The following is a 57,671-nucleotide window of genomic DNA, read 5'->3' as shown; positions in this document are numbered from 1 at the left end:
TCGCTCTACCTCGGCCCGGAGGTGCCCGAGGAGAACCTGATCTGGCAGGACCCGCTGCCGGCCGTCGACCACGAGGTCATCGGCGCCGAGGACATCGCCGCGCTGAAGGCGAAGATCCTGGAGTCGGGCCTGGACACCGCGCAGCTGGTCTCCACCGCGTGGGCGTCGGCCTCGTCGTTCCGCGGTAGCGACAAGCGCGGTGGCGCCAACGGTGCGCGGATCCGTCTGGAGCCGCAGAAGAGCTGGGAGGCCAACAACCCCGACCAGCTCGCGACCGTGCTGAACACCCTGGAGGGCATCCAGGAGTCGTTCAACGCCGGTGGTAAGAAGGTCTCGCTGGCCGACCTGATCGTCCTCGGTGGTTGCGCCGCGGTAGAGCAGGCCGCCAAGGCCGCTGGTCACGACGTCGAGGTGCCGTTCACCCCGGGTCGCGTTGACGCCACCGAGGAGTACACCGACGCGGAGTCCTTCGCCCCGCTGGAGCCCGCCGCTGACGGTTTCCGCAACTACGCGAGCAAGGGCAACCGGCTGCCGGCCGAGTACCTGCTGCTGGACAAGGCGAACCTGCTCACGCTGAGCGCGCCGGAGATGACCGTCCTGGTCGGCGGCCTCCGCGTGCTGGGCGCGAACTACGACTCGTCCAAGCACGGTGTCCTCACCGACAACCCGGGCCAGCTGAGCAACGACTTCTTCGCGAACCTGCTCGACCTGGGCACCGACTGGCGTCCGGCCGACGCGGAATCGCAGACCTTCGAGGCGCGCGACGCGTCGGGCGAGGTCAAGTGGACCGGTACCCGTGCGGACCTGGTCTTCGGCTCGAACTCCGAGCTGCGGGCGCTCGCCGAGGTCTACGCGAGCGACGATGCCAAGGCGAAGTTCGTGCGCGACTTCGTCGCGGCGTGGGACAAGGTCATGAACCTGGACCGGTTCGACCTGGTCTGATCGGCGATCAGTCGTTGACTGACGAGACCCCGTCCTCGAGTTCTTCGAGGGCGGGGCCTCGCCCTTTTCGGGTGGACGCCCAGGAGTCCGGGTGCGCGCGGGTTTCGCGGCGGCCATCCTGGGCCAATGCCTTCGACCGGGACGCGGCCAGCACCTCGTGACGGGGTGCGTCGGCCAGCGACGATGACCGCGTTGTTCGGTGGCACCGGCCCGGAGTGGGTGGCCCGGGAGATCCCGGTGCCCGAGGTCGGTCCGGGGCAGTTGCTGGTGCGGGTGCGCGCTGCTGGGCTGAACAACGCTGACGTTCCGGTGCTGGCCGCCACAGATCCGACGGTCGGTGGCACGGGTGAGCAGTACCAGGCCGGTTACGAGTTCGCAGGTGAAGTGGCGGCCGTCGGCGAGGGCGTCGCGGGTGTGGCCGTGGGGGACCGGGTGATGGGCACGCAGCCGCGCAGCTTCGCCCAGTACGCGCTCACCGACCACCGGCACGTCCTGCGCATCCCCGACGCCATCGGGTTCGAGGAGGCCGCCGCGCTGCCCACCGGTCTGCTCACCGAGCACGGCGCGCTCGAACTGGGTGCTTTCCAGGCCGGGCAGTCGGTGCTCATCACCGGCGCCACCTCGGCCATCGGCCTGCTCGGAGTGCAGATCGCCAAGGTGCTCGGAGCTTCGACGGTCATCGGCACCACGCGGTCCCCGTCGAAGGAAGCGTTGCTGGTGAGTGCTGGCGCGGACGTGGTGGTCGTCGGCGACGGCCTGACCGAAGAGGTGCTCGAGGCCACGGATGGTAGGGGCGTGGACGTCGTCCTCGACCATGTGGGCGGGCGGACCTTCGCCAGCTGCTTGCCCGCCACCCGAGTCGAGGGGCACCTGGTCAACATCGGCCGCCTGGACCGGGCGGAATCGACGATCAACCTGGACCACCTGTCCTACCGGCACCTGCACCTGCGAGGGGTGTCGTTCGGGTTCAGCCGCCCGGCCGAGCTCGGCGAGGTGATGGCCGCGCTCGTCCCCGAGGTGCTCCCCGCGGTTGCCGATGGGCGGATCCGCCCGATCATCGACGAGGTCTTCCCGTTCGACCGCGCGGCGGAAGCCGCCGACCGGCTGCGCACCGGCCAGGCCAACGGCAAGATCGTCCTGGTCGTTCCCTGACCTCGGCTGTTCGGGTTCTTCCTCGAACGATCACCGGTCGGCAGTAGTCTGGCCGATCGTGGACCGACCGACGTTGCCCGAGCACCTGCAACTGCTGCTCTCCGATGAGCCCGTCCTGGACGTGTACTCGTACGGACCCTGGCGGGTGCCGGACGGGTTGTACGAGGAGATCCGACAGCGCGCTGAGGAGCTCAACCGCGACCCGGCGGCCGAGAAGATCACGATGCAGCTTCCGGCGTTCTTCGCCGAGGGCACCTCGGTCGTCGGCGCTGAGCTGTGGTCCTTGCTGGAGTTCTTGCTCGGCACGGCGGCGGTGCACGCTCGCAACTCCGTCGATGTTCTGCGCGACGCGCTGGGCGCGTTCGTGGCTCAGCCGTGGGAGCCCGTCCTCTCCTGGGGTTCGAGCGTGATCGCACCGGGGTTCCGGCCGCCGGTGGAGTGGTTGCTGGAAGGTGCCGGTGACGACCCGGAGCTGCGGGAGGTGTCCTTCGACCTGGCCCGGCGCTGTCTGGACGTCTTCGCGGGGATCGAACCCCTCGAGCCGCGCCGCCAAGCGCTGATCGCCCTGCACGACCTGCGCGCGGCCGACCCGGCGTTGGCCAAGCAGGACCTCGTGGCGCCGGTCGGTGAGCTGCGGGAGATGTGGGCGCAGCGGGCGGATGAGTCGATCCTGGCGGCACTGCCCGAGCTCGCCGGGCCGGCCGGTTACCTGGACTGGGCGTGCTCGGGATTCTTAGCCGCGCACCAGCGGCTGCTGGAACGGGTGACGGGCACGACGGGTACCGGTCCGGTGCCCGACATCGACCCCGCCGTGGCGAAGGAGGCCGCACTGGCCTGCGTGATGTTGCACGCGGACCTGGTGGAGGTGCCGGTCGAGCTGGCGCTCACCACGGGACGCGAGAAGTTCGGCGTCGTGCAGAACATCTTCGCCGGGCTGAAGGGGACCTTCAATGCCAACCAGTGGCACAACCAGGTGAGCGCCTGGCTGGGGCGCGCGGTGCTGGCCGGTGAGGTGGACGTCTGCCGCGCCTGGCTCGACATGGCGATGCGGATCAGCGGCGTCGTGCAGGGGCTGCCGAACAGCGTGGTGACGCCGAGCTGCAGCGTCATGGTCGGGGAGTTCCAGCGTCAGCTGCGAGTGCTCATCGAGCCGCGCCGAGTGGTCAACCCGCTGGTGGCGAAGCTGTCCACCGACGAGTCGTCGGACGAGTCGGAGGAGGATCCGGCCGCGGAGCTGGTGGGGCAGCCGGCACTGGCGGAAGCTCTGCGCACCGCGCTGGCGGACTTCCAGCACAGCCACACCGAAGGCGTGCGGATGCTGTTGTCGGGGCCGGAGAGCACAGGCCGGGGCACCGCGTTGGGGCTGCTGCGCGGTGCGCTGCACAAGATCGGCGCGTACGGCCACGAGCTGTGGGTGTCCGATGCGGAGTTCACCAGCCTGGACGTCAGCAACGCCGTGGTGCACCTGCAGCAGAAAACGTTCGGCCTCGGTCCCCGCGACGTGCTGGTGGTGCACGGGCTCGACCAGCTGGCGGGTCTGGAGTGGTCCGGCGCCGCGCTGCTCGAGGAGCTGCGTCGGCTGCTGAACCGCCTGCCGGAACTGCACGTCATCGCGGTGTGCCGGGGCGGGGGAGCGGATCGGGTCGGCGAGCTGAACCCGGCGCTGCTCCAGCAGTTCCGGGTGGCGACGACCCGTCCTTTCACCGAGGAGGAGCGCGTTGAGCTGTTCAAGCGCGCGGTGACCCGGCGAGACGCGGAAGTTGCGGACGACGTTGCGCAGGAAGGTGCGCGGTTGGCGGCGGCCGGGCAGCAGAACATGCGCGGCGCCCGGCTGGTCGAGGACTTGGCGGAGCGCAGCGTCGGAGCAGCCCGGGCCCGCAGCAGCGACGGGCAGGCGGAGGTCCTGGGCAGCGACTTGCCGAAGCCGCCGGCCAGCGGTGCCGATTTCGCGGACTGCGTCGGCTTGGAATCGGTGCGCCGCGAACTGGACCTGGTGCTGGCCGAGGTGCGGGCCGCCGAGCTGCGCAGGGAAGCCGGGATGCCGGACGCGGTCCGCCCGCGGCACCTGGTGTTCACCGGCGGGCCGGGGACCGGGAAGACGACCACTGCCGGGGTCTTGGGCCGGATGTGCGCTGACCTTGGACTGCTGTCCTCGGGGCACCTCGTGGTGGTCGACTGCGCGGACCTGGCCGGACGGCACGTGGCTGAGGCCGGGATCGGCGTGCAGCGCGCGATCGAGCGGGCATCGGGCGGTGTGCTGTGCATCGAGGACGCGGGCACGCTCGCCAGGCCCGGCATCGACCTCGACCAATCCCGCAACCGCGGCGTGATCGACGCGTTGCTGGCTGGTCTGCAAGCGCGCTCGCAGGACCTGCTGGTGGTCCTGTGCGGTCCGGACGCGGCGGTGAACGGCCTGCTCAAGGCCAACCCGGAGCTGCAGGTCTGCTTCCCGAAGGTGGTGCGCTTCCCGGACCTGACCGATGCGCAGGTCGTGGAGCTGTTCGAGCGCAAGGCCGCCGATGCCGGCTTCACGTCGGGCGACGGGGTGCCGGAGAAGGTCGGGAAGCTGGTCCGCGCGGCCCGCCGCGACGCGGCGATGACCAACGGGCGCCTCGCGGTGAACCTGCTGGAGCGCGCGATCTCGGCGCAGTCCAGGCGGATCCTGGCTGATGCGGAGCCGGGCGGTGCACTGGACCGGATCGAGGTCGACGACGTCCCGGACACCGCGGTGGAGCCGGTGCGCGCGGACCTGCCGGAAGACCCGCTGGCGATGATCGACGACCTAGTCGGCCTGGAGACGGTCAAGCGCGAGGTGCGGCTGGTGGTCTCGGAGGCCGAGGCCGACCAGATGCGCCGCGGCGCCGGGCTGGAGCTCGGCTCGCGCACCCGGCACCTGGTGTTCACCGGCAACCCGGGCACGGCCAAGACCACGGTGGCCAGGCTGATCGCGGCGGTGTACGCCAAGCTCGGCCTGCTGTCCTCCGGACACTTGGTGGAGGTCTCGCACGCGGACCTGATCGCCCAGTACATCGGCCAGACCGCCCCGAAGGTCCGCTCCGCGGTGGAGCGTGCGCTGGGCGGCGTCCTGTTCATCGATGAGGCCTACGCGCTGACCCCGCCGGACGGTCGGCAGTCCTACGGTCCGGAGGCGATCGCCGAACTGCTGCGGTTGATGGAGGAGCACCGCGACGACCTGGTGGTGATCGCGGCTGGGTATGAGAGCAGGATGGCGGAGTTCCTGCGCACCAATCCGGGCCTGGCCTCCCGCTTCCCGTCGGTGGTGCACTTCTCGGACTACGGCGAAGCAGAACTCGTCGAGATCTTCGAGCGCATGGCGGCGACGGCCGGATTCACCCTAGACAAGGGCGTTGACGCCCAGGTTCGCCAGATCCTGCGTGCAGCCAAGCGGGACGAGTCGTTCGGCAACGGCCGGGTCGTGCGCAACCTGCTGGACCGGGCGATCGCGTTGCAGGGCGAACGGATCACGGCGAAGGCGGCGGCGCCCGAGGAGGTCCGGCGCCTGCGCCCGGTCGACCTGGCGGGCGTGCAGGTCAGCCGACTCGTCTCCGGGGAGGACCCGTTCGGCCAGTACCTGTGATCAGCGCTCTTGGTAGAGGGCGCTGCCCTTGACGTATTCGGGATAGGGGATGGTCCAGTCCGGGATGTCGCCGTCGGCGGTGGTCAGCGGCCGGTCGGAGCCGACGATGTCCACTGGGTCCCCGATCTGCACGAAGTCGAAGTACCACTTGCCGTCGGTTGGGGAGAGGTTGATGCAACCGTGCGAGACGTTGGACTCGCCCTGGGCCCACACGGTTGCGTCGTTGACGTGCACGAACTCGCCGTTGTTGGAGATGCGCACCGCGTTGGGCAGGACCTCGTCGTAGAACTCGGGGTCGCCCTTCTGCGGCCCGCCCCAGCTGTCCGAGCGCATCCGGATGGAGGTGTGCTTCTCGGAGGCCACGTGCACGCCGAACTGGGTCGGGTAGATGCTCCTGCCGTAAGAGGCGGGCAGCTGCCGGACCTCCTGGCCGTCCTGGTAGACGGTGAACATGTGCGTGTTGACGTCGCCGACCGCGCGCTGATCCCGGCCGATGCGGAAGTTCGTCTCGTGGTCGGCGGTGCCCATGACACCGCCACCGGTGTCCACCCCGTACAGCCGCGCGCGGACCTTCACGGTGGTGCCGGGCTTCCAGTAGTCCTTCGGGCGCCAGTTGACCTGGTCATCGGCCATCCAGTGGAACGAGCCCTCCGTGGGCACCGACGGTTCGACGGACAGGCGGCGTTCGACGGCGGCGCGGTCGGTCACCGGCTTGGTGAAGTAGATCGACACCGGCATGGCGACCCCGACCTCGTCGCCGTCGCTGGGCCTGGTCCGGTCGACGGTGACCTCGTCGGCCGGGGTGGCGGTGGTGAAGGTCGAGTTCGTCGGCGGCGCCGGGATGCGCTCGGCGTCCTGCGCCTGGGCCTGCACGCGGTAGGTCTTGCTGAACTCCATCGGGGCGGTCGAGCTCCACTTCCGGCCGCCGTCGGTTAGTTCGCCGGGAAGCGCGGTTCCCCCGTCCGAGGTAACGGTGACCGAGGTCAGGACGCCTCGGTGGGCGGTGACGACCAGCGGATCGCTGGGCCCGATGTTCGCCCCGTTCGGCACGGAGGTCGTCACGGACGCGGCGGACACCTTGGGCTTCGGCTCGGTGCACGAGGTCAGCGCGCATGCGAGCGCGGTCCCGACGACGATTGGCCACGCCAGTGCAACTCGCATACCGACCCCCCGAAACCTCAAGCGTGCGGCTTCACGTTCCAACCACTGTCGGTGCGAATCCGTGACATATCAACACGATCAAGGTTGCAGCGGCGTTCGCGGGACCTTGACGAGGCTTGGTGACAGGGGAGCTCCCGAGATCGCGCCGGGCGGGATCGTTGACGGAGTGTGTGGGGGGGGGGACGAACGGCCGCTGGGCGAGCAGTTTTGCGCCTTGCGGAACGCGGTGCGGCCGTCGCGCGCCCGGCCGACGTCGAATCGATCCACATCTGTGGCGATCGCATGGCATTGATCGTCGTGCTCCATCGAGGACACTCGTTGGAAGGAACCCGGGGCCGATGGTGCAAGATCGGATATGTCCAATGATGGCAATGGTTTTGGGGGATCGCGAGAAGTTCGGTGCTGGTTGCGCCGGCCATCCGGATCTTGGTCCTGTTTGGAATCTTCGGGCTTGCTGGAGGAGTCGGCATCAGGGGGGAGTTCACAACAACCCTGGCGTCCTGCCATCCGGTTGACGAGAAGTTGCCGGCCAAACGGCTCATCAGCACGTTGATGGCGGCACCGTTCGGCATGCTCGACACCAGCACGTTCGCGCAGGCGTCCTGGTTCGCGCTGCCGGCACCGCTGCAGTTCGGCATGCCCGAGTTCCAGCCGTCGGCGATCCTCGCGGTGTGCATCGTGATCCTGGTGGCGATGACCGAGAGCGCGGCCGGGATGCTGGCGATCGGCGAGATCTGCGACCGAGAGGTCGAGAAGAAAGTCGTCACCCGCGGCCTACGGGTGGACGGCATCGCCACCACGGGCGGCTCGCTGTTCGGCGGCCTGCCCACCAGCGCCTTCGCCCAGAACGTCGGCGTGGTGTCGCTGACCGGCGTGCGCAGCCGGTTCGTCGTCGCCGTCGCGGGCTCGGTGATGGCTCTGCTCGGGGTGTTCCCGGTGCTGGGCGGCGTCGTCTCGCTGGTGCCGTACCCGGTGCTCGGCGGTGCGGCGCTGATGCTGTTCGGCAGCATCGCTGCCAGCGGCATCCGCACGCTGTCGCGGGCGCACCTGGAGCAGGGGCACAACATGTTCATCGTGTCGGTTTCGCTGGCGGTCGGGCTGATCCCGCTGGCCGCGCCGAAGATCTACGAACAGTTCCCGCAATGGTTCCAGACGGTGTACGGCACCGGGATCGTCGCCGGCGCCATCGTGGCTGTGCTGCTCAACGTCGTCTTCAACCATCCGCTGAAGGCCGCGACGCCGAAACCGGTGGCACAACCGGCAACTCCGGAACCCGCCCCGAGCACCGGCGGCTAGCGCCTGCCTTCGAACCTGCGAGTGCCCCTGCTCGAGCGCTGCACGTGCTCGGGGAGAGGCATTCGCAGTCCAGGCGGACGCTGAGGTTCCGATACCGGCACCGCCTTGCAAACCGAGTGCATCAGACACGTTCCGATGTTCCGGCGTCACGCAGAGCGAGCGATGGCGAAGGTTTGGTCTTCCGGGACGAGTCGGTATTGAGCCGTTCTCGTGATCGACAACGCCTATTCGGCCGAAAGCCGCCGGGATACGCTTTCTCCCGCTGGGAGAAGTGTGGCGTTGAAGGTGGTTTTGGTGGCGGCGGTCCCACAGGAAGATCAGGTCCAGGGCACGAGTGATGCCGAGCTGATCGATGCTGTGCGCAGTGGTAATGGCGAGGCGTTCGGGACGCTGTACGAGCGGCACGTGGGCGCGGCGCACGCGATGGCCCGACAGGTCACCAAATCGCAGGCGGAAGCCGATGACGTGGTGTCCGAGGCCTTCGCGAAGGTGCTGGGCCTGTTGCGGGACGGCAGGGGGCCGACGGATGCCTTCCGCGCCTACCTGCTGACGGCGGTGCGGCACGGCGGGTACGACCGGGCGAACAAGGCGAAGCGGACGCAGGCCGTCGATGACCTGGAGACGGTGCCCAACATCGACATCAGCCAGCCGTTCCGAGATCTGGCGGTGGAGAACGAGGAGCGGTCGCTGATCACGGCGGCGTTCCAGCGGTTGCCGGAGCGGTGGCAGATGGTGCTCTGGCACGTGGAGATCGAGGGCGAATCACCGTCCAAGGTCGCGCCGATGCTGGGCATGACGGCCAACGGTGTTTCCGCGCTGGCCTACCGGGCCCGCGAAGGCCTCAAGCAGCAGTACCTCCAGGTGCACCTGGCGACGATGGCCGAGGAACCCGACGCGTGCCGCTCGGTGATCGACCGGCTGGGCTCGTGGACCCGCGAAGGCCTGTCGAAGCGCGAGACGGCGCAGGTCAACGTGCACCTGGACGACTGCGACCGGTGCGCGGCGATCGCAGCCGAGCTGATGGAGATCAACGGCTCGCTGAAGGTGTTCATCGCACCGATCGTGCTGGGCGGGAGCGCATCGGCGACCGGTTACCTGGCCACGACGGGTGGCAGTCTGGTCGGCGCCGGGGTCATCGGGGCCGTGCGGTCGAACCCGCGCAAGAGCATCGTGGCGGGCGGCGCGATCCTGGCCGCGTTGGCGGCGTTGGGCATCGCGCTGGCCGCGAACGAGACCGACCCGCCACCGCTGGCCGCAGCGCCGGTCACGCCGGAAAGCCAGCAGGGACAACAGGTTCCGGCCCAGAACCCGCCACCGGCGACCGTCCCTCCGGCGACCCCACTCCCGGAACAGTCCGCGCCTCCGGAACAGCAGCCCGGACAGGCGCCAGTTCCCGAGCCGCCGGTAGAGGAAGAGCTGTCGTTGCCGCCGCTGCCGTTGGTCCCGCCGGGCCGGCAGGACGTCGCCGACGTCGAGGCGAGGCTGTCCCTTCCGCTGCTGAACGGCGTGGGTGCGGCGATCGACCTCGACGTCGACCGGAACCGGATCCAGTTGGAGGCCAACGTGAACGTGGGACAGCCCGACCACCAGCGCTGAGTCACTCCGCGAGCAGGTGCTCCAGCCACGTCGTGTGCACCGGTCCGCGGCGGAGGTCGGGTTCGGCGAGCAGGCGTTCGTGCAGCCCTGCGGTGGTGGCGATGCCCTCGGCGTGGAACTCGCGGATGGCCTGCCGGGCTCGGGCGTGCGCCTGCTCCCGGTCCGCGCCCCAGCACACCAGCTTCGCGATGAGCGAGTCGTAGAACGGGCTCACCCGGTCGCCGGGGCCGACCCAGGTGTCGAACCGGACGCCCGGGCCACCGGGGAGCTCGAACTCGGTGACCTCGCCGGGAGTCGGCGCGAAGCCGCGTTGCGGATCCTCGGCGTTGATCCGCAGCTCGACAGCGGCACCGTGGGCCCGGACCGAATCCTGGTCGAAGGACAGCGGGGCACCGCCGCTGATGCGCAGCTGCTCAGCGACCAGGTCGATCCCGGTGATCGCCTCGGTGATCGGGTGCTCGACCTGGATCCGCGTGTTCATCTCGATGAAGTAGAAGTTCTCGTCGGCGTCCACGAGGAATTCGACCGTTCCTGCGTTGCGGTAACCGACGTGCTCGGCCAAGCGCACCGCCGCCTCCGCGATGGCACGACGGGCGTCGTCGGACAGCTGAGGCGCTGGCGCTTCCTCGATGAGCTTCTGCCGACGCCGTTGGACCGAGCAGTCCCGTTCCAGGAGGTGCCGGACGTTGCCGTGGTCATCGGCGAGCACTTGGACTTCCACGTGCCGCGCCTGCGGAATGGCGCGCTCGAGGTAGATGGTCGATTCGCCGAACGCGGACTGCGCCTCCGCCTGCGCGGCGGGCAGCACGCTGCTCAACTCCTTCGCATCTCGCACCGGCCGGATGCCGCGACCACCGCCACCAGCGGAGGCCTTGATCAGCAAGGGATAACCGAGATCGGCCGCCGCTCGCTCCGCCTGGGCGTGGTCGGTGCACGGGCCGCTGCCCGGCACCACCGGCACACCAGCCGACTGCGCCGTGCGGCGGGCGGTCGCTTTGTCGCCCATGAGCTCGATGGCTTCCGGCGTCGGACCGATGAACACCAAGCCCGCGTCGCGCACCTTGCGCGCGAAATCCGCGTTCTCGGACAGGAATCCGTAGCCGGGGTGCACCGCATCGACCTCGGCCTCCTTGGCGGCCTTGAGCAGCACTTCGGCGTCCAAATAGGACTTCTGCGCAACGGAGCGACCGATGTGCTGGACGTCGTCGGCCATCCGCACCCACCGGGTGCCCTCGTCAGCATCGGAGTGGACCGCGACCGCTTCGACGCCTGCTGCGTGGCACGCGCGGATGATCCGCACCGCGATCTCGCCGCGGTTGGCCACCAGCACGCGCCTCAGCCCGGTCATGCCTCGTCCATTTCGAAGAGGGTCTGCCCGACGTCGACCTCGTCGCCGTCGTCCAGCAGGATGTTGGTGACCACCCCGGCGGATTCCGCTTTGATCTCGTTGTAGGTCTTCATCACCTCGATCAGACCCAACGTCTGACCCACCTCGACGGCGTTGCCGGGCTCGATGTACGGGTCGGCGTCGGGGGACGGGCGGCGGTAGAACACGCCGGGCAGCTGAGCATCCACATCGGGCATCGGTTCCTCCAGGGTCACCTCGGGTCGGCGTCGAGCGCGATGCGGGCCTTGCCCAGTCGCGCACGTCGTTCCTGCCGGGCCGCCATCGCGGTGTCGACGTCCACGGCGGTGAAGCGCAGCTTGCTGCCGGTGCGGGTCTGCGCGATGAGATCGCGGTCGGCGGAGATGACCGTGCCGATGGTCGCGTAGCCGCCACCGGTGACCGCGTCGTTGAGCAGCACGATCGGCTCGTCACCGCCGGGGACCTGCACCGATCCCACCGGGTAGCCGAGGTCCACCACGTTCGCCGGGTCGCTGCCCGCGCCGAAGGGCTGCTCCCGTTCGACGAAGTCCAGCGATCCGCCGCGCAGCCGGTAGCCGACCCGGTCCGCGTCCTTGGTGACCTTCCACTCGGTGTCCAGGAAGGACCGCAGGGCGTCCTCGGTCAGTCGGTAGGAGCACAGCCCGACGATGAACCGCAGCTCGGTGACTGCCGGGAAGTCCAGGCGGAGCTCTTCCGGCAGCTCCGCACCAGTCGCGGGCGCCGACTGCTCCGACCCCAGCGGCAGCCGGTCGCCGGAGGTCAGCGCGCGGCCTTGGAAGCCGCCGATGCCGGTGAGCATGTACGTGGACCGGGAACCCAGGTAGGGCTCCACGTCGATCCCGCCGCTGACCGCGAGGTAAGGCCGCGCGCCGCGCCGGACCTGCGTCGCGGCCAGCACGTCTCCGGCTTCGACGCGGAGCGGTTGCCAGGTCGGTGCGGGCTGGCCGTTGATCGTGACGACGCAGTCGGCGCCGGTCACCGCGACGTGGCGCGAATCGGTGAACTCCAGCTCCGGACCCAGGTAGGTGGCCTCCAGCACGGCCGCACCGGACGGGTTGCCCACCAGCATGTTGGCGATCTCGTAGGAGTACTGGTCCATGGCCCCGGACGGCGGCATGCCGATCGCGTACTGGCCGTCCCGCCTGGAGTCCTGCACGGTCGTGGACAAGCCGCCCGAGCGCACGATCAGTTCATTCATCGGTACAGCACCTCCATCAGCCGTTCGTTGACACCGTCGGGATCGGCGAGGAACTCCGCCGGGCGGAACGCCACGTCCCGGGTGCGGTAGCGGAAGGTGCCCGCCTCGACCTCGGCCCGGACGGCCTCGTACTCGTCGGGCTCGATCGAGCGGTACCGGAGGATGTCGCTCGGCTGCGGGAACGCGATGCGGTCGGCGAAGTCCGGCAGCCGCTGCGACAGGTCGAACACCGGTGCGGGCGCGATCCCGAACAACTGGTACCCGCCGGCGCCGCGCACGGGGTAGACCACCGCGAACGCCCCGCCGAAGCCGAACGCGCGCTCCGGTGTGTCGGTGCGCGGTCGCACGTACTTGGGCACCTCGATCTGCCGATCGCGGGTAACCATCTGGTAGCAGAACGGCAGTCCCGGGACGAAGCCGAGCATGGTGACGATGAACGGCGCCGAGGTGATCGCGTCGATCAGCGATCCGACGTCGGGGTGGCCGTTGATCCGCGCGGCGTACTCGAGGTCGGTGGCCGATGGGTCCTGGTGGCGGTCCCGGAATCGCATGAGCGTCTCGCGGGTCCACGGGTCGTCGAACAGCACCGGGACGTCGACCACGCGCGTCTGCACGGTGTAGTCCTCCGGAAGCTCACCGGCGGAGTGCTCGAGCGCCTTGAGCTGCTCGACCAGCTCGGCCGGATGCAACCGGTCGGGGTCCAATCGGACCAGGTAAGAGGCGTTCGACGGACAGATGTCGATGACGCCGTCGACGTCGAGCCGGCGCAGCGCGCCGGTGATCGCCATCGCCTTGAAGTTCGCCTCGAGGCTCATTTCGCGGTCTAGCTCGACGAACACGAACTCGTCGCCGCCGAACTCGTACCGCGCTGGTGGCAATTCGATCCTGGTAGCGGTCACGGTGCCCCTCCTCACCAAACCGTCGGCAAGGAAAGGATGCGCCGCAGGATCGCACCGCGCATCGCCATTGTGGCCGCAAAACCCACGTTCGAGTGGGTGCTAGGTTGCGCCATCCGGGCTGCTGCGTTCGGTGCAATCCGGAGCTACGATCGCGTTTCTCGGGGGTTTTTCGGGAGGTGCGTGGAAATGCGTGCGCTCATCGATCTCAACGCTGATGCGGGCGAGAGCTTCGGCCGGTGGCGACTCGGCGACGACGCCGGGGTGATTCCGCTGGTCTCATCGGTCAACGTGGCGTGCGGGTGGCACGGGGGAGACCCGGCGACGATGCGCCGATCCGTGCAGCTGGCGCGCGCCGGCGGGACATCGGTGGGGGCGCATCCCGGTTTTCCGGACCTGATCGGCTTCGGGCGCCGGGCGATCGCGATGAGCCCGCAAGACGCCGCCGAGGCCTGTCTGTACCAGTTCGGCGCCTTGCGGGCGATCGCTGACCTGCACGGGGTTCCGGTCGCCCACGTCAAACCGCACGGGGCGCTTTATGGGCTCGCCGCCCGGGATGGAGCCGTCGCCGAAGCGATCGTGGAGGCGTTCGCCACCGCAGCACCGGAAGTCCGCGTGGTGCTGCTCGCCGGTCCGGTCACGGAAGGCTTGGCAGAGCGCGGTTTTCCGGTGGTGCGCGAAGCTTTCGCCGACCTCGACTACGACGCCGACGGACACATCATCATCGAACCGGACCCCCAGCCGAGATCACCGCAGCTGTGCGCTGATCAAGCGATGGCCGTGCTCCGGGGTTCGGTCGATTCGGTCTCGGGAACCGCGGTATCGGTGGACGCCGACACCATCTGCCTGCACGGCGACCGGCCGAACGCGGTGGATGTCGCACAAGCGATCCGCGACCGCTTCGCCGCCGAAGGCGTCACGCTGGCCCCGATGGCCGAGGTGGCGGGCCAACGCTGAATCAGCCCGCTGGTTGCAGGCGATCACCGACGTTGAGCCGGGAGTTGCTCAAGTGGTCGCCTTCCGGGCTGAACGGTGGGATCGAGCTCGGTGCGCAATCGGCGACCAGCAGCGAGTCCGCGGTCTGCTCGCTCGGCCCGGCGCACACGACGGGCTGCCCGTCCGGTCCCCAGACCCCGGAATTGCCCCGGTACTCCCACTGCCCGCGGTCGGAGACCTCCCAACCGCGCCGGTTTGCATATGCCACGAAAACCCGCCACACCGCGGCCATCGCCGGGATGATGTGCTCGGTCGCGTCGGGGTAGGGCACCTGCGTCGGCGAGCCGTCGTGGAGCACGAAGTGCCGGTCGGCGGCGGTCGGGCCGACGATCAACCCGGCACCGCGCCGCGCCAAGTACTGGTACAGCGGCGGGAACTCGCACTCGTAGCAGTTCAAGATCCCCACCCGGAAGCCGTTGATGTCGACGACCGGGGGAAGTTCGTCGCCTGGCGTGAAGTTGGCGCGTTCGGCCGCCCCGTACAGGTGCGTCTTGCGGTAGTTCGCGATCAACCGGCCGTCGCCGACCACGGCCACGGAGTCGTGCAGGGCTCCGTTCTCGGCGCGCTCCACGTAGGGCAGAACGATGCCGATGTCGTGCTGCTGCGAGAGTTTCACGGCCGCGCGCACCGAAAGGCCGTCACTGGGCTCGGCGAGCTCTGCGCATTCGTCGGGACCGAGCGAGTACCCGGTGTTGTAGCACTCGGGAAAGGCGCACAGGTGACTTCGGTAGCTCGCGGCGAGTGCCACGGCTTCCTCCATCCTGGCCAGGTTGTCCACGACCGCCTGCGGCGAGCCCACGGGGTTCTCCCCCTGGAAGATCGCCAGCCGCAACCCCGAACCTGACTGGGGCGGCGCGGCCTGCGCGAGCTTGCCGAGGACGCGGATCGGACGCATGGTTTCTCCTCACTTTGTGGAACGGGTGAACTGATCGACGGCCGCCGCGAACGCAGCTACCTCGTCGGGGCGCAGGTCGCTGCGGACGACCACGCGCATCGCGGTCAGCTCGTCGAGATCGGGCGGCAGCTGGTACACCGGCACGGCCCAGCCGCACTCGCCGAGGTGCGCGGCCAGCTGCTCGAGCTTGAGATCGGGTTCGGCGGTCACCGCCACCACGGGCAGATCCCGGCCGTCGCCGAGGAAGTGGAACCGCCCCGTCCCGCGCAGCCGGGCGGCCAGGTCCTGCGCCAGGATCCGGGAACGCGCGTGCATGCTGCGGTAGCCGGCGAACCCGTAGCGGATGAAGTTGTAGTACTGCAGGACCACGGGCGCGGCCGATCGGGAGAAGCTGAACTCGTGGTAGGTGTGGTTGCTGCCCAGGTAGTTGACTGGGAAGCCGAGCCGCCTGCTCCGGTGGTCGCGGTCCCGCCACAACACCCAGCCCAGACCCGGCGGCACCTGCCCGTACTTGTGCCCCGAAGCGTTGATCGAGACCACTCGCGGCAGGTCGAAACCCCACTGGAGGTCGGGGTCCAGGAACGGGGCGATGAAACCGCCCCCGGCCGCGTCGACGTGCACGGGCGCGTCGATTCCGGACTCCGCGGCCAACCGGTCCAGCTCCTCGGTGATCTCCCGGACCGGTTCGTAGCGCCCGTCCAGGGTGCCGCCCAGGACGGTCACGACGCCGATGGTGGATTCGTCGCACAGCTCGGCCGCGGCACCGGCGTCGAGCCCGATGCAACCTGGTCGCGCCGGTACCACTCGCGGCTCGACTTCCCAGTGACGGCAGAAGTTTCGCCAGCAGGCGTGCACGCCCGCGCCCATGACCAGGTTCGGGCGTCGGTGCCCCGGACCGGTGCGTTCGGCCCAGCGGTGCAGGAGGGAGAGTCCGGCCATCAGCGCGGCCTCGCTCGATCCGGTGGTGGCCGAACCCACCACGCCGTTCGGGTCACCGCGCCAGAGATCACCGAGCATGCGCACGCATTCCTGCACCAGCTCGTCGACGCCCGGGTACTGCTCGCGGTCGGCGAGGTTGCGGTTCAGGTAGGCGTTGTGCAGGCGCTGCGCTTCCGGTTCGAAGGACGTGGTCAGGAAGGTCGCGAGGTTGCGCACCGGTTCGGCGTCGTCGCGCAACCTGAGTCGCACGGCCGCTGCCGCTGCGGCGGGATCGGCGCCGAATTCGGGAATTCCGCCCGATGATCCGGACGGCCGAGGCCGTGCGGATCCCTCCTTCGCGCCTGACGGGACTGGCATTTTCGTAGTTCCCCCTGTTCAAGATCGTGCTGCGAGGCCGACGATCGCGAACTTACGGTCGACTGAAGATCGAGACCATGAACAATTCGGCCCAGTGCTTCCGGACGGGGGTACCGGTTCGAGCGCGCACTGGGCTGTTCGCGTCAATCTCCTCGGCATTCGAGGGAACGGGGCCAGCTCCGGGCAACGTTTTGACCCGTGCGGACGAAACTCTGGTCATCGACACGGATTCATTTCGCTGAGTGCGGGGGCACCAGCGATCACACGCACAAGTGGAGGAGCTTGATGGCCCTCACGTACGATCAGGCGCTGGACCGGGCGATGATCGCCCTGCTGCTGGAGGCCGTCGAGCACTCCCGCGCACTGCGCCACGTCCTGGAACAAGTTGGACACCTGGTGGCATTCCAGGTCCAACTCCACCAGTCCGGCGCAACGCCCGAACCGAACGGCGCGCCCGAGGGCGATCCGCTACCAGCGTTGACCAAGCGCGAGCACGAAGTGCTGGGCTACCTCGTCCGCGGCGGCTCGAACCGGGAAATCGCCAAAGCCATGGGAATTTCGGAACGCACGGTGAAGAACCACATGCGCAACATCTTCACGAAGCTCGGAGTAGCCGACCGAACCTCAGCCGCGGTGAAAGCCCTGGAAAGCAGGCGATAGATGCTCGATCCGAGCACAATGGACAGTTCTGGATGCGGTAGATGACATGGCGCTGCCTCGGGGGTGGGGCGCCCGTACGTTGCGAGAACTCATGCTTAGAACTGCTTGCACCCATTAGTGATGGGCTGCTGGGTTCTTCGTCAACGCAACAAGAGCGGCCAAACGGACTGGGGACACTTCGTGATGCGCCAGGTCACCATCGCAGAGCTGGAACAGGACGCGTGGCTGATCGCAGAGGCAGGACGCGCGGTTTCTCTCACGGCGGCCAACCAGACCTCGGGCACGCCATCCCGTACAGCAGCTACGCCGGCGACTCCGAGTCCTCGCGCCGGAGGAGCATCGCCGCGATCAAAGGCCCGTCGTACGCAGAGGCGGTCAAGAACATGGAGATGTTCTCAGTGCTGGCGAATCTCGGCGGCGGATGCTGCGGTGGCCCCGTCCGGGCTGGTGAATCCGGCCAGGGCCTTCGTTGGGGCACCGCCGGGGATTCGGATCGGCACGTCGCGTTCGCCGCGGCCGTCCACGTAGAGTTGCTGGTCCGAAAGGACAGCACCGTTCGAATCTTGGGCGATGCTCTGCGGGGAGTCCATAGAGGACGCTGCGTCCAGCGGGAGCACCGGGGCTGGGGGTGGCGTCGGTTGTCCCGACGGCCGGGCCCTGGTGGTTGTCGGCGTCCCGGGCGAAGAAAGGTGTGCCGGGGGTGGTGGTCGGCAGCGCTGCGAGCTTGAACGTGCTCGAGGTGTTCTCCGAATCTGCCTTCGGGCCGATGGTGATCTCGACAGCGTCCGTGCGCCAGTGGCGCTTGCAGTCATCGGGAGCCAGGAGCGTGCCCTGCTGGTCGTCCACGACGTCGACCAGGGCGTGCAAGGTGTCGCCGTGCCAGGAGAACCTCGCCGTGGCAGCGCAGTCCGGGGCAGAGCACTGGTCGCCGTCCCAGAGCGCTGATGCGTCGAGCGGGGCGCCCGGGTACTCCTGCGGGTTGGCTTCGCCGTCCACCACCGGTGGTACTTCGGCCTGCGGGATGGTCGTGGTTGGCACCAGTTCCAAAGCCGCAGTGCTCTCGCTGGTCGCGCCGTCGTCGGTGCGGGTGATCGCACGACCACTCGAACGTCCTGCATGCCCAGCTTCGGAACGGTCCGGACTGGTAGAACCTTGTTTCGCAGCAAGGGAAATACAGCATCTCTGGTCCACTTCTGGAACTCCGCGACACCTGGCAGCGGGGCTTGCTCGGCGACGACGCCGGTGTCTCTCCGACTACGAGGGGACTCGGCTGGCAAGCCTTCGGGGATGGGTAGCAACGCGCCGAGGAGCGGTGCATCCGCGCCCTGCGCACCCGGCACGTGCGGTGCGCGGTTGGCGAGCTCGGTCAGGTGGTCGCAGCCGATCTGTGCGGGATCGTCCGGAATGTCCGGCCGGGACGCCCAGCCCTGGGTTTTGTACTCGCGTTCGGCGATGCGCTCCCGCTGCTCCCAGTTGATGCCCTCGCTGAGGCCGTGGATGTAGTACTCCGGCCTGGGCGAATCCGGCGGGGTAGTGCGCTGCTCGCACTCCGGATAGATTCAGTGTTGAATGAAACTACTTGCCAGCAGGTCGGAATGCCGCCATTCGGCTGGCCGCCACCTGGCATTCCGAGGACGGCGTTCGGACGGTTGCCGGACCGCGTGCGGCTCGGCATGCTGTCGGTGTCGAGATCGCGTCGCGACCCGGGGGTGGGTATGGGCGACACCCACGCCGACTCCCGGCGGAGCCCGTTCGACGGCACGTTCTGGGCGATGTTGGCTCCGCTGGAACGGGAGTTGGTGCGGCAGGCCGGTGCGGTTCGGCGGTTCACGCCCGGTGAATCCCTAGGCCGTCAGGGTGATTCGTCCCAGCACGTGTACGTGCTGCTCGTGGGGAGTATCGAGATCGTCACGGACGCCAGCACCGGGTACGAAGGCGTGCTCGCCGTCCGCGGCCCCGGCGACATCGTGGGCGAGCTCGCCGCGGTGGACGGCAGACCGCGCTCGGCGACGATGCGTGCACTCGAACGCGTCGAGGCGATCGTCGTCCCGTCCGAGCGGTTCGCCGCGCTGTGCCGATCTCACCCCGGGCTCTCCTGGGTGCTGCTGCACGTGGTCGTCGACCGGCTGCGGGAGCTCAGCCGGCAGCGCGCGGACGACGGTGGTCGTCCCGTCGCGCAGCGGCTCGCAGTCCTGCTCATCGAGCTCGCCGGGCGCTACGGGGTGGCGGTGGGGGAGACCGTCACGATCGCGATACCCATCACGCAGAAGAGCATGGCCGGCTTGATCTCGGCGTCCCGGGAGTCGGTTGTGCGGGCACTGGCCGAACTGCGGCGCCAGCGCCTGATCGCGACGGCCCGCCGACGGGTGACGATCCTGCGCCTGGACGCTCTCGAGCAGCTCGCATTCTGATCCGGCTGAATGAGTCACGTGACGCACTGCGCGGCGTCGGCGTGCCGTACATGTCATTCATCGCCCGTTTTTGGAGGAGGTTGACGAACATGACGAAAACCAGTTCGCCGCAGCGAGTTCGCGCAGGCGCTCCCCGGACGATGTCCATGCAGACCGCCGTGTCGCCGGAATGCCCCGTTCGGTGGTGGAACCGGCCGATGCTGCTGTGCAGCGCCCTGTTCACCGTCATCCAGGTGTGGGCTCTGATCGTCGTGCTGGTGTCGGTCCAGCCCGAAGGCGTGGTTCGGGTGGCCCTGGCCAGCGTGATGGCGGCCGCAGTCCTGGCGGTCATGTCGGCCTGGGGGCGGGCGCGTACTTAGCCGCTGGATCCGAGGGGTGTCCAGCGGAAACAGCGCCCGGTGGGCGGGCGGCGGCGGGTGCGTCCGCGCTGCTCCCGCCCACGTTCGCGCGGACGGCAGCGCGCAGAGCCGTCACCAGGACGAAGATCGAACGGGTCACCCGGGAGGTGCGTGTCGCGTACAGTACCTCCGGGATGCCGGGTGACAGTGGTGCGATGTCCCGGGTCAGCCCGCCGATGACGACGGCGGGCCGCGGCGGGGCGGCGTGCGGGTATCGCGGTGCTGGGAGGGGGTCTCATGCCGCTTTACTCTGAGGCGCTTTATCGGAGCGTCGTGCTGGTGGACGTCGCGCGCTTCACCGATGCACGCCGGACGTTCCACGACCAGGTCGCGGTGCACCGGAGCCTCACCCAGTTGCTGGAGCAGGCGTTCGACGAGTCCGGTATCGAGTGGGGTTCCTGCGACGTGGAGGACCGCGGTGACGGGAAGATCATCCTGGTGCCGCCCGACGTGCCCCAGGTCCGGTTGGCCGACCACCTGGGGAACCGGTTGCTTGCGGGCCTGCGCCGGCACAACGCGGTGCACTCCGATGCTGCGGCCATGCAGCTGCGGGTCGCGCTGCACGCCGGGCACGTGCGACTGAGCTCCAACGGCAAGGTCAGCCCGGCGATCAACTTCGCGGCCCGCATCCTCGACGCGCCCGATGCGAAGGCCTGCTTGGCACAGACGCGGAGCGCGCTCGCCCTGATCGCCTCGGAGGACTTCTTCCGGGACGTGATCCAGCACGAGGCCGCCGAGCCCGAGACGTTCCAGCAGATCTCGGTGCTGGTGAAGGAAACCAGCGCCGTTGCGTGGTTGCGGCTGCTCGGGGCGGCGATCACGGTTTCCGAACCGGAGCCGGACTCGGAAGAGGTGCTTGAGCTGCTTCCGGCCGGTGTGCTGGAAGAACTCCGCGATCCGCTCGACGAGCTCGTCGTTTCGCAACTGCCGACGCTGTTGCATCGAGCTGCAGGTCCGGGCATCCCGTCACCGCCACCTGATTCGACGGCCTGGGACATCCTCGAGCACTTGGCCGATGTCAACGCGGGTCCGGACGGGTTCCCGCCGGCGCTGGCGTTCGTCGAGCTCCTGGCGCGGCAGGTCGGCGACCGCGCGGTGCGCGCCAAGCTGGAGGGGTGGACCATCGCGCAGGCCCGGCGCCTCCAGCTCGACGTCGAACTCGCGGGATTCCGCGCGGCGCACGCGGATCCGGTCGTGGTCGACACCCGGTTGCACCTGATGATCGTCATTCAGCACGACGGGATCGATCCGGAGCTGTTCGTGATCTCCCACTGGCGGCAGGACGATCCGGAGGAGTGGCCACCCGCGCGCGGGCGCAGCCGGACGGTCCGGGTGCACGAGATCGAGCGGCACGTCGACGAGCTGGTCGTCGAGGCGGAGCGGGCGTGGCGCGGTCATTCCGGCGCGGTGGCGTTGGAGGTCGTGCTGCCGCGGGCGCTGCTGAACCTGCCGGTCCACCAGTGGCACAAGGAGCACGATTCGGGAATCCCCCGCCCGCTGTGCATGGATTATCCGATCGTGGTGCGCTCTTTGGAGCGGATGATGTCCGATCACTGGCACCGGGTGTGGAACCTGCGGTGGAAGATGATGCGCGAAGATCCGCAGAGCGCGGAGGTGCACTACGCCCGCACCGCGAATCCAGACAGCCCGCACGCCATCGAGGCCGCGCTGGGGCAGCAACCGCAGTGCGCGGCGATCGTGCTGGGTGCTGCGCCGTCGCGCGAACCCAGTCGCGGTGACCAGTTGATGTCCGCGCTGCGTGCGGGATTGCCCGCGGTGTTCTGGCATCGCACCGACGCGGAGCCGGAACGCGTGCGGGAGATCGTGGAATGGTTGATCGAGGAAGGTGGATTGGGTGAGCTGCCGACCCGGACGCAGGTGGTCCGGCGGGATGCGCATCTCGATTCACCGGCGCGATTCGACCTCAAGGTAGTGCAAGAGCTGGTGGTCATGTGGGATGATCCAGCGCGATTGGTGAATCCCGAAGAGCTCGCGGGCTAGGCCGGGAGGGACACCGCGGATGAGCATCAACGAGCGTTCGAACGGCGACGCGTCGCGAGAGCGGTTGGCGGGATTCGGAACGCCCGACTGGTGGATCTACCGGGGCACCGGTCGGCCGTTGCGCGACGTCCGGTTGACCGATCTCCTCCCGGATCCGCCGCCCTGGCGGGATTTCCGCGGCGGTCCGGTGCCCGAGCGGGATGCGCCGCCGCCGGACGACGGCGAGGCCCGGCGGAGGTTGGGCGCGGAGTCGCACCTGTCCGAACGCGACGTCGATCCGCACGAGGTCGACATGGTCAACTCGGCCCTGTACTTGCGCCGCCCACTGCTGGTCACCGGTCGGCCCGGCACCGGGAAGTCCAGCCTGGCCTTCCGGATCGCCCGAGAGCTGGGCTTGGGGCGGGTGCTCAGGTGGCCGATCACCAGTCGCACCACGCTGAAATCAGGTCTGTACGCCTACGACGCGATAGGTCGGGCGCAGGCGGCCGCGACGAGTCAGGCGTTGGCCCGTTGGGGCGCGGATGCCGAGCCGCCGAACGCGGAACCGCCGGTGGGAGAGTTCGTGCGGTTGGGCCCGTTGGGCACGGCGTTCCTGCCGACGGAGCTGCCCCGGGTGCTGCTCATCGACGAGCTCGACAAGAGCGAGGTGGACCTGCCCAACGACCTGCTGAGCATCTTCGAGGACGGTCAGTTCACCATCCCGGAGCTGGAGCGGATGCGGGACCGTTCGCCGGAAGTGACCGTGCTGGCCGACGATCCCGGTACGACGGCCACCGTCGTCGACGGTCAGGTGGGGTGCCGTGCTTTCCCCGTCGTGGTGATCACCAGCAACGGGGAACGGGAGTTCCCGGAAGCGTTCCTGCGCCGCTGTCTGCGGTTGACGATCCGGGAACCGGACGCGGAGCAGCTCGCCGCGATGGTGGCCGCGCACCTGACCGGAACCGAGGACGAACAGCGGCAGCGGATGATCCAGGAATTCCTCGATCGCGGGGCCGATGGTGCTGGTTTGCCCGCCGACAAACTGCTGGACGCGCTGTACTTGGTGACGTCGGGCACCTACCGCGACGACGACGAGTCGTGGTCGCGGTTGCGGGACGCGCTTTGGCGACAACTCACCTCGGTAACGTGACGTGCGCGGCGGGGATGGCAGCGCGGAGGCCCGCCCGGTCCGGTCGGCGGGGCGGGACGACTCCGCGTCTCCGCTCGGGACAGGCGACCTGGGATGGGCCGAAGTCGCCGATGCGCTCTGGCTGACCGTTGCCACCCAATCCGCCTGGGGCCGACACCGGAGTAACGACGCGGCGCGAAAGCCCGACAAGGAAAGTGGAACGGATTTACCGCAGGACATCGAGGAATCCGACCGGCTGGGCTGGGACGACCGGGAGTCACCCGAACTCCCGTCGAACGATGCCCGGGATGCTGAGCCGGGCGTCAGTCCGGGGCAGGAAGAGGAAGTTCCCGCGATCGGTTCGTCGATTCAGGCGGCGGAGCCGGCGGAACCCGTTGGGATCGTTGGGAATGCCTCGCCACCGATGCTGCGCCGCTTGGCCGTCGGTCCGAACGTCTTTCGGGCGCTCCGGCCGTTCAAGCGCAGAATATCGTCGCCGCACGACGAGGACGCACTCCTCGACGAGGACGCGACCGCGGAACGAGCGGTCGAGGACGGGCTGTGGTTGCCGATGACCCGACCGGGAACGACACGCTGGCTCGACCTGACGCTGGTCGTGGACACCAATCCGTCGATGGCGCTGTGGCGGACGAAGATCAACGCGTTCACCAAGTCCCTGGAACGGCTCGGCGCCTTCCGGTCGATCCAACGCCGACTGCTGGACACGTCCGAAACACCGCAGTTGCGCGGAGGAACCGCGGACACCCCGGTCCGCAGTCCGGCGGAGCTGAACGACCCGTCCGGCCGTCGAGTCGTTCTAGTCCTTACCGACGGCGTCGGTGCCGGCTGGCGGCGGGGTTCGATCACGCCGTTGCTCGCGCAATGGGGCGAATCGATGTCGGTCGCGGTCGCGCACCTTCTGCCGCAGCGGCTCTGGCAGCGGGGCGGATTGCACGCGCAGCGCGCGAAGCTGACGACGCCGCGCGCTGTGGCGCCGAACCAGCAGTGGCAGGTGGAGTTGCCTGACGCCTGGCTGGACCCCGACCCGAGCCCGCCGTCCGGTGCGGTCGCCGTGCCGGTTTTGGAGCTGGAAACTCGGTGGCTCTCCCGGTGGGCCCAGCTGGTCGCCGGCCAGCGCAGGCGGTCCGCGGACGCCGTGGTGCTGCTCGCCGATGACCGCCAGCCGGAGCCTCTGGAGGACGAAGCGCCTGCTCCGGGAAACGGTCGTTCCCGGTCGCCTCGGCAGCGGGTCATGAACTTCCTGAGCACGGCCTCGCCACCGGCCTTCCGGCTCGCGACGCTGCTGGCCGCGGTCCCGGTGAGCGTGCCGGTCGCGCGGGCGATCCAGACCGAGCTGGTGCCCGGATCCGGACCGGACGACCTGGCCGAGGTGTTCACCAGCGACCTGCTGCGCCCCGTCGACGAAGCCGCTGCGGGAGGCTGGGACAACACCACCTTCGCCTTCGACCAGCCGGTCCGAGAAGTCCTGCTCAGCGGCGCGCGCCGCTCGGAGACCGCGCACGTACTGCGCCTGGTCGCAGCTGGATTCGGCGACCACCTCACCAGTGTTGGACGAGCTCGCGACGCGCTGGCGGATCCGGATCTCCCGCCGTCACCGGACTCGGGCGGCGGCCTGGAGATCGAGCGCTCCGTGATGCGGGCCCTGTCCGGGCCTTATCTCGCGCGCGTGAGCAAGATAGATCGACTGCTCGAGCCCGAGAACGTCGCACGACAGGTCATACCTTCGGAAGATCGCTTCAGTTCCACGACTTCCGAGGCCGATGAAACCGTGAGTCCCGCAGAAACGACGGCGAGTGGAAACATGTCAGGTCAGAGCATTGGTTCAGCGAACACCCCGCAGCCATCGACTGACTTCCCGGAGATGTTGCGGGTGGTTCCGTTCGAACGCGGCGAGGACGCGGTCGGCGCCGCGGCGGACCCATCCAGCCCACCGTCCACTGTGGTAGCTCGCATCCTCCGGGAGCGGCGCGCGGACGACGTCCCACCGATCTGGGGCGACGTACCGCCGCGAAACCCGATCTTCACCGGCCGGGAGGAACCTCTCGCGCAGCTGGAAGGCCGGCTCAAGGACGGCGGCGCCACCGCCATCCTGCCCTCGACGCTGCACGGCATGAGCGGGATCGGCAAGACCCAGATTGCTGTCGAGCACATCTACCGACACCTCGCGGACTACGACCTGGTGTGGTGGGTGCAGTCCGGGCAGCCGGCGCAGATCCGCGCCGGGCTGACCGAACTGGCCCAGTCGCTGCAGCTACCGGGCAGCTCGGAAGCCCACACGGCGGTGCCCGCGGTGCGCGAAGCGCTGCGCCGGGGCTATCCGATCCGCCGCTGGCTGCTGGTGTTCGACGCCGCGGAGAGCCCGGAGGACGTGCGCCCGTTCTTCCCCGCCAACGGGCCGGGCGACATCATCATCACCTCGCGCAATCCCGATTGGGCCGAAGTGGCCCGTCCCCTGGAGGTCATGCTGTTCGAGAGGGCCGAGAGCAAGGCGTTGCTGCGCAGCCGCGGCCCGGAGATCACCGAGGAGGAATCCGACGCCCTTGCCGAGAAGCTCGGTGACCTGCCGCTGGCGATCGCGCAAGCAGCTGCCTGGCGGGCGGAGACCGGGATGCCGGTCAGCGAGTACCTCCGCGTGTTCGACGAGAAAGTGGCCGAGATCCTCGACGTGTCGGCGCCCAACGACTACGAGGTTTCGCTGGCGGCGGCGTGGAACGTCTCGCTGGAAGAGCTGGAGGAGCGGAACCCGGCAGCGCACCAGCTGTTGCAGGTGTGCGCGTTCTTCGCGCCGGAGCCGATATCCCGCAGCCTGTTCACGGGGCTGCGCGGCACGTCGATCGCGCCGGAACTGGACGCCGCGCTGCGCGATCCGCTCCGGCTCGGTCGGGCCATCCGCGACATCAACCGGTTCGGCCTGGCCAAGATCGACCACCGCAACGACACGCTGCAGCTGCACCGCCTGGTCCAACTGGTCCTGCGCGACCGCATGTCCCCGCAGCGCCGAACGGAGGTCCGGCACGGTGCCCACCTGCTGCTGGCGAACCTCGACCCGGGGGATCCCGCCGATCCCGCCCAGTGGTCGCGCTTCCAGGCCATCCTCCCGCACGCCTACGCCTCGAACGTGCTGGAGTGCGAAGACCCCTGGGTGCGGCAGCTGGTCATCGACCTGATGGAGTACCTGTTCTTCTGGGGCGACCACCACGAGAGCGCTGTGCTGGGGCGCCGGGCGATGGAGGTCTGGTCGGCGCGCCTGGACGAGACCGACCCGCAGCTGCTCCAGGTAGCCGCCAAGTTGGGTCCCCACCTGTGCATCCTGGGTGGGTTCGTGGAAGCCGCGGAACTCAACCAGCGAACGCTGGCCCTCCGCAGGCAGACATCGGGTGAGAACAGCGAGGAAACCCTGGACGCGGAGCTCAGCGTCGCATTCGACTTGAAGGCCAAGGGCGATTTCTCGCTGGCCCGGGACATGAACTTGTCGACCTACCAGAAGGCCAAGGCGCTGTACGGGGAGGACGACCCGGTCACCTTGGCCGCGGTGCACGACTTCGCGGTGACGCTGCGGCTGCTCGGGGACTACCAGGGGGCGCGGGAGCTGAACGAGGACACCGCCCGGCGGAGGGGCGAGGTCCACGGTTATGACAGCGCCTACGCCGTGAACACCTTGGGTGGGTTGATCCTGGACCGCCTCGAGCTGGGCGACTACGTCTGGGCGCACGGCGAGATGGAGCGCCTGTTCGACCGCTGCCGCAAGCTCTTCGGCGAGGACAAGGCGATCACCCTGTACTGCCAGCACCGGTTGGCCATCGCCGCCCGTAAGAACGGCGACCACCGGGGTGCCTTCGAGCTGTCTAACGGGGCGCTGGAGCTGTTCCGGTTCCGCTACGGCGTCGATCACCCGAACACGTTGGCCTGCGCGATTTCGCATTCCATCGACCTCCGGCACGAGGGTGATCTGCCGAACGCGCGCAAGCTCGGCGAGGACACCTTCGACCGGTACCGCCGCGGCCTCGGGGAGGACCACCCGCACACCCTTTCCGCGGCCATCGACGTCGCGGTGACGCTGCGGCGGCTTGGCGAGGTCGACGGCGCGCGGCAGCTCGACGAACGGTCGGTCGAGCAGTTCCGCGCGATCTTCGGCCCGGAACAGCCGCAGGCGCTGATCGCCGTGATCAACCTCGCCAGCGACCTGGCCTTGCTCGGGGACGTCGAGACGGCCCTGGACCTGAGCACGGAGGCCGTGCAACGAGCGGAACGAGTGTTCGGCACCGATCATCCGACCACCATCGCCGCCACCCAGAACCTAGTCCTCGACCTGCGCGCGGCGGGGCGCAGCGAGGAGGCGGGGTTGAAGCACGCCGACGTGCTGACCCGTTACCGGCGGGTGCTGGGTGAAGGGCACCCGGCCGCGGTGGCTGCGGTCAGGGGCGTTCGTGCCGACTGCGACATCGACCCCGCTCCGCTGTGACCGCGGTGGATCGTCCGGTTCAGGGCAGGAACCGGCCGATCCAGTCGGCGAGTTCGTCCGGCGCGGGCGCAGTTGCCGCGCCGGTTCGGAGGTTCCGGTGCACTGCGCGGACCAGCTCGGGAGATGTCAGCAGCGCCCGGGCGGCCGGCCGCATGCCTAGCCCGGATAGGACGAGGCCGAGCCCGATCCAGGACGCCGGGCGGTCCGGGTCCGCGGCCAGCTCCGCCCTGTATCCGCGCGCCGCCGCGGTGAGGTTCCCGGTGGCGTAGGCCAGGTCTGCCGGGGTGGCATCGGGGACTGCCGACCACGCTTCGGAGATCGTTGGCCGGATTCGGGAATCCGCCGTGCCGCTGCGCTCCATGAAGCTGAGGCGAACCAGGTCCAGACGTGCCTGCGACCAGGGGCCATCGGGCACGGGCGTGGGTGTTCGGTCGTCGGCCACGCTGATGCCGGCCACGCATTGCTGACCTGCCGACCAGGCGCGTGACACCCGTGAGACGGTCTCCGGGTCCGGTCGAACGTGCCGGATGCGCCATCCCGCGTAGTGGTCCGCGACCAGGTCGGTGGCCTTGTCGGCCAGTTCGGCAGGAACCGGCTCGTCCTGCCAGGGCCCGAGCCGCTCGGCGATGCCGTCGACGAACCGGCGTCCCGCCAGGGTCAACACCGGATCGTCCCGCAGAACCCGGAGGGTGTCCCAGGTGGCGGCCCGCCAGTAGGCGAACTCGAACGCGGCGCGTCGATCGGGGAACTCCGGACTAGCGCGGGTCAGCGCGCGCCAGAGCCTCGTCACGCCGAAGAAGGCGTAAATGCCTTGCAGCACTCCTGCGATGGGGCGTGGATCGTCGCGCCAGGGTGTGTGGAAGCGCAAGCGAGGGTCGTTGTCCCGCAACGGGATGAAGTGGAGCAGGCCGCCCAACCGGATGTGCTGGAACTCGTGGATGAGCATGGCCGCCAGCTCGATCCCGTCGGCGGGTCGGCTGACGATCGCGCTGCCGAACGCTTCTCCCGTGGACGCGCTCGGCATCCGGAACGGAACCGCTGGCCGGGGCACCAGCGAGTCCAGGCCGGCTTGCAGGGCAGGGACGATCTCGGGGAGGTACTGGACGAGCACGTGCCACGCTTCCGCGAGTAGTTCCCGCCAGGTGTCCGCCTCAGCGGCGCTGAGCCGCTGCGGCAATGTCGGTTCGTGCAGTCCGCGATAGGGGTCGATGTCGTCCAGATGCACCGAGAACACCTGGTCCTGGGCGCGGAGCGACACCTGTCGCATGCCCGACCAGCCAGGGGTGTCGGTGGAGTGCTCGGACGGCAGGCGCACGCAGGTGGTCTCATCGCGGACTTCCACCCGATCGCCGTCGCCGCGCACTTCGGCCACCGAGAACGGTGCTTCGGAGGGCAGGTGGGCCAGCCCGAGGGTCGGCAGGATCGCACCGCCGCGCCAGACCGGTACCGAAGTCCGGAACGGGAGTCCCGCGCGGATCGCCGCAGCCGCCGAGATCGCGTGGATGTGTCCGATGTGGACCCACAGTGGGCAGACCCCGGTGGTCCGGTGGTGGAACAGGCGCGTGGTGTAGCCGACCCAGCTCCCGGTGTAAGGATGTGCGAGGACTAGATCGAGCACCTCGGGGCTCGTGTTCTGAACGCGCTCCAGCAGTTCCCAGGCCCATTCTGGAGAAGGTAGCGGTTCGCACTGGTCGGGAACCTTGGTCGCTTCGTCCACCAGACCCCGCAACAGCAGGAGCCGGCGGCTGCGTTCCGCGCGGCGCAACTCGCGCACGGTGGGCGCCCCGCCCGCACCTCGGGCGAGTTCGTCGAAGTCGGCCCAGGACAGGTGGTGGAGTGCGAAGTCTTCCGGGGAGTTCTCGTGGCCGACGGACACGACTGCTCCTTAGGAGGTTGGCTGCGGGCGCCGACGACTCCGGCGTCAATCGACCCGCTCGCCGCCACCGCCGTTGCCCTGCGACGTCACTCCGATGTCCGCGGTCTGTTGCACGACATGTCGCAACGACCGGTACAGCGCCGCATCCTCCAGGGTTCGCAACTTCGACAGCGGGACCGCTCCGAGGTCGACGAGTTCCGACGAAACCCCTGGTCCGAGCTCGACTGGGAAGAATGCCATGGTGACGACGCCTTCCTCTTGGTCAGCGCGTGCCGGGTGAGCACGTACTCACATGATGTCTTGCTCCGCAGAAAATGTGAAGAAGTCTTCCTGCTGGTGCAGCTCGTTGGAGGGCATCTTCCGGCCCGGCGAATTTCGGAGGAAGAGTGCAGGAAGCACGCCGGAAACGCCGGTCTGGGCCGAACGGGTGATGAGGCAGGTGGCGCATTCGGGTGGGGATCTGGTGGGGTCCGCTCTTCGGCTGTTCCAACCCCTCCAACGTCGACAGCGGTGCCGTTCCAGCGGGCGCCTGGAAGTGTGCAACACCCCGAGCACCTCCCGGAGCTGGGTGAGGGCTTCCCGCCCGATGTCGCTGACCAGCGCTGCCTCAGTTCTCCCGTTCGCCGCAAGCGGATGTCGAGGCCCGCCGAACGCGATCGGTCCAGCAGTTCACTGGCGGACCTGCCGGTGATGGTGCAGCACACGGCCCATCGGGTGGTGCAGGAGGCGCTGACCAACGCGCACAAGCACGCCGGTGCGGTAAGCGTCGAGGTGACGCTGCAGCGCCATGACGCGCAGCAGTTGGTCGAGGTTCGCAATGCCGCGCCGCGCGAGCGCGCCGAGCTGCTGGGTGGAGCCTGCAAGCCGTTCCCAGATTCGACGGCGGATTCGCGTTGTCGACGCGGATTCCACTGCGGTCAACTGGCGAGTCCTATGTGGACATATGAACGGAGATCGCGTCGGCGGTACGGTCGGTGCGAGTGGTTGTCGGCGGAGGGGGTCGTGTGATCCGAGTGCTGGTCGTCGATGACGAAACCCTGGTGCGCACGGGTTTGCGGATGATCCTGCAGCCGGCCGATGACATCGAGGTGGTGGCCGAAGCGTCGGACGGGCGGCAGGCCGTGGAAGCTGTTCTGCGCCACCGGCCCGACGTGATGCTGCTGGACGTGCGGATGCCGGTACTGGACGGGATTTCGGCCGTGACGGAGATCAGCGTGCAGCCCGCATTGCCGCGGGTGGTCATGCTCACCACCTTCGGCCTGGACGACTACGTGCACAGCGCGCTGAAAGCCGGCGCGGTCGGATTCCTGCGTGAGCCGGATCCTGGCGAAGCTCGACTTGGGTAACCGGGTCCAAGCGGCGATCCCGGTGCACGACGCCGGTCTGGCCTGATCGATCAGTGTCCGCATTGGACACATCTGCGCGCGGTTTCACCGGCGGCGGCTCACATCTGCACTTCGGAGCGGTCTCCGGCCCAGCGGGTGTGGAAGGAGCCTTCGCGGTCGGTGCGGCGGTAGGTGTGGGCACCGAAGTAGTCGCGTTGGCCTTGGGTGAGTGCGGCCGGGAGCCGGTCGGCTCGCAAGGAGTCGTAGTACGACAGCGCCGCTGCGAATCCCGGCGTGGGCACGCCCTGACTGGTGGCTGCCCCCAAGACCGAGCGCCAGTCGTGCTGCGCATCGGCGATCTCGGCTGCGAAGGTTTCGTCGGACAGCAGGCTCGGCAGGTCGGGTCGGGTGTCGTAGGCGGCTCGGATGCGGTCCAGGAACGCGGCGCGGATGATGCAGCCGCCGCGCCAGATGGACGCGATCGCACCCAGGTCGATGTTCCAGTCGTATTCGGCGCTGCCCGCGGCGATCTCGTGGAAGCCCTGCGTGTAGGACACGATCTTGGACGCGTACAGTGCCTGCTCCACCTGGTCGGCGACCGCGTCGGCTTCGGCGCCGCTGAGCGGTCGGGCGGTCGGGCCGGCGAGCCCTCGGGCGGCTTCGCGCAGCGCGGTGTGGCCCGACAGCGAGCGGGCGAACACCGCTTCGGCGATGCCTGAGACCGGCACACCGAGTTCGAGGGCGAGCTGCACAGTCCAGCGACCGGTTCCCTTCTGCTCGGCCTGGTCAGCGACGACGTCCACGAAGGGTTTGCCGGTGGCGGTGTCCACGTGCGACAGCACCTCGGCGGTGATCTCGATGAGGTAGGAGTTGAGGCGACCGGTGTTCCAAGTGCGGAACACCTCGGCGATCTGGGCGGGCGAGTGGCCGGCGACGTCGCGCAGCAGCTGGTAGGCCTCGGCGATGAGCTGCATGTCGGCGTATTCGATGCCGTTGTGCACCATCTTCACGAAGTGTCCCGACCCGTCCGGGCCCACGTGCGTGACGCAGGGCGCGCCGTCGGCGGCCTTGGCGGAGATCTTCTCCAGCATCGGGCCCAGCGAGGCGTAGGACTCATCGGAGCCGCCCGGCATGATGCTGGGTCCGTGCAGCGCGCCCTCCTCGCCGCCGGAGATGCCGGTGCCGACGAAGTGGATGCCCCGATCACGCAGGTCGCGCTCGCGACGCCGGGTGTCCGCGAAATGTGCGTTGCCACCGTCGATGATCACATCGCCGTCCTCGAGCAGCGGCGCGAACTCCTCGATCACCGCGTCGGTGGGATCCCCGGCCTTGACCATGATCACCAACCGGCGCGGGCGTTCCAGCGCGGCGACGAAGTCGGCGGCCGATTCGGCGGTGATGAAGTCGCCCTCGTGCCCGAACTCCTCGATCAGCTCCCGGGTTCTCGAAGCGGTGCGGTTGTGCACGGCGACCGAGTAGCCGTTGCGCGCGAAATTGCGTGCCAGATTGCGGCCCATGACCGCGAGCCCGGTGACGCCGATCTGAGCTGACGTGCCCATCTGTAGCTCCTGCGGGTTGCTGGCGAGCCGCGGTGGGGCGGCCGGGCCAATTCTCGGCCACCAGCAGCCTCGACGCAGGGAATGGCCGCAGCAACTAGACCTTCCGGCGACGCAAGAGCGCGACGGCGAAGACCGCGCCGGTTCAGCGCGAGGCGGGAGCCTTGGTGGTTTCTTGGCGGAGGAATGCCACTCGGTAGGAGGCCAGGACGTTGTCGAGGCGGTCGCGGGCGATCCTCGCCTCCCGGACGTCGGAGCCGATGCCGATGTGCGCGCACACGGCCCGGGTCGCTGCGCTCTTCGGGAGCCGTGCTTCTTCGACCTCGTCCATACCCCGAATGGTGGCAGAAGCGCTGGGCGCCGTGTCGACCGGATGCCTTTGAAGGATGACTCCGAACAGGCCTTCGACACCTGCGGCCGGGCGGCTGGGCGCGCCACCCGGCCGCTTGGCGCTAGTCGAGCACCGACTCGACGGCTTCGCGGGTCGCCGCAGGGTCCTCCATGTGCACCATGTGGCCCGCGCCCGCGACGACGCGCACCTGTGCACGATCACCGAACGCGGACTGGTCGGCCACCGGGACGACCTGGTCCTGAGCGCCCCACACCACCGCGGTGGGGACGGTGACCCCGGACAGCAGCGATGCCGCGTCGATGGCCTGCTTGTCGCCCTCGAGGACCGTGCCGAGCAGGGCCTGCAGGCCGTCCTGGACGCCGTCGATGCGCTTGAACTTCAGCAGGTCGTCCACCAGCTGGCGGGTCACCTGCGACTCGTCGGCGAACAGGGCGCGCAGGTACGGCTTGAGCTCCCGCCGGGTGCTCGCCTCGACGAAGCCGCGCAGGTAGTCCGCGTTCACCTCGGTGCCGTAGCCGGCCGGGGCGACCAGCGTCAGGGACCGGACCCGATCCGGCGTCCTGGCCGCCACGGCGGTCACGACCGCACCGCCCAGCGAGTGGCCGACCAAGTGCGCTCGTTCGACGTCCAGCGCGTCCAGGAAGCCGATCACCGCGTTGGCCAGCGCGTCCAGGCTGCCGTCGCCGACGTCTTTGGTCGAGCTGCCGTGTCCCGGCAGGTCCAGGGCGTGCACGGTACGGCCCTCGGACAGCGGCTCTTGGACGAACAGCCAGGAGTTCTTGTCCCCGCCGAAACCGTGGACCAGCACCACCACCTCGGGGCCGTCACCCAGCGTGGAGTAGGACAGGGTGCGCCCGTCCACCTCAACCTCGCCGGTCGCGGGCCCCGTGGCTTCCTCGACCTCGCCGCTGGCCAGCTGCTCCTTGGCTTCCGCGACCGCCGCTTCGATCTCGGTGTCGGGCACCTCCGCCGGGGCGACGATCGCGATCGTGCCGCCCACCGGGGCGGATTCGCCCTCGGCGACCACGACCCCGCGCAGCACTCCCTCCTCCGGGGACTCCAGCGTCCCGGCGATCTTGTCGGTGTCGATCTCGGCCAGCTCGGTGCCGTCGGTGATGTCGTCACCTTCGGAGACCAGCCAGTCGGTGATCGTGCCGGTGGTCATCGACAGCCCCCACTTGGGCATCTTGATCCGGCGGATCCGCTCGTCGGTCATGCTCAGCGCTCCCAGCTCATGACTTTCTTGACCGCGTTGACCACCTGCTGCGCGTCCGGGATGTACATCGACTCCAGCGCGTCGCTGAAGGGCACCGGCGTGTGCGGGGCGGTGACCATCTCGATCGGTGCCTGCAAGCTGCCGAATGCCTCCCGCGCCACCAGTGCGGAGACGTCGGTGGCGAGGTTGCAGCGCGGAGTGGCCTCGTCGACCACCACCAGGCGCCCCGTGTTCTCGACGCTCTCCAGGATGCTGTCGGTGTCCAGCGGACTGGTGGTGCGCGGGTCGATGACCTCGCACTCCACCCCGGACTTCGCCAGCTCGTCGGCCGCCTCCGCGGCGATCGAGACCATCCGACCGAAGGCCACGACGGTGACGTCCTCGCCCTCGCGGACGAAGTTGGCCTCACCGAACGGAATCGCGTAGGACTCCTCCGGAACGTCGCCGACGACGTCGTACATTGCTTGTGCTCGCAGAAGATAACTGGGTCGTCGTCCCGGATCGACTGCGCCATAAGGCCTTTCGCCTCGTACGGGGAGGAAGGCAGGACGACCTTCAGGCCTGGGATGTGGGTGAAGACCGGGTACAGCGCCTGCGAGTGCTGCGCCGCGGCGTTGAGCCCCGCGCCGTACATGGTGCGGATGACGACCGGGGTGACCGCCTTGCCGCCGAACATGTACCGGAACTTGGCCGCCTGGTTGAAGATCTGGTCGAAGCACACGCCCATGAAGTCGATGAACATCAACTCCGCGACCGGCCGCAGACCGCTGGTGGCCGCGCCGATCGCGGCGCCGATGAACGCCGATTCGCTGATCGGAGTGTCGAGCACCCGGCCGGGGAACCGGTCGTAGAGTCCCTTGGTGACGCCGAGAACACCGCCCCAAGCGTCCTGTTCGCCGGGCGCGCCTGCGCCGCCGGCGTTGTCCTCGCCGAGCACGACGACGCTGCTGTCGCGTTCCATCTCCTGCACGAGCGCTTCGTTGAGCGCTTCCCGGTAGCTGATGCTGCGTGCCATGTGAACCTTCCCGTGTCAGTAGGAGATGTAGACGTCGGTTTCCAGGTCCTCGCGGGTGGGCTTCGGAGCCGTCAGCGCCGCGTCGACGGACTCCTCGATCAGCTGCGCCACCTCGCGGTCGACCCCGTCGAGCTGCTCATCAGCGAGCGCGCCCGAGCTGGTGACGCGGTTGCGGAAGGCCTTGAGGCAGTCCTGCTGCTCCTGGGCGCGGGCCACCTCGTCGCCGCGGTAGGCCTGCTGGTCGCCCTCGAAGTGCCCGTAGTAGCGGGTGAACTTGACTTCGATCAGGGTCGGTCCGCCGCCGTTGCGGGCCCGCTCGATCGCCTCACCGGCGACCTCGTGCACGGCGAAGAAGTCGAAGCCGTCGACGATGACGCCGGGCATGCCGAACCCGGCGGCGCGGTCGGCGATGTTGTCCGCCGCGACCGACCAGGTGGCCGAGGTGGCTTCGGCGTAGCCGTTGTTCTCCGCGACGAAGATCGCCGGCAGGTTCCACACCGAGGCGAGGTTGAGCGCTTCCAGCGTGGTGCCCTGGTTGCTGGCGCCGTCGCCGAAGAACGCCACGCCGACCCCGCCGGTGCCCTGCTGCTTGGCGGCCAGCGCGGTGCCGCAGATCAGCGGCGGGCCGCCGCCGACGATGCCGTTGGCGCCGAGCATCCCCTTGCTGAGGTCGGCGATGTGCATCGATCCGCCCTTGCCCTGGCAGGATCCGGTCTTGCGGCCGTAGATCTCGGCCATCATCCCGCGGACGTCCACGCCCTTGGCGATGCAGTGCCCGTGGCCGCGGTGGGTGCTGGCGATCGAATCGCGACCGTCCAGGTGCTGGCACACCCCGGTCGCCGAGGCCTCCTCGCCGGCGTAGAGGTGCACGAAGCCAGGGATGTCGCCCTTGGCGAACTCCTGGTGGACCCGGTCCTCGAACGCGCGGATGGTTCGCATCGTGCGGTAGGCGGCGAGCAGACCGGCCTCGTCCAGGGCCCCGGCCGGTGTCGCTGACACGGTCTCGGTCATCGGTTCTCCAATCGGCGGATACCCCGGTCTTCAGGCCGGGGAGGAATCGATCCCGAGTGCTCTTGGATGACCACCCGAGATCAAGACTTACAAACAAACGCGGTAGTTTGGGGAAGGACGCAGGTGAAGCGGGCGTACAAGTACCGCGACGGGCAACTCACGTTGGCGAAGATGCGTGAACCGCTGAACATCGTGTGGTCCCGCCCTCTTCCCCAGGGAGCGGAGCCGACCACGGTCACGGTGTCGCGTGACAATGCCGACCGGTGGTTCGTGCCGATGCTGGTGGAAACCACCGTTGACCACCGCCCTGCCTCTGATCAGGCGGTGGGCGTGGATGCGGGGATCACGTCGCTGGTGACGTTGTCGACAGGGGAGAAGATCACCAACCCCAAGCACTCCGATCGTGAGCGTGTTCGCTTGGCCAAGGCTCAGCGGGCGCTTGCCCGTAAGGAGAAGGGCAGCAACAACCGCGACAAGGCCCGTCTCAAGGTGGCTCGGATTCAGGCGAAGATCGCTGACCGTCGCCGGGACCATCTGCATGAGGTCACTACTCGACTCGTCCGTGACAACCAGACGGTCGTGATCGAAGACCTCAACGTGCGAGGCATGGTCCGCAACCGCAATCTCTCCCGCGCCATCAGCGATGCGTCGTAGACCGAACTGCGGTCGATGGTGGAGTACAAGTGCGCTTGGTACGGGCGGGAGCTGGTCGTGATCGACCGCTGGTTCCCCTCGTCCAAGACGTGCTCCGGCTGCGGCAAGCTCACCGAGAGCATGCCGCTGTACGTCCGTGAATGGATGTGTGGCGGCTGCGGTGCCCGGCATGACCGGGACATCAATGCCGCGCGCAACATCGTGGCCGCCGGGCTGGCGGTGTCGGCCTGTGGAGCTGGTGTAAGACCTCAACGGGAAACCTCCCGGACGGGGCGGTCGGCTGTGAAGCAGGAACTTTCCGGTGTGAGCCGGAAGGGAATCCCCGCCCTTTAGGACGGGGAGTGGTCAACGGTGGCTTCCTCCGTCTCGCTCGGTGGAACGCGCCACGAATCAACCCCGGTGGCGCCCTCGGGAACAGTGGGGGAGTCGCTGCGGAGCAGCCCGCGCCGCGCAGCCGTGTCGAGAACGGTCTGGACGTCGAGCACGAGCGGACCTCGGTTCGTCAGTCGCACGGTCACCGCATCGCCCGGCCCGAACTCGCACTCGCGTTCGCCGTCCAGAGCGACCGTGCCCGCGGGGACGGAGCTGACGACCGGTTCGCCCAGCGGGAGGCGGTGCACGGCGGAGACGTCGAGGGCGGTGAGCTTGCCCGGGGTGATCGGCGCCAGCACGCGGTACTGCGGCGCGGATTCGGTGGCGAAGTGCACGGCCACCCCGTGCGGTTGCTCGCGAGTCGTGGGCAGCAGCTGCCCAGCGATGCTGGACAGGCCGATCGCGTGCGGCTCGGCGAAGGCGCAGTACAGCTCGCGCAAGGTCTCGGGCTTCCACAGCGCCCGCGCACCCACCTGCGCGCTCGCCGACACGCACACGTCGACCAGCGCCAGCTCGGTGGCGGTGCCGCACTGCACTTCCAGCACTTTCGCCTGCTGCGTCGCGCTGCGCACGTCGATGTCTCCGCGCGCGACCAGCGCCGCCGCCACACCGGCCACCGTCGCTTCCCACATCTGGGGGAAGGCGTTGTTGGTTCCGGTGCTCAGCGGGAGCAGCGGTGTCCCGCCCACCTCGCTCGCGGCGGCCCGGACAGTGCCGTCGCCGCCGAGCACGATGATCACGCCCGCGCCTTCGGCACGCATGCGGCGCACGAGCTGCTTGGTGTCCTCGGCGGTGCCGGTCAGGGGGTCGAGCTCGCAGAAGGTCAGCTCGGGCCAGTGGTCCGTCTGGGCGGAGTGCTGCTGGGAGCCCCGCAGCACGCTGGCTGCTACGCCGAAGTCGTCGGTGGAGACCAGCACTCGGCCGAGGCCGAGCGCTCCGGCGGCGGCGACCATGCGCAGCACCATGTTGGCCTTCTCAGCGTTCGGGAACACCGACGCCTGCGCCACCACGCGCCGGATGTCCCGGCCTGAGAGGGGGTTGACGATCACCCCGATCGCCGCGTCCCGGCTGCTCGCCGTGACCGGTTGCCGGGGGTGGTGACCGTTGTTCGAGCCGCTCTGCGCCACGACCGCCTCCCGCTACCCGCCGGTAGCCGCGATGTGTAACTGGGGTCACATCGCGGACCCCTCCAGCAGACGCTCCGGGATCTCGTGCGGCAAGGGTTGCAAGGGGTTGCAGCTCGGATGGGCGGTGCTCAGCGCGGGCCGAGGAGGTCCCAGCGGTTGCTGGCGATGTCCAGGAACACCGCTATTCGGCCGTAGGGCTCGGTGCGAGGTTCGGTGACGAACTCGACGCCTGCTGCCGACATCCGGTTGAAGGCTTCGTCGAAGTCGTCGACCTGCAGGAAGAACCCCACTCGGCCGGCTACCTGGTCTCCGACGGCGGCGGACTGGCGGTCGCCGTCGGCTTGGGCGAGGAGGATGCCCGTGCTGGCGCCAGGTGGGCGGACCACGACCCAGCGCTTCGGACGGCCGTCGTTGGTGAGCGAAGGGGAATCTTCGGCGAGCTCGAAGCCCAGGGAGTGGACGAAGAAGTCGATGGCTTCGTCGTAGTCGGCGACGATGATCGTGACGAGGTCGATCCGCATCCGGGCGAGCTTAGGCCGGGTTTCGACGAAGAGTTCTACCCGCAACGGCCACGCCCGTGGAATGCGCAATCGACCGGCTCAAGCGCAACCGCGCGGTCGCCGCCCGCCTGCGCGAATCACCGCCGGACGGGTCGGCGGTGGATCGACTTGTACGCGAGGTATGCCGAGAGCCCCTCGATCCCGTATTCCACGCCGAGACCGGAGTCATGTCGTCCGCCGAAGGGTGCGCTGTGGTTGGAGGCGAAGAAGTTGATCCCGACCGAGCCGGTGTCCATCCGCCTGGCGACCTCCAGCGCCGCGTCCTGGTCGGTCGAGAACACCAGGCCGCCGAGCCCGAAGTCGGTGCCGTTGGGCCGCCGCGACGTCCTGCTCCGTGGCGTCCGGGACGGACCCCCAGACCTCCTCGGTCACCGGGGCCACGACATCGGTGCGCGCGGTGCCGGTCGACAGGGTCCAGGCGCCGTCGACGTAGTGGTCGTCGACGTGGGCCCACGGCAGCTCGAGCCCGGTGCGGACGTCGGCGGTGGTCGTCATCGCAGGACTCCCGTCTTGAGCAGCCGATTCGAGCGCTCCAGCTCGATGGTCGCCAACGTGATCGCGGCCTCGGTCAGCAGTTCCGGCACGATCTCGGCGGCGAGCCGGTCGCAGTAGCGGGCGGGGTCCATCTTGAACCAGCTGGAAGCCAGCGCGATCCCGGCGTGGTCGAACCGCCAGAGCCGGTCGGCGTCGCGGACCAGGGCGTCTTCCAGCGACGCCGCCTCCTTCGGATCGGGGCTCGGCCGATGGTCCCCGCGCTCCGGCGAGCAGTCGAGCTCGTCCGCATCCTCGACCAACGCATCGTCGGAGGACAGGCCTTGTTTCCTCGAATCACGCCCGCCGATGCTTTCGATGATCGTCTCGGTGCGCGCCGCGTCGTGCTGGCCTGGTTCTCGCCAGCGTGCTGCAAGGGGAGCATCACCCCATTCCAGCAACCCACTGGACGCGAAGAAACCCCGCCGCTTTCATTGAACGGAAGTGGTCCCCCTGCCGGGGGCCAGTTCCAGGCAGAACCGACGGAGGTCACCACTGCTGGAACGCAGGTGATACCGGCAGGTCCAGGTTCTGCGGCGAGTCGCTGGTGCGGCGTTGCGCGCGCTACTGTCGGTCGCCGAGGTGCGGTGGGGAGTTCGGTATGAGCACGGCGGTTGTGGTGGGGAGTGGGCCGAACGGGCTCGCCGCTGCAGTGGTCCTGGCCCGGGCGGGTGTGCAGGTCACCGTGCTGGAGGGAGCTGACGAGATCGGCGGTGGGACCCGGACCGTTGAGGCGATCGTGCCGGGGTTGCTGCACGATCAGTGTTCGGCGGTTCATCCGATGGCCGTTGGGTCGAGTTTCTTGCGGTGTCTTGACCTGATGCGTTACGGGCTGGAGTGGCGGCTTCCCGAGATCGACTGCGTGCATCCGCTCGACGGCGGCAGCGCCGGGGTCTTGCACCGCTCCGTCGCTGAGACTGCCGCCGGACTCGGCGATGACGGTCGCCGGTGGTCGCAGCTGTTCGCAGGGCCGGTGACCGGTTACGACCTCCTGGAGAAGGACGTCCTCTCGCCGCTGTTGCATGTGCCGCACCACCCGTTTCGCCTCGCCCGCTTCGGGATTCCCGCGTTGATGCCTGCGTCGATGATCGGGAAGACCTTCGCGGGGGAGCAGGCGAAGGCGTTGTTCGGTGGTGTGGCGGCGCACGCCTTCCGGCCGTTGGAGCGGCCGTTGAGCGCCAGCATCGGGCTCGGGATCCTGACCGCGGGGCACCGGCATGGCTGGGCAGTTGCGGCCGGAGGATCCCGGGCGATCACCGATGCGTTGGCCGGACTGCTGATCGACCTGGGTGGCGAGATCGAGACCGGAGCGCTGGTGCGCTCCGCCGCTGACTTGCCGACGGCGGGTGTGACGATGTTCGACCTCGCTCCAACTGCGGTGGCAAACATCCTTGGCGACCGTCTGCCCACCCGGATTGCTCGGGAATACCGGCGGTTTCGCTACGGGCCGGGAGTGTTCAAAGTGGACTTCGCGGTTGAGGGTGGCGTGCCGTGGACGGCTGAATCAGCGGGCCGGGCCGGAACCGTTCACCTCGGCGGTACGTTCGCTGAGATCGCTGCGACCGAGCGGGAGATCCACGTCGGACGGATGCCGGAGCGGCCGTTCGTGGTCGTCGGGCAGCAGTACTTGGCCGATCCGCAGCGCTCGGTGGGCGACGTTCATCCGGTGTGGAGCTACGCCCACGTGCCCAACGGCTACACCGGCGATGCGGCCGAAGCCATCATCGCGCAGATCGAGCGCTTCGCCCCCGGCTTCCGGGAGCGGATCGTCGGCACCGCGGTGCGCACCACGACCGAGTTCGCCGAGCACAACCCGAACTACGTCGGGGGCAACATCATGACCGGGGCAAAGGACGCCCGGCAGCTGCTGCTCGGGCCGCGCACGACGCTCAACCCCTACGACGTCGGGCTACCCGGCCACTACATCTGCTCAGCCGCCACTCCGCCCGGCCCAGGCGCCCACGGCATGTGCGGAGTCCACGCCGCAACGCGAGCCTTGAAACTCCTCTGACGGCCGCGGGGTGGCGGTTTCGGGGAAACCGCCACCCCGACTGTCAGACGAGGTTCGCGCCGGGGTTGCCGTCGTCGATCACGAAGCGGGCTCGGTCTCGGATGGGCGAGCCGGGCTTCTCCACGTAGTCGAGGACGCGGTAGTCGGCCGTCCACGACGAGGGCGTGATCGTGTTGCGGACGTAGCCGCGGTGCCGGTTGATGAACTTGATGTGCGGGTTCTCCTGCAACTGGACCGCGTCACCGGGGTTCTGCTCGACGCCGTCGCCGTTGGAGGTGATGGAGGTGCCGACCAGTTCGGTGGCCACCGTCGCCGAGGACGGGTCGTCGAAGTCGGCCTTGACGTCGCAGACGTAGTTGGCGTGCACGTCACCGGTGATCACCACCGGGTTGGACACCTGGGCCAGGCGGTCCCGCACCAGGTTGCGCTCGGCGACGTAGTTGTCCCAGGCGTCGTCGCTGAAGGAGTCGTCAGGGCCCGCGGTGAAGTCGCGCTGCGAGAAGAACACCTGCTGCGCCAGGACGTTCCAGCGCGCCGTCTGACCGCCGAGGTTGTGCAGCAGCCAGTTCCGCTGTTCGGCGCCCAGGATCGTGCGTTCGGGGTCCAGTCGCTTGTCCCGGTCCTGGAAGTCGCGGTACTGGCGGGTGTCGAGCAGGTGGAAGTCCACCAGGTCGCCGAAGGTGAGCCGCCGGTACAGGCGCATGTTCGCGCCCCAGAGGTGCTGGGTCTCGCGCAGCGGCATGTTCTCGTAGTAGGCCTGGAACGCGTCGGTGCGGCGCTTGCGGAAGACCGCCGGGTCCTGGTCGGGCTCGCCGTCCGGCTTGGAGCGGTCCCCGGCCCAGTTGTCCTCCACCTCGTGGTCGTCGAAGACCACGACCCACGGGAACGCGGCGTGCGCGGCTTGCAGATCCGGGTCGGTCTTGTACTGGGCGTGCCGGGTGCGGTAGTCGGCGAGGTCGTAGGTCTCGCGTGCGGGCGCGTGCGGGCGTCCGACGGTGCCTGCCGCGCCGCCTTCGTAGATGTAGTCACCGAGGAAGGCCACCAGGTCGAGGTCCTCCTGGGCCATGTGCGAGTAGGCGCTGAAGTGGCCGACCGGGAAGTTCTGGCAGCTGGCGAAGGCGAAGGAGAACCGGTCGAGCTGCGCGCCGGAGCGCGGGGCGGTCCTGGTGCGGCCGACCGGGCTGAGCTCGTTGCCGACCCGGAAGCGGTAGTAGTACTCGGTGGCCGGCTTGAGGTTCGACGGCTCGACGTGCACGGAGTGCGCGAACTCCGGCCGGGCCTCCTCGGTGCCGTCGGCCACGACCTTGCGGAAGCCCTCGTCCTCAGCGATCTGCCACTGCACCGGCACGATCCGGTCCGGCATCCCGCCGAGCCCGTCCTCGGCGAGCGGATCCACGGCCAGCCGGGTCCACAGCACGACGCCGGTCGGCAGCGGATCTCCCGATGCCACGCCCAGCGTGAACGGCGAGCGGATCGGCCCACCCGCGCCGGGCAGGGCGCTCGCGGTGGTGCCGAGACCGGTGCTGGTCAGCGCGGCCGCGCCGAGCGCTGCCGTGCCGGCTAACAGGATTTGGCGGCGGGATGGGGTAGTGCCGGAACTCTCTGTCATGCTTCCCCTTGTGGGCCGTGCGCGGAGGTGCCGCGCGGAAACGGTGAAGTCCGATGCACGGTAGATCCGGTAGATGGCCGCTGGGCGAACCGATGTTGACCCTTCGATGTACGCGGACGTGATCGTCGCGCGCATCACCCTCCAATGTGTACGGAGTGTGTTCGGTGAATGGACGCTGCGTGCATTCGGTTCCGATTCCGTCGGCATTTCCGCTCGCGTGATTTTCCTTCACGCTTTTACCAAGTGTTGCGTGATGAACTCGTTACGCTGCGGGAAATCGTCATCGGGGTCGGATGCGGCTACCTACGTTGGTCGGTGTGGTGGTCGCGAAAACCTTTCTACCAGGGACGATTCGCTTGCGATGCCGCTGGTTGCGGGCATCGGGGAATCGCGGAGTTGATGATGGTATCCCGTATGATCAGGAGTGTGCGCGGTGCGGAAGGAGAATTCTGGATGAAAGACACCGAGGGCTCGCTTGCGTGCCCGTTCCAGGTGGACCTCGGTGGAGTCGTCGATCTGCTGGGCCGGCACATTTACTCCGGTTCGCACGTCTACTTGCGCGAGTTGCTGCAGAACGGACGCGACGCGATCGCCGCTCGCGCAAAGGTCACCGGACAGGAGACGCGGGGGAGCATCGAGATCTTCCCGGTCGGCACGATCCCGGAATCGCCGGAGGAGTTCGCCTTCCGCGACTCCGGGCTGGGTTTGAGTGCCGCCGAAGCCGGTGAGCTGCTCGCAACGGTAGGCCGGAGTTCCAAGCGCGATAACGTGCTGAGCCTCCGCGACGAGGACTACCTGGGGCAGTTCGGCATCGGACTGCTGAGCTGCTTCATGGTTTCCGACCGGATCGTGGTCCGCAGTCGATCGGTGCACGGGCACCCGCCGGTGGAGTGGACTGGGGCGGCCGACGGAACCTTCTCGATTCGGGAACTACCGGAGGCCGAGGCCGCCGGACTGGCGATCGGCACCGAGGTGCGGCTGTCCCCGCGACCGGACGACGCGGCCCTGCTCGCGCCGGAGAAGGTGCTGCGGCTGACCCGCCGATTCGGCCGCTACCTGCCGGTGGAGGTGCGGGTCCGGCGCGGCGACGCCGCTTGGGACACTGTCAACGAACCGGCGCTGTTCCTGCCGCAAGAGCGGCCCGCGGACGAGCGTTCGGCGGCTGCGGCGTTGGACGAGTTCGGCGAACAGCTGATCAAGCACCGTCCACTTGAGACGATCGAGTTGTCCGTTCCGGCCACGGAAACGCAGGGCGTGGCCTACGTGCTGCCGTATGCGCCGCCGCCCGGCGCGCGGCGCAGCGGTGAGCTCTACCTCGGCCGGATGCTGCTGGGCGAGGACCTCTCCGAGCTGCTGCCGGAGTGGGCCCACTTCGTGCGCTGCGTCATCAGCACGGAGGGCCTGCACCCGACGGCGTCCCGCGAGCAGCTGGTCGCCGACGAGGCGTTGGAGTACACCCGGGAGGAGATCGGCAAGGCGCTGCGGCGCTGGATCGTGCAGCAGGCCACCACCCGGCCAGCTCGGTTCGAACGGTTCGTCGCCGTCCACAGCCTGGGTCTGAAGTCGATGGCCGTGCACGACGACGACCTGGCGGCGGCGGTGCTGCCGTGGCTGACCGTGGAGACCTCTGCCGGTCGGATGACCGTCCACGACTACCTGGAGCAGTCCCGGCACGTCCGTTACGTGGAGACCGTCGACGAGTTCCGGCAGATCGCGGCGGTGGTCTCGGCCGACCACCCGGTGATCAACGGCGGCTACACCTACGAGTCGGACTTGCTGCGACGCTTGCCGCTGCTGGTCGACGACGTCGCGGTGGAGCAGGTGCAGGTCAGCTCGATCCTGGACGAGCTCGCCCCGCCGCCGATGGACGACCGGAGCAGCACGAGCGCGTTGGAGCGCCGGGCGTCTGCGGTGCTGGCCGAGCTCGGCTGCGAAGCGATGGTCCGGTCGTTCCGGCCGGGTGATGTGAGCGCTCTCCACGTCGCTGATGCCGCCGCCATCCGCCGGATCGAGCGCACCGAGGTGCGCGACTCGGCGCCCGGCGTGTGGGCGGACGTGCTGGGCGGAGTGGACGCGCTCACCGCAGGCATGCCCGGGCTCGCATCCCGCGGCACCACCGCGCAGCTGTGCTTGAACTGGCAGAATCCGATGATCCGGCAGTTGTCCAACGTGGACGATCAGGTCGTCTTCGACCGCAGCGTCCGGCTGGTCTACGTCCAGGCCCTGTTAACCGGGCACCGGCCGCTGTCGAAGAACGACCGGACCGTGCTGACCACCGCGATGAGCGACCTCATCCAGCTCAGCGTCGGCATCGCGGGCTGAACCCGGCCGTTCGCACGCAACACCACGGATTTTCAAGATAACGAGGGGACGACGTGTCCGAAGCGACGACCGAGATCGAGCGGCTGCTCGACGAGAGCGAGATGATGGCCTACGGGCCGGAGGAATCGGCGATGGTCGCCGACGCCGTCCGGTTCGCGCAGGAGGCCGGTGCGGAGGAGCTGCTCTACCGGGCGCGGATGCGCCAGATCTCCAGCGCGTCGTTGACCGGTGACAGCGACACGATGTTCACCGCGTTCTCCTGGTGCCTGGGCAAGCACGACTCGGATCCGTCGCGGTTCCCGAGCCAGATCGACGACCTCGACCTGCTCTGGTACTACAAGTGGATGGCCGAGGCGGTCGCGCTGAACCCGGCCTTCCCGCAGAGCCAGGTCGACCAGGTCCTCGACGACATGGAGCGCCGCTACCGCGCCGCCGGCGTCGGTCTTTCCGGTGTGTGGCAAGCCAAGACCGCTAACGCCACCACTGCTGGCCGCTTCGAGGAGGCAGCCGAGTTCCGGGCGGCTCGCGAAGAGCTGCCGCGCGATGACTACAGCCACTGCGAGGCCTGCGTTCGCAGCGACGACGCCGACTTCTTCCGCCGGTCCGGCGACGAGGCGAAGGCGCTGGATTTCTTCGACGAGATCATCGAGAACCGGGTGCAGTGCGGCTCGGAACCGGAACGCGCCCAGAGCAACGCGCTGCTGCCGCTGCTCCGGGCGGGCCGTGCTGACGAGGCTAAGTGGCACCACTTCCGCAGCTACCGCGCGGCGACGGCCAACGCCGACGGGTTCGGCATCGTGGCCAACCACCTGATCTTCCTCGCGGTCACCGGCAACACCGAACGCGGATTGTCCTTGCTGGAGCGGCACATCGGCGAACTGCCGAAGGACCCGCTGGATGTGTACAAGCGCTTCTACGCCTTGGTGTCCTACGGCGTGCTGCTGGACGCGGTGGCCCGCAGCGGGCACGGCGACGTTGAGATCCGGGGCAGCGACATGCCGGACGTGGCAGCTGTTTTCGGCGCCGAGCCCTCGCCGCGAACCGCGTCCGAGCTGGCGGCGGATTCCTGGCGGGGCGCGGAGGAGATCGCCGCGGCGTTCGACGCGCGCAACGGCAACGAGTACTTCGCCTCCGAGGTCGAGCGCGCTCGCGCGCTGGCGGACGAGCACTACGACCTGCCGATCGAGACCCAGGCGTTCGTGCCCACCGAGCTGGCCGAACCCGCCGCGCCGAAGACCCCGGCGGAATACCTGGATCTGGCGCAGGAAGCGGTCGTGGTCAAGGACGACCAGGACGCGGCAATGGCGCTGCTCGACGAGATGGGCGAGCTGTCGGAGCCCGAGCTGCTGCCCCGGTTCCACACCACCGTCCTGGCGCTCTGCAGGGCCCGGGAGGACCGGGACGGCGCGCTGGAGGCCGTCAAGGCTCGGATCGGTGCGTTGCGCGCCTTGGGAAAGGACCAGCAGGCCGACGCCGAGGACGAGCTCGGCCTGGCGCTGTATGCGCCGTTCAACACCGGTGATGAGGACGGGCTTCGTGCTGCGCTGGAGCAGGACCTCGATCCGGATACCAAGGTGAAGGTCCTGACCGCGCTGGCCGCGCTGCCGAGCTCCGGCGACGATCCGGACGGTGCGATCGAGCTGGCGCGGGAAGCCGTCGGCGTCGCCGAATCCGCCGAACTGGAGCAGTTGGGCAACGCCCGCTTGCTGCTGGCCCTGACGATGCTGCGCATGGGCGACCAGGAAGACGCCGCGGAAGCCCTGGACACCGTGCTGGCCTCCGACGCAGAGCGGTGCTGGCGGATCAAGGCGCTCGACGTGCGGGCCCGGTTGGCCGGCGGCATGGGCGATTTCGAGATCGGGGTCCGCGCGGCCGACGAGCTGCTGGACCTGCACACCGCGATCGGACACCGCGCCGGTGCTTCCGACGCAGCGATGCTGGCCGCACACCTGCTCGACGACCTCGGACAGTCCGAAGAAGCGGTGCACCGCGCGCAGGTCGCGGTGCGGCACGCGGAACTCGGCGACACCGATGACCTCAACACCAACCGGTACTGGCTGGGCCGGTTCCAGCTCCAAGCGGGCGAGCCCGACCTGGCGATGGAGGCCTTGGACGCGGCAGCCGCGGGCTTCGCCGGTGTCGAAGGTGGCGGAGCGCCGGCGCTCGAGGCGCGGTACTGGCTCGGTGCGGCTGCCCGTCAAGCCCAGGATCTGGGCACGGCGTACCGCGTGCTCTCCGAGGTGGCGCGTGTCGCGGAGGAGTCGGGTGACGAAGCGCTGGTGGAGCTGGCGTTCCGCGCCTACCTGGCGCTGGGCGAGCTGCTGGTGTTCGTGGAGGACTCCGACGCGGTCCGGAGCCTCGAATCCGCCCTCCGGTTGGCTCACAGGCAGGAGCAGCCCGAGCTGCTCGCTCGGGCGCTGCACCAGCTGGGCCAAGGCAAGATCAAGTTCGGCGACGAGTCGGGGCTGGCTGATCTCGACGCCGCCATCGAGGTCGGCCGGGAAGCGGGGCAGGACTGGTTCGTCGCCGACGTGATCGATACGAAGGCGCACGCACTGGCCTCGATGGAGCGCGTCGAAGAAGCGGTCTCGCACGCGTTGACCGCGGCCGACGCGTACGCCGAGTCCGGCGACGACGGTTCCGCGGCGATGTCCGAGCTAATGGCCGCCCGTGTGCTCGACGAGACCGGACGCTCCGACGAGGCGGTCAGCCTCTACCGGGCGTCGCTGCAACGGCTTTCGCTGGGAACCCCGGCCCACACCGGTGTCTCGCTGGAACTCGGCGAGATCCTGGAGAAGCTCGGCCGCACAACCGAAGCCGAAGAAGTCCGAGCCACGATCGCTGAGTGATCGAAGGTCGCCGCGGGGTGCCCCTCAGGGGAGAGGGGCACCCAGTGTCCAAAGTGGATATTGATGCGGCAAATCGATGGCCAACGCGTTTGGTGCGTTGTTAGGACCAGGTCAGCCCGAATCCGTTGTGTCCGCTGAGAAATTCCTCGAGTTGGTCAAGCGTGCCGACAAAGGTTCTCGGCTGCGCATCGCCACCAGGGGCGCGGACGTGTCCCGGCTCGAGGAGGATCCCGAGGCGATCGTCGGCAAGGTCATCTCGCCCGGCCAGCGCTTCGGCATCGGTATGCTCCTCATCATCGTGAGCGTGGTCGGCGTGTACTTGATCACGTTCAACGCGTGGGACGACGAGGGGTTCTTCCCGTGGTTCTGGAACGTGATCTGGGTGCTCTTCCCCTGGTTCTTCCTGGGACCGGCCTGGCTCGCTTGCTTCAAGGTGCTCCGGCGGCAGTCGCGCGCCGGTGATTTCGCCGCCGGTTTCGACGAGTTCCGGGCCCGCGCGGTCCGGGCCGGCGGAACCACCGAGGACCTGCGCGTGATGGTCGGCGAAAACGGCCGGGTCATCCGCATGGCCGTGGAGGTCGCCTACGACTGGCCGCGCGGCACGCAGACGCCGATCGTGGCCGTCGCGCCGCACCTGAACCTGCTGCAAACGGAGATCCCGCAGGTCGGCGCACCCGCGTACGTCTGGATCGGCCCGGACCAGCAAACGCGCGTCGTGCAGATCGCCGGAGCGGCAGCGCCCTCCCAACCCGGCGGGAACGGCCAGCCTGACGTGGACATCGCGGAATCGCTGGCGAAGCTCGCGGAGCTGCACGCCGGCGGCGCGCTCAGCGACGAGAGCTCCGACCGCCTGGTACATGCCGCCGGCGTCCTCGACGATCATTATCACGCGGAGGATCTCGTCCTCCATCTGGTCGGTGAGCCGTTCGACGTAGTACGAACCGCCGAGCGGGTCGATCACGTCGCAGAGGTGGGCCTCCTCGCGGAGGATGTTCTGCGTCGCGACGGCGATCCGCGCCCAGATCCGCCGGCCGGCGCGGAACTTCGCGATCTCCTCGAAGAACGAGATGGACACGTCGAAGAAGAACGTGAAGCGGGGCAGGATCGTGTCCGGGTCCAGGCCGCATCAGGCACCATGGCGAGATGTTCACGCAGACCAGCGACCCTGTTCAAGGCGGTCACCGAGTCGTTGACCAGATCATCGGTATGGGGCCAGTTGGTCCACAGCAGCAGGGATCAGGGCTGATGCAACAGCGGGCACGGCTCTTCTCACATGATCATCAGGATTCGACACCCAGATGATCACTGAAGACCGTGCCCGCCCCTCACCCAGCCCGACCAGGCCCTACACGACTTCGCCGGAACCGTGAGCCCCGGACTTCATGGGGTGAGGCCGCGCCGTACGAATCAATCGCGATCTCGGTGTGCTTGTGCTGGCGCTGGAAACACTGCGTCGAGCAACTGCGGAAGTGATTCGACGATTATGTCCGGTTGGGCAGCGCGTAGTGCGTCGATCGAGCAGTAGCCGCCTGCGATCGCGACTGCCGTGAAACCTGCCGCTTTCGCACAGTTGACGTCATACTCGGTGTCCCCTACGTAAACGTTGGTCCCGTCTCCTCGATTGTGGCGCAACCACTGGGTTTTATCACCGACGTCGCCGCTGACGAAGTCCAGGTAGGGATCCAGCGCTGCGGCCACTGCATCGGCGAATACGCTTTCGGTCGACGCGGCCGAGATGATTCCGAGTCGAGCGCCGCGTGCCCGCAGTGAGGCGAACACGTCCGCGGCGCCGGGTCTCGTCTCGGCCCGGGTGGCTGCCAGGTAGGCGTTCCATTCTGCTTCCGCGCGTGGGCTGTCGTTGGGGGCGATGCCGAGGTCGCGTAGGAACTCGGCCATCGGCAGCCGGAACACGTCGCGGAACTCACCGGTGCTGAGCTGGGGAAGGTCACGACGACGCAACAGTTCGTTCGTCGCGTCCCTGGCGCGTAGCGCGTCGTCCATTACGGTGCCGTTCCAGTCGAACAGGATCAGCATGGTGTCGGTCATGGCGTCAGCTCCCGCGTGGCCAACAGTTCGTCAGCGGTGCCGACGTTGCTGCCTTCCCCGTCGAATACATGCACGTTGCGCGGATCGCAGCTGACCGGGACTCGCTGTCCAGCGTGCACTGCGATGTCGTTGGCGCTGCGCGCGGTCGCCTGGAACGAGCCAAGGTCGAGGTGGACCAGCCGGGAGGGGCCGGTCGTCTCAACCAGAGCGACCGTCGCTTCGGTCTGCCAGGCCGCCCCCTCGGCCTCTGCCAGGTGCAGGGACTCGGGCCGGACTCCGAGCGTGAGATGTCCGTGCTCGGTAGGCGCCAACATGCCGAACGGCGTTTCGTAGCCGGCCTCGTCACGGACCGTGCGAAGCAGGTTCATCGGTGGGGATCCGATGAACCCGGCGACGAACTCGGTCGCCGGCCGGTTGTAGAGCTCGTCCGGTGTGCCGAGCTGTTCGATGCGCCCCTCTCGCACTACGGCGATTCGATCGGCCATCGCCATCGCGTCGAGCTGATCATGCGTGACGTGCAAGGTCGTTGATCCAGATGCCCTCAGGACGCTCGCAATCTCCACCCTCAGCGACTGTCGGAGCTGAGCGTCCAAACCAGACAGCGGCTCGTCGAGCAGCACCACATCGGCTCGCCGCGCCAGCGCGCGGGCGAGTGCGACGCGCTGACGTTGGCCGCCCGACATATGTCGCGGAAGGCGATCGAGCAAGTGGCTGATCTGCAACCGTTCCGCCACGTCCTGCACGCGAGAGGACGCCTCTTTCTTGGAGAGCTTGAGCCCGTGGCGCAGCCCGAGGGTGATGTTGGTCAGGGCGGACAGGTGCGGATAGAGGGCGAAGTGCTGGAACACGATGGCGGCGTTGCGCTTGTGCGGGGGAAGCCCGGACTGGTCGGCACCGGCGATGCGCACCGTGCCCGAGCTCGGGTCCTCCAGCCCGGCGATTAGGCGCAACAGGGTCGACTTGCCCGAGCCGGACGGTCCCAGCACGACGAGGCTCTCTCCGCTCTCGACGTCGAGATGGATACCGTCGACCGCGGTGACGTCGCCGAAGTCCTTACGGAGCCCGGAGAGTTCGATTGTGCTCATCGTCCGACGACTCCCTTGATCTTGTCGACACCGGTCGGCACCACTTCGTCGACCGGCTGGCCGTTGGCGAACTGCTGCACCATGTCCTGGAGGATCCGGTTCACCTTGGGCGTGGCGTCGCCGTGCCACCCGCCCCACTGGGTCAGCGTGCCGGTGAACTTCCACGCGTAGCCGAGCTGGGTGGCGGCGGCCGGGTCGGCAGCCAGCTGCTGCGCGGCCTGCTTGTCCACGGGAATGTAGCTTTCGGTCTTGGCGCTCTCCGCGATCACCGTCGGGTCGAGCATCGCGCTGACCACCTCATTGGCGAAGGCTGCCTTGCAGGGGTCCTTGGACAGCACCAGCCAGCCGTTACCACCGGCCGGAAGTACCGGTTGTCCGCCTTCGGGAACCGGGAAGTCGGTGATCGTCCAGCCGAAGTTACTGCCCACCTGCTTCTGGATCTTCGCTGCATTGGCCGGGGTGGATACCAGGTAGCCGAGTTGCCCCTTGGTGAACATTTCTTGCGCGTCCGGGAACCCGGCCGGATCCATCAGCTTCTCGGCGCCGAGCGCGCTGTAGATCGACAGCGCCTTCCGCCCCTGCGGGGTGTCGAAACCCGGTGTGCCGTCGGCATTCACGTAGGTCACTCCCGCGCTCTGGATGTATGCCTGGGCCACCCAGTCCGCGATCACGGTCTGCGGCAGCGACACCGGGCTTGCGCCGATCTGCTTGACCTTGCGAGCAGCCTCCAGCAGTTCGGTGGAGTTCTTCGGGGCGGCGGTGACACCGGCCTTCGTGGTCAGATCGGTGTTGGTGTAGAGCACAGGCATCGATACCTGGAACGGCACGACATACGGCTTCCCATCGACCTCGCCGATGTTGAGGAAGCGTTTGTCGTAGGTGGGCTTGAGCGCTTCGGTACTGATCGGGAACGGCTTGTACTTGTCGACCCAGAACCGAACCTGGCCCAGGCCAACCATCACCACGTCCTGTTCCTTGCCCGCGGCGATGTCGGCCACGATCTGCTGGGTCAGCGCGTCGTAGCCAGAGGCGGCGGATCTGTTGAGCTGCACGGTCAGGCCGGGGAACTTGGCCTCGACGGCGCTCTTGGCCAGCGTCGCGGCCCGCTCGCCCTGAGCGGCGAAAGTGGCGTTGACGGTAACGCCATTGGGGTTGCATTGCTCGATAGGCGCGGGCGCGGCGGCCGGTGCGGCCGTCTGCGTGTTGCCGCAGGCGCTCGTCAACAGGGCTGAGGCGGCCGCGAACACCGCGAAGCGGGTGGAAATGCGCACAGGTGTCTCCTTGATTTGTCGGTGAGGAAGGTCAGCCGGGGATCTCGCCACCTGCGATGCCTGCGATGAACCGGCGTTGGGCTATCAGGAAGAGCAGCACGATGGGGGCGGTGATGATGACGGCACCGGCCGCCAACGCCCCGTAGTCGATCCCGGTGTCGGCCTGCTGGAAGATCGCCAGGGCCTGCGGCGGGGTGTAGAGGGCGCGGTCGCGGGCGACCAGCAATGGCCAGAGGTAGTCGTTCCAGTGCGCGAAGATCGAGAAGATCGAGAACGTGGCGATGGCGGGACTGCTCATCGGCACCACCAGCCGCCACAGAATGGTCAGCGTGCCCAGCCCGTCGGCACGCGCGGCCTCCAGCAAGCTGTCCGGGATCGTCACCATGTACTGGCGCATCAGGAAGATCCCGAACGCACTGGTGGTGAACGGCAGCACGAGAGCGATCCAAGTGTTGGCCAGGCCGACCGAGCCGATGCCAAGGTACAGCGGGATCGCCGTGGCCTGGGTCGGCACCAGCAGGCATGCGAGCACCAGACCGAACAGCGCGTCACGACCTCGGAACCGCAGCTTGGCGAACGCGTAGGCGGCGGGAACGCAGGTGATCAGTTGGCAGCACAGGATCGACACGGTCACCAGCGCGCCGTTGAGCATCGCCGTGCCGAGGTCGGCCTCGTGCCAGGCACGGGTGAAATTGTCCAGTGCCAATTCCTCAGGCAGCAAGGAGATTCCGTTGAAGAAAACGGAATTCTCGGCCGCAAAGGCAGTTCGTAGCATCCAGTAGAACGGGAACACCGCCACGCTCACGGTGGTCAGCACCAGCCCCAGGCGAACAACGCGCCACAGCGTTTGCGCCGTCATCGGCCACCTCCTACGAGTGTCCGGCGGCCCAGCACGCCCACCGTGACGAGCACGACCAGCAGCAGAACGGACAGCGCGGCTGCTTTGCCGAGCTCGAAGTAGGTGAACCCGAGTCGCCAGGTCATGGTCAGCGCGGTCTCGGTGGCCCCAAGCGGACCGCCTTCGGTCATCACGTTGATCGTGTCGAAGACCTGCACCGCGTGAAGGACGGTCATGACCGTGGCGAACAGCATGATCGGCTTCAGCAACGGCAGCGTGACCAGCCGCAGCTTGGTCCAGCCGGTGACCCCGTCCGCTGCGGCCGCCTCGTGCACAGCGGTGGGAATGCTGGTCAGACCGGACAGGAACAGGACCATGGTCAGGGCGGCGCCGCGCCATACCCCCACCGCGGCCACGGTCAGCATCGCGTAGCGGTCGTCGCCGAGGTAGTTGATGGGGGCGATGCCGAGCACCGCGAGGATCTGGTTGGCGAAACCACCGCGCAGCGCGAAGATCCAGCGGAACACCACGGCCATTGCCACCAGGTTGGCCGTGAACGGGAGGAACAGCAGCGTGCGCACGAGGGTCCGGCCCCGGGTCAGCGACTCGTTGAGCAGCGCCAGAGCCAACCCGATCACAAGGCTGGGCACGATCGTCAATCCGCAATAGACAACGGTGTTCTGCAGCGCCTGCAGAACGTCCGGGTCGGTGATGATGTCCGCGAAGTTCTCCCAGCCGACCCAGGTCCAGACGACACCCGATTCGAGGCTGATCTCGAACAGACTGCCGACCAGCGCGAGTCCGCCCGGCAACAGGACGAACAGGCCGATCAACACCAGAGCGGGAGTGGTCAGCGCGGCCGCGGTGCGGCCGTCCCGGGTCGCGGCGGTCACGACAGGACCCCCAGGTCAATCGCGGTCACACTGCCGTCCACACCGACCGCGATCAGCACGTCGCCGGACACCGCGAGCGGAGCCGCGATCGGAACGCCCATCGGCAGATCCGCGCGACGCTCGCCGCTGCTGGCGTCCACCACGTGCAGCACCCCGTCCAGACCTGGCGCGACCAGCACTTCAGAGAGCAGGGTGGGTGAGGCGAACACCGGGTGCGGTGTGCGGGTGTAGCTGGTCATGGCGAACGCAGCGGACGCGTCGATTTCGGTCCGCCAGATCATCGAGCCATCCTCGCGGGAGAGCAGCATCAGCGCGTTTCCGGCGTCGGCGACCGCGATTCCATGCGGCGTCGACACCGGCGTGGCCGGGTTGAACGGCAGCGTCGTCGGAGCGGACCAGAGCGCCTTGCCGGTCTCCGCGTCGACCCGGACGGTGCGGCCCCGGGTCGGCAGATACAAGGAGCGGCTTTCCACGTCGTAAAGTGGAGTTCCGATCGGCGTGTCGCCCTGCAACCGGGATTCCGCCGGGCCCGCGGCCGACCAACGGGTCCGGCCGGTGCTCGGATCCAGGGCGATCAGACCGCTGGGCTCCGGGTGGCTGCCGACGACCAGCATGTCCTCCACCACCAACGGCGTGGCGTGGCCGACCAGGGTCTGGTACGGGGCCAGATCCCTACGTTCCCACCGCAGTTCACCGGAAGCCGCGTCCAGAGCCCGGAGGTGCGAAATGTCCCCGACCACCACGAGTCCGTCCACAATGACCGGATCGGTCCAGGCGAACAACCGCAACGGGTCGGGAGAAGGTGCTCGCCACCGTTCGGCTCCGGTGGCCCGGTCCAGGCTCACCACATCACCGACGGCCTCCACAGCGATCACCGATTCGTCGAAGAAGGCGGGCGTTGCCTTGACCGACGAGCCCAAATCCGCACACCAACGCTGGGACCCATCCTCCAAGGACAGCGCCTCGACGGCGCCGGCCGCCCGATCTTCATGCTTCACACCGATGACCACCAGGTCGCCGTCGACCTGTGCTGGAGCCCGATGTCCGGCGCCGGAAAGCTGATGGCGCCACCGGACTCCCCGCGCAGGAGCCGGGCGCGGAATCTCGGGAACCTCGAAGGTCGATCGCTCCAGCCCGGTCGGCGCCACCGCACGGGTGTGCAGTCCGATCGTGTCGCCATCCCAGGTCACGATGCGATACGACGGAGGTGAGTAATCCAGCCCCGCGAACAGCGCCGTCGGCGTGTTCACGTGCAGCGTGCCGTCGACTTCGACCACACGCGAGGTGTGCCGGTGACCGGAGAACGTCGCCAGCGGGCGGCTCGGCAGACCATCCAAAATGGAGTGCCAGGGCTGATCATGGGACAACAGCACCCATGGCGTGCCCGACGGCAAGGATTCGAGATCGGCTCGCAGCCAGGCGTCCTGCACCTCGTGGTCGATGCCGAGCTCGTGCGTGTGCCAGTCCAGCGCCACCACGTGCAACCCACCCGGCATATCGAAGGAATACCAGCGCGGCCCGAGGTTTCGCTCATACCCGGCCGGGTCCCCGGTGTTGATGACATAACCGGTGCGGCTGACCTTCATGTCGAACTGCCCGGCCATGTGGTCGTGGTTGCCGGGCAGAAGGTGCACGGGCAGCGGGCTCGCGCTAACCGCCTTGCGCACAGCCGCGAATTCCCCGTCGGTGCCGAAGTCGGTCAGGTCTCCTGTGGCGATCACCGACCGGACGTCCTCGGCCCGCTCCGGTACGGCGGTGAGGAAGTCGGCGAGCGCGTCCTGCGAACCCAGCTCGACCGGCTGCGGGTTGATCTTGGAGCTGATCCGCGGGTCGCTGACGTGCAGGTCGGAGACGTGCACGAACCGGTACGGGAACACATCAGGCTCGGGAGTGAGGATGAAAGTCACGCTCTCGGTGGTCGCCGGGACGAACCACGGCTCGGCAGTGAAACCGCTCGGGCGCGTGATGAACACGAAATTCCCGTCCGGTCGCAGGGAAAACGATCCATCGTTCGCGGTGGTGGTGGTCGTGACGCCGTCGCTGACGAGCACGCCCGGGCGAGCTCGGCCGTCGGCCGTGATGACGCGTCCGTGCATGGCAGGACCTTTCGATATCAGGGATCAAATGCGGTGCTCGGTGAGCACGCCGCCGGTGGCGGCGAGAGCGTGCGAGGAACTGTCATGCCGCAAGGCGAGCAGGACGAATATCGCGTCGAGTACGGCGAGGTGCACGATCCGGCTGGTCATCGTCTCGATGCGGTAGGAGGTCTCGCGGCTGCCAGCCACCAGCAGGAGATCAACCAGTTCGGTCAGGGGCGAACTGGCGAAGCTGGTCAACGCGATCGCGGTCGCGCCGGATTGCGCCGCCGTGCGCATGGTGGCCAGCGTCTCGGTGGTCGAGCCGGTGTGGCTGATCGCGAAGCAGACGTCACCGGGCCCGAGCATCCGGGCCGTCACGTGCTGCACGTGCACGTCCGGCGGAAACACCGCGGGGAGCCCGATCGTGGTCAGGCGGTAGGAGATGTCGGCGGCCAGCGGCGCGGAGGTGCCCACCGCCGCGAACTGAATCCGGCGCGCGGCAAGCAGTTTCTCGGCAACCTGCCCCAGCGCCTCCGGGGCGACTACGTGGGCGGCTTCCTGCAACGCGTTCGCCGTGCCGGACAGCACTTTCCGGATGACTTCCAGTGCTCCGTCACCGGCCGATACCTCGTCGAGCAGCTGCTGCTCGACGGGAATCGACCGCTTCGCCAACTGCAACTTGAGATCCTGGTAACCACGCAGACCCAACCCCTGGCAGAACCGGACGACCGAGCCCACCGAGCTTTCCGATCGGTCCGCGAGCTGGGTAACCGAAAGATCGAGGATCTCCAGCGGCTTCGTGAGCACCACCCGGGCAACCCGGCTTTCCGCCGGGGAGAACCCCGGCATCCGGGACCGGATCAACTCCAGCATGTCTGGCGAGTTCGATGCGTCTACAACCACGCCGAGGAAACTATGGGCCGATGGTGAACGCCCGACAAAGCTGAACCCAACGATGGAAAACGAATCCACATCCAGGCATTGGCTGGAACATCGCTCCGCAACCGGCTGATTACCGCAGCGCCCAGGTTCGAAGGGTGCAACTTCGGATCACCCGAATGGAGCGACTGGCCCTGCCGCGATCAGGCGCTCTTCCGGACGCCAGCGAGGTGCAGATCAACAACGGCCTCTGCTGCTGGTGGTGGTGCCCGAATCCAGATCAGATGCCCTCTTCGCGGTCAGCGGCGTTGGGCGTAGACGTGGCTGGCATGTTCCACGAGGGCGATCAGGACTTCCTTCGCCGAGCCGCGCTCGCGGATGTCGCAGAGCACGACCGGCGTGTGACCGCGGGCGAGTCGACCGTCGGGCTGGTGCCCACTACGCCGCAGTGCCACGCCGCTCCTCCATTGGCCCGGCGTCCCTGCTGTCGTCCGCTGCTCCCTCCGGCAACGGCGCTCGCGGCGACCGAGCCGTCCGCAAGGCTGCCGCCGCAACCCGCAGAGGCCGTTGGGTAACTGGGTGGTTACGCTGCGATGCTGGTTTCGGTGGTGAGGCGGTGGGAGGGTTGGCGTCCGGTGGCGTTGGACCACTGGATGTTCCGGCCGGCGAGGCGGGTGGCCATGAGGCGGATCATCGCGAGTTTGATCATGTTTTCGGAGTT

The 57,671-nt window shown here is 68.5% G+C and carries 47 protein-coding genes and 2 pseudogenes (1 of these 49 running past the window's edge); 18 read left to right on the top strand and 31 right to left on the bottom strand.

Going from position 1 to position 57,671, the window contains the following annotated elements; translation table 11 throughout:
* The 3 genes from katG to ACWCO2_RS26815 form a co-directional block, all read left to right on the top strand.
* Positions 1 to 942 carry the 3' portion of a catalase/peroxidase HPI gene (katG, locus tag ACWCO2_RS26825; RefSeq protein WP_450130542.1) on the top strand. Its footprint begins 1,272 nt before the window's first position, so only the last 942 of its 2,214 coding nucleotides appear in the window; its start codon lies beyond the left edge, outside the window; its stop codon occupies positions 940 to 942.
* A 183-nt stretch (positions 943 to 1,125) separates the two neighbouring features.
* The gene (locus ACWCO2_RS26820) at positions 1,126 to 2,094 is read left to right on the top strand and encodes a quinone oxidoreductase family protein (protein WP_450130541.1); all 969 of its coding nucleotides are present in this window, start codon (positions 1,126 to 1,128) and stop codon (positions 2,092 to 2,094) included.
* Positions 2,095 to 2,152: 58 nt separating this feature from the next.
* A complete protein-coding gene (locus tag ACWCO2_RS26815) occupies positions 2,153 to 5,692 on the top strand; it encodes an AAA family ATPase (RefSeq protein ID WP_450130540.1) in 3,540 nt (1,179 codons plus the stop codon).
* Here ACWCO2_RS26815 and ACWCO2_RS26810 read toward each other — a convergent pair whose 3' ends face one another.
* A complete protein-coding gene (locus ACWCO2_RS26810) occupies positions 5,693 to 6,853 on the bottom strand; it encodes a L,D-transpeptidase (RefSeq protein WP_450130539.1) in 1,161 nt (386 codons plus the stop codon).
* A gap of 552 nt (positions 6,854 to 7,405) precedes the next feature.
* Between ACWCO2_RS26810 and ACWCO2_RS26805 the strand changes: the two genes are divergently transcribed.
* Positions 7,406 to 8,149 (top strand): solute carrier family 23 protein, encoded by a 744-nt coding sequence (locus ACWCO2_RS26805; RefSeq protein ID WP_450130538.1) that lies wholly within the window; start codon positions 7,406 to 7,408, stop codon positions 8,147 to 8,149.
* Between the two features lie 294 nt (positions 8,150 to 8,443).
* On the top strand, positions 8,444 to 9,745 hold the full coding sequence (locus ACWCO2_RS26800) for a sigma-70 family RNA polymerase sigma factor (RefSeq protein WP_450130537.1): 1,302 nt from the start codon (positions 8,444 to 8,446) through the stop codon (positions 9,743 to 9,745).
* A 1-nt stretch (position 9,746) separates the two neighbouring features.
* On the opposite strand, the gene ACWCO2_RS26795 is transcribed toward ACWCO2_RS26800, so the two are convergent.
* The 4 genes from ACWCO2_RS26795 to ACWCO2_RS26780 are packed head-to-tail and all read right to left on the bottom strand — an operon-like array spanning position 9,747 to position 13,229.
* A complete protein-coding gene (locus ACWCO2_RS26795; protein ID WP_450130536.1) occupies positions 9,747 to 11,093 on the bottom strand; it encodes an acetyl-CoA carboxylase biotin carboxylase subunit in 1,347 nt (448 codons plus the stop codon).
* Positions 11,090 to 11,329: an acetyl-CoA carboxylase gene (locus ACWCO2_RS26790; protein WP_450130535.1), complete on the bottom strand. Its 240-nt coding sequence runs from the start codon at positions 11,327 to 11,329 to the stop codon at positions 11,090 to 11,092. The genes ACWCO2_RS26795 and ACWCO2_RS26790 overlap by 4 nt, the downstream gene beginning before the upstream one ends.
* A gap of 14 nt (positions 11,330 to 11,343) precedes the next feature.
* Complete coding sequence (locus ACWCO2_RS26785; protein WP_450130534.1) at positions 11,344 to 12,330, bottom strand: 5-oxoprolinase subunit C family protein; 987 nt, start codon at positions 12,328 to 12,330, stop codon at positions 11,344 to 11,346.
* Positions 12,327 to 13,229: a 5-oxoprolinase subunit B family protein gene (locus ACWCO2_RS26780; protein WP_450130533.1), complete on the bottom strand. Its 903-nt coding sequence runs from the start codon at positions 13,227 to 13,229 to the stop codon at positions 12,327 to 12,329. The genes ACWCO2_RS26785 and ACWCO2_RS26780 overlap by 4 nt, the downstream gene beginning before the upstream one ends.
* A 186-nt stretch (positions 13,230 to 13,415) precedes the next feature.
* Here ACWCO2_RS26780 and ACWCO2_RS26775 point away from each other — a divergent pair, with 186 nt between their 5' ends.
* Positions 13,416 to 14,183, top strand: a complete 768-nt coding sequence (locus ACWCO2_RS26775) for a LamB/YcsF family protein (protein ID WP_450130532.1) — start codon at positions 13,416 to 13,418, stop codon at positions 14,181 to 14,183.
* 1 nt (position 14,184) lies between these two features.
* On the opposite strand, the gene ACWCO2_RS26770 is transcribed toward ACWCO2_RS26775, so the two are convergent.
* Together ACWCO2_RS26770 and ACWCO2_RS26765 are read right to left on the bottom strand one after the other, a co-directional pair.
* Complete coding sequence (locus tag ACWCO2_RS26770; RefSeq protein WP_450130531.1) at positions 14,185 to 15,117, bottom strand: nitrilase-related carbon-nitrogen hydrolase; 933 nt, start codon at positions 15,115 to 15,117, stop codon at positions 14,185 to 14,187.
* Positions 15,118 to 15,126: 9 nt separating this feature from the next.
* On the bottom strand, positions 15,127 to 16,413 hold the full coding sequence (locus ACWCO2_RS26765; protein WP_450130530.1) for a glutamate decarboxylase: 1,287 nt from the start codon (positions 16,411 to 16,413) through the stop codon (positions 15,127 to 15,129).
* Between the two features lie 285 nt (positions 16,414 to 16,698).
* Between ACWCO2_RS26765 and ACWCO2_RS26760 the strand changes: the two genes are divergently transcribed.
* On the top strand, positions 16,699 to 17,073 hold the full coding sequence (locus ACWCO2_RS26760) for a response regulator transcription factor (RefSeq protein ID WP_450130529.1): 375 nt from the start codon (positions 16,699 to 16,701) through the stop codon (positions 17,071 to 17,073).
* A gap of 395 nt (positions 17,074 to 17,468) precedes the next feature.
* Here ACWCO2_RS26760 and ACWCO2_RS26755 read toward each other — a convergent pair whose 3' ends face one another.
* Both ACWCO2_RS26755 and ACWCO2_RS26750 read right to left on the bottom strand, forming a co-directional pair.
* On the bottom strand, positions 17,469 to 17,690 hold the full coding sequence (locus ACWCO2_RS26755; protein ID WP_450130547.1) for a hypothetical protein: 222 nt from the start codon (positions 17,688 to 17,690) through the stop codon (positions 17,469 to 17,471).
* A gap of 160 nt (positions 17,691 to 17,850) precedes the next feature.
* Positions 17,851 to 18,069, bottom strand: a pseudogene (locus ACWCO2_RS26750) (sugar-binding protein); the annotation flags it as partial.
* A 719-nt stretch (positions 18,070 to 18,788) separates the two neighbouring features.
* Between ACWCO2_RS26750 and ACWCO2_RS26745 the strand changes: the two are divergent.
* The 5 genes from ACWCO2_RS26745 to fxsT all read left to right on the top strand — a co-directional run bounded on the left by ACWCO2_RS26745 (position 18,789) and on the right by fxsT (position 27,474).
* Complete coding sequence (locus ACWCO2_RS26745; protein ID WP_450130528.1) at positions 18,789 to 19,484, top strand: Crp/Fnr family transcriptional regulator; 696 nt, start codon at positions 18,789 to 18,791, stop codon at positions 19,482 to 19,484.
* 89 nt (positions 19,485 to 19,573) lie between these two features.
* On the top strand, positions 19,574 to 19,843 hold the full coding sequence (locus ACWCO2_RS26740) for a hypothetical protein (RefSeq protein WP_450130527.1): 270 nt from the start codon (positions 19,574 to 19,576) through the stop codon (positions 19,841 to 19,843).
* Between the two features lie 276 nt (positions 19,844 to 20,119).
* Positions 20,120 to 21,883, top strand: coding sequence for a VMAP-C domain-containing protein (locus ACWCO2_RS26735; protein ID WP_450130526.1), 1,764 nt, complete (start codon positions 20,120 to 20,122; stop codon positions 21,881 to 21,883).
* Positions 21,884 to 21,902: 19 nt separating this feature from the next.
* A complete protein-coding gene (locus ACWCO2_RS26730) occupies positions 21,903 to 23,012 on the top strand; it encodes an AAA family ATPase (protein ID WP_450130525.1) in 1,110 nt (369 codons plus the stop codon).
* Position 23,013: 1 nt separating this feature from the next.
* On the top strand, positions 23,014 to 27,474 hold the full coding sequence (fxsT, locus tag ACWCO2_RS26725) for an FxSxx-COOH system tetratricopeptide repeat protein (RefSeq protein ID WP_450130524.1): 4,461 nt from the start codon (positions 23,014 to 23,016) through the stop codon (positions 27,472 to 27,474).
* A gap of 19 nt (positions 27,475 to 27,493) precedes the next feature.
* Here fxsT and ACWCO2_RS26720 read toward each other — a convergent pair whose 3' ends face one another.
* The 3 genes from ACWCO2_RS26720 to ACWCO2_RS26710 all read right to left on the bottom strand — a co-directional run bounded on the left by ACWCO2_RS26720 (position 27,494) and on the right by ACWCO2_RS26710 (position 30,271).
* Complete coding sequence (locus ACWCO2_RS26720) at positions 27,494 to 29,350, bottom strand: HEXXH motif domain-containing protein (protein ID WP_450130523.1); 1,857 nt, start codon at positions 29,348 to 29,350, stop codon at positions 27,494 to 27,496.
* A gap of 45 nt (positions 29,351 to 29,395) precedes the next feature.
* Complete coding sequence (locus ACWCO2_RS26715; protein ID WP_450130522.1) at positions 29,396 to 29,590, bottom strand: hypothetical protein; 195 nt, start codon at positions 29,588 to 29,590, stop codon at positions 29,396 to 29,398.
* Positions 29,591 to 30,019: 429 nt separating this feature from the next.
* The gene (locus ACWCO2_RS26710; protein WP_450130521.1) at positions 30,020 to 30,271 is read right to left on the bottom strand and encodes a hypothetical protein; all 252 of its coding nucleotides are present in this window, start codon (positions 30,269 to 30,271) and stop codon (positions 30,020 to 30,022) included.
* 83 nt (positions 30,272 to 30,354) lie between these two features.
* On the opposite strand from ACWCO2_RS26710, the gene ACWCO2_RS26705 reads away from it, so the two are divergent.
* Complete coding sequence (locus ACWCO2_RS26705) at positions 30,355 to 30,696, top strand: response regulator (protein ID WP_450130520.1); 342 nt, start codon at positions 30,355 to 30,357, stop codon at positions 30,694 to 30,696.
* Between the two features lie 98 nt (positions 30,697 to 30,794).
* Here the strand turns inward: ACWCO2_RS26705 and gndA are convergent, their stop codons facing one another.
* The 5 genes and pseudogenes from gndA to ACWCO2_RS26680 all read right to left on the bottom strand — a co-directional run bounded on the left by gndA (position 30,795) and on the right by ACWCO2_RS26680 (position 35,825).
* A complete protein-coding gene (gene gndA, locus ACWCO2_RS26700) occupies positions 30,795 to 32,234 on the bottom strand; it encodes an NADP-dependent phosphogluconate dehydrogenase (protein WP_450130519.1) in 1,440 nt (479 codons plus the stop codon).
* Between the two features lie 142 nt (positions 32,235 to 32,376).
* Positions 32,377 to 32,562: a hypothetical protein gene (locus ACWCO2_RS26695; protein ID WP_450130518.1), complete on the bottom strand. Its 186-nt coding sequence runs from the start codon at positions 32,560 to 32,562 to the stop codon at positions 32,377 to 32,379.
* A gap of 121 nt (positions 32,563 to 32,683) precedes the next feature.
* Entirely contained in the window at positions 32,684 to 33,799 is a 1,116-nt protein-coding gene (locus ACWCO2_RS26690; RefSeq protein ID WP_450130517.1) for an acetoin dehydrogenase dihydrolipoyllysine-residue acetyltransferase subunit, read from the bottom strand.
* 2 nt (positions 33,800 to 33,801) lie between these two features.
* A pseudogene (locus ACWCO2_RS26685) lies at positions 33,802 to 34,814 on the bottom strand (alpha-ketoacid dehydrogenase subunit beta).
* 15 nt (positions 34,815 to 34,829) lie between these two features.
* Entirely contained in the window at positions 34,830 to 35,825 is a 996-nt protein-coding gene (locus ACWCO2_RS26680; RefSeq protein ID WP_450130516.1) for a thiamine pyrophosphate-dependent dehydrogenase E1 component subunit alpha, read from the bottom strand.
* Positions 35,826 to 35,948: 123 nt separating this feature from the next.
* Here ACWCO2_RS26680 and ACWCO2_RS26675 point away from each other — a divergent pair, with 123 nt between their 5' ends.
* Both ACWCO2_RS26675 and ACWCO2_RS26670 read left to right on the top strand, forming a co-directional pair.
* Complete coding sequence (locus tag ACWCO2_RS26675) at positions 35,949 to 36,479, top strand: RNA-guided endonuclease InsQ/TnpB family protein (RefSeq protein WP_450130515.1); 531 nt, start codon at positions 35,949 to 35,951, stop codon at positions 36,477 to 36,479.
* Positions 36,480 to 36,494: 15 nt separating this feature from the next.
* Positions 36,495 to 36,812: a zinc ribbon domain-containing protein gene (locus tag ACWCO2_RS26670; protein ID WP_450130514.1), complete on the top strand. Its 318-nt coding sequence runs from the start codon at positions 36,495 to 36,497 to the stop codon at positions 36,810 to 36,812.
* Here the strand turns inward: ACWCO2_RS26670 and ACWCO2_RS26665 are convergent.
* The 4 genes from ACWCO2_RS26665 to ACWCO2_RS26650 all read right to left on the bottom strand — a co-directional run bounded on the left by ACWCO2_RS26665 (position 36,809) and on the right by ACWCO2_RS26650 (position 39,470).
* Positions 36,809 to 37,978, bottom strand: a complete 1,170-nt coding sequence (locus tag ACWCO2_RS26665) for an ATP-NAD kinase family protein (RefSeq protein WP_450130513.1) — start codon at positions 37,976 to 37,978, stop codon at positions 36,809 to 36,811. The genes ACWCO2_RS26670 and ACWCO2_RS26665 overlap by 4 nt on opposite strands.
* Positions 37,979 to 38,106: 128 nt before the next feature.
* Positions 38,107 to 38,499, bottom strand: a complete 393-nt coding sequence (locus ACWCO2_RS26660) for a VOC family protein (RefSeq protein ID WP_450130512.1) — start codon at positions 38,497 to 38,499, stop codon at positions 38,107 to 38,109.
* 116 nt (positions 38,500 to 38,615) lie between these two features.
* On the bottom strand, positions 38,616 to 38,819 hold the full coding sequence (locus tag ACWCO2_RS26655; protein WP_450130511.1) for an aldehyde dehydrogenase family protein: 204 nt from the start codon (positions 38,817 to 38,819) through the stop codon (positions 38,616 to 38,618).
* Positions 38,820 to 39,029: 210 nt separating this feature from the next.
* Positions 39,030 to 39,470: a hypothetical protein gene (locus ACWCO2_RS26650; protein ID WP_450130510.1), complete on the bottom strand. Its 441-nt coding sequence runs from the start codon at positions 39,468 to 39,470 to the stop codon at positions 39,030 to 39,032.
* 200 nt (positions 39,471 to 39,670) lie between these two features.
* Between ACWCO2_RS26650 and ACWCO2_RS26645 the strand changes: the two genes are divergently transcribed.
* The gene (locus ACWCO2_RS26645; protein ID WP_450130509.1) at positions 39,671 to 41,080 is read left to right on the top strand and encodes a phytoene desaturase family protein; all 1,410 of its coding nucleotides are present in this window, start codon (positions 39,671 to 39,673) and stop codon (positions 41,078 to 41,080) included.
* Positions 41,081 to 41,123: 43 nt separating this feature from the next.
* Here ACWCO2_RS26645 and ACWCO2_RS26640 read toward each other — a convergent pair whose 3' ends face one another.
* Entirely contained in the window at positions 41,124 to 42,689 is a 1,566-nt protein-coding gene (locus ACWCO2_RS26640) for an alkaline phosphatase D family protein (protein WP_450130508.1), read from the bottom strand.
* Positions 42,690 to 43,142: 453 nt separating this feature from the next.
* Between ACWCO2_RS26640 and ACWCO2_RS26635 the strand changes: the two genes are divergently transcribed.
* Positions 43,143 to 45,011: an HSP90 family protein gene (locus tag ACWCO2_RS26635; protein ID WP_450130507.1), complete on the top strand. Its 1,869-nt coding sequence runs from the start codon at positions 43,143 to 43,145 to the stop codon at positions 45,009 to 45,011.
* 53 nt (positions 45,012 to 45,064) lie between these two features.
* A complete protein-coding gene (locus ACWCO2_RS26630; RefSeq protein ID WP_450130506.1) occupies positions 45,065 to 47,860 on the top strand; it encodes a hypothetical protein in 2,796 nt (931 codons plus the stop codon).
* Between the two features lie 100 nt (positions 47,861 to 47,960).
* Here the strand turns inward: ACWCO2_RS26630 and ACWCO2_RS26625 are convergent, their stop codons facing one another.
* The 9 genes from ACWCO2_RS26625 to ACWCO2_RS26585 form a co-directional block, all read right to left on the bottom strand.
* Positions 47,961 to 48,935: a methylmalonyl-CoA mutase family protein gene (locus ACWCO2_RS26625; protein WP_450130505.1), complete on the bottom strand. Its 975-nt coding sequence runs from the start codon at positions 48,933 to 48,935 to the stop codon at positions 47,961 to 47,963.
* Between the two features lie 332 nt (positions 48,936 to 49,267).
* Entirely contained in the window at positions 49,268 to 49,906 is a 639-nt protein-coding gene (locus ACWCO2_RS26620; protein WP_450130504.1) for an HAD family hydrolase, read from the bottom strand.
* The gene (locus ACWCO2_RS26615; protein WP_450130503.1) at positions 49,903 to 50,991 is read right to left on the bottom strand and encodes an ABC transporter ATP-binding protein; all 1,089 of its coding nucleotides are present in this window, start codon (positions 50,989 to 50,991) and stop codon (positions 49,903 to 49,905) included. The genes ACWCO2_RS26620 and ACWCO2_RS26615 overlap by 4 nt, the downstream gene beginning before the upstream one ends.
* Entirely contained in the window at positions 50,988 to 52,262 is a 1,275-nt protein-coding gene (locus ACWCO2_RS26610; protein ID WP_450130502.1) for an extracellular solute-binding protein, read from the bottom strand. Before ACWCO2_RS26610 ends, ACWCO2_RS26615 begins: the two co-directional genes overlap by 4 nt.
* 31 nt (positions 52,263 to 52,293) lie before the next feature.
* Positions 52,294 to 53,121: a carbohydrate ABC transporter permease gene (locus ACWCO2_RS26605; RefSeq protein WP_450130501.1), complete on the bottom strand. Its 828-nt coding sequence runs from the start codon at positions 53,119 to 53,121 to the stop codon at positions 52,294 to 52,296.
* Positions 53,118 to 53,993 (bottom strand): carbohydrate ABC transporter permease, encoded by an 876-nt coding sequence (locus ACWCO2_RS26600; RefSeq protein WP_450130500.1) that lies wholly within the window; start codon positions 53,991 to 53,993, stop codon positions 53,118 to 53,120. The genes ACWCO2_RS26605 and ACWCO2_RS26600 overlap by 4 nt, the downstream gene beginning before the upstream one ends.
* Positions 53,990 to 56,089, bottom strand: a complete 2,100-nt coding sequence (locus ACWCO2_RS26595) for an outer membrane protein assembly factor BamB family protein (RefSeq protein ID WP_450130499.1) — start codon at positions 56,087 to 56,089, stop codon at positions 53,990 to 53,992. The genes ACWCO2_RS26600 and ACWCO2_RS26595 overlap by 4 nt, the downstream gene beginning before the upstream one ends.
* A gap of 24 nt (positions 56,090 to 56,113) precedes the next feature.
* On the bottom strand, positions 56,114 to 57,043 hold the full coding sequence (locus ACWCO2_RS26590; RefSeq protein WP_450130498.1) for a MurR/RpiR family transcriptional regulator: 930 nt from the start codon (positions 57,041 to 57,043) through the stop codon (positions 56,114 to 56,116).
* A 206-nt stretch (positions 57,044 to 57,249) separates the two neighbouring features.
* Positions 57,250 to 57,405 carry a hypothetical protein gene (locus tag ACWCO2_RS26585; RefSeq protein WP_450130497.1) on the bottom strand — a complete coding sequence of 52 codons (156 nt, stop codon included), beginning with the start codon at positions 57,403 to 57,405 and terminating at the stop codon, positions 57,250 to 57,252.
* Between the last annotated feature and the right edge of the window lie 266 nt (positions 57,406 to 57,671).

This window comes from Saccharopolyspora sp. NPDC002376 (assembly GCF_053593195.1).
This window is presented reverse-complemented; position numbering and strand designations above follow the sequence as displayed.

Coding starts and splice junctions, on each gene's coding strand:
- ACWCO2_RS26605 (WP_450130501.1), bottom strand. CDS start 53,121: ATGACGGCGCAAACGCTGTGGCGCGTTGTTCGCCTGGGGCTGGTGCTG.
- ACWCO2_RS26770 (WP_450130531.1), bottom strand. CDS start 15,117: ATGCGTCCGATCCGCGTCCTCGGCAAGCTCGCGCAGGCCGCGCCGCCC.
- ACWCO2_RS26805 (WP_450130538.1), top strand. CDS start 7,406: ATGGCGGCACCGTTCGGCATGCTCGACACCAGCACGTTCGCGCAGGCG.
- ACWCO2_RS26790 (WP_450130535.1), bottom strand. CDS start 11,329: ATGCCCGATGTGGATGCTCAGCTGCCCGGCGTGTTCTACCGCCGCCCG.
- ACWCO2_RS26695 (WP_450130518.1), bottom strand. CDS start 32,562: ATGGACGAGGTCGAAGAAGCACGGCTCCCGAAGAGCGCAGCGACCCGG.
- ACWCO2_RS26645 (WP_450130509.1), top strand. CDS start 39,671: ATGAGCACGGCGGTTGTGGTGGGGAGTGGGCCGAACGGGCTCGCCGCT.
- ACWCO2_RS26745 (WP_450130528.1), top strand. CDS start 18,789: ATGGGCGACACCCACGCCGACTCCCGGCGGAGCCCGTTCGACGGCACG.
- gndA (WP_450130519.1), bottom strand. CDS start 32,234: ATGGGCACGTCAGCTCAGATCGGCGTCACCGGGCTCGCGGTCATGGGC.
- ACWCO2_RS26775 (WP_450130532.1), top strand. CDS start 13,416: ATGCGTGCGCTCATCGATCTCAACGCTGATGCGGGCGAGAGCTTCGGC.
- ACWCO2_RS26615 (WP_450130503.1), bottom strand. CDS start 50,991: ATGAGCACAATCGAACTCTCCGGGCTCCGTAAGGACTTCGGCGACGTC.
- ACWCO2_RS26595 (WP_450130499.1), bottom strand. CDS start 56,089: ATGCACGGACGCGTCATCACGGCCGACGGCCGAGCTCGCCCGGGCGTG.
- ACWCO2_RS26620 (WP_450130504.1), bottom strand. CDS start 49,906: ATGACCGACACCATGCTGATCCTGTTCGACTGGAACGGCACCGTAATG.
- ACWCO2_RS26765 (WP_450130530.1), bottom strand. CDS start 16,413: ATGCCAGTCCCGTCAGGCGCGAAGGAGGGATCCGCACGGCCTCGGCCG.
- ACWCO2_RS26730 (WP_450130525.1), top strand. CDS start 21,903: ATGAGCATCAACGAGCGTTCGAACGGCGACGCGTCGCGAGAGCGGTTG.
- ACWCO2_RS26795 (WP_450130536.1), bottom strand. CDS start 11,093: ATGACCGGGCTGAGGCGCGTGCTGGTGGCCAACCGCGGCGAGATCGCG.
- ACWCO2_RS26735 (WP_450130526.1), top strand. CDS start 20,120: ATGCCGCTTTACTCTGAGGCGCTTTATCGGAGCGTCGTGCTGGTGGAC.
- ACWCO2_RS26715 (WP_450130522.1), bottom strand. CDS start 29,590: ATGGCATTCTTCCCAGTCGAGCTCGGACCAGGGGTTTCGTCGGAACTC.
- ACWCO2_RS26680 (WP_450130516.1), bottom strand. CDS start 35,825: ATGACCGAGACCGTGTCAGCGACACCGGCCGGGGCCCTGGACGAGGCC.
- ACWCO2_RS26670 (WP_450130514.1), top strand. CDS start 36,495: ATGGTGGAGTACAAGTGCGCTTGGTACGGGCGGGAGCTGGTCGTGATC.
- ACWCO2_RS26810 (WP_450130539.1), bottom strand. CDS start 6,853: ATGCGAGTTGCACTGGCGTGGCCAATCGTCGTCGGGACCGCGCTCGCA.
- ACWCO2_RS26640 (WP_450130508.1), bottom strand. CDS start 42,689: ATGACAGAGAGTTCCGGCACTACCCCATCCCGCCGCCAAATCCTGTTA.
- ACWCO2_RS26660 (WP_450130512.1), bottom strand. CDS start 38,499: ATGCGGATCGACCTCGTCACGATCATCGTCGCCGACTACGACGAAGCC.
- ACWCO2_RS26760 (WP_450130529.1), top strand. CDS start 16,699: ATGGCCCTCACGTACGATCAGGCGCTGGACCGGGCGATGATCGCCCTG.
- ACWCO2_RS26820 (WP_450130541.1), top strand. CDS start 1,126: ATGACCGCGTTGTTCGGTGGCACCGGCCCGGAGTGGGTGGCCCGGGAG.
- ACWCO2_RS26690 (WP_450130517.1), bottom strand. CDS start 33,799: ATGACCGACGAGCGGATCCGCCGGATCAAGATGCCCAAGTGGGGGCTG.
- ACWCO2_RS26635 (WP_450130507.1), top strand. CDS start 43,143: ATGAAAGACACCGAGGGCTCGCTTGCGTGCCCGTTCCAGGTGGACCTC.
- ACWCO2_RS26785 (WP_450130534.1), bottom strand. CDS start 12,330: ATGAATGAACTGATCGTGCGCTCGGGCGGCTTGTCCACGACCGTGCAG.
- ACWCO2_RS26740 (WP_450130527.1), top strand. CDS start 19,574: ATGACGAAAACCAGTTCGCCGCAGCGAGTTCGCGCAGGCGCTCCCCGG.